We start from the raw sequence: 56,791 nt of genomic DNA on the forward strand, positions 1-56,791 counted from the left end.
GAACCCGGAAGCTAAGACCCACAGCGCCGATGGTACTGCACCCGGGAGGGTGTGGGAGAGTAGGTCACCGCCGGACACACATTACGAGTAGGGCCCTGACACAATGTCAGGGCCCTACCGCTTTAACACACAAACACCACACCAGCCCGAGTCCTCCCAATCCGCACCCACCAGGAAACCCTCCACCACCTCCCGCGGCAGCACCACCGTCGCACTCTCTTCGAAACAGCTCTGGCCGCCAAGCTGCAGGAGCCGATGGAGCGTCGCAGGGGGGGGCAGCAGTCAGGAGGCGTTGCAGGGAGGGCCGCGGGTAGAGTGGAGCACCATGAACAGCCTCTTTAGCCACGGCAGCGAACCGTTCGGAAGCGATGACAAGAGTCCCACCGAACTCCTCGAGCCCGTCGTCAACACAGTTGTAGTACCAGGAAACGTGGCGCACGCCTTCGCCGGCTTTACCGACCACACACACCTCTGGTGGCCGCTGGATACGTTGGGTGTGTATGGCGCGGGATCCTATGTCGAGTTCGAGGAGAACCTCATTCTGGAAACGGCCGACGACGGCCGGACCAGCATCTGGGGCACGCTTGACGACTGGCAGCCGCCGTTGTCCTTCCACGCTACCTGGCACCCCGGCTCCACGGCGTTGTGGTCCACCGAGCTGCGCGCGGCCTTCCGGCCACTGGCCGCCGGCACGGAAGTGCGCATCGTCCACGACGGCTGGGAAGGGGCCGAGAACCCGGCCGCAACCCGAGCCCAATACGTTGCCGCCTGGCCCCTGATCCTTGCCAGGTATTGCCGCTTTATGGGCGTCCCTGAGGCTAGCGGGGCGTAGGCCCGCCCGACGGGACCAGGATGGAAGGTCAGGCCCGCCGGAGTCCGGACTCGTCCGGTGGCACAGCAGTGCTGGTCCTAATCACAAACTCCGTCCGGAACTCCTGGTCAGTTTCCGGTGGTACTGGAACGTCGTCGGATCCGCTCTTAGGCTCAAGCAACTGCAGCGCAGTCCTGGCAGCGAGGGCGCCCTGCCCGCGGGGGTCCTGGTCGATCGTGGTAAGGCCGAAGGTCTCACCGAGCTCGTGCCCGTCCATGCCAACCACCGAGAGATCCCGGGGAACCTGCAGGCCGAAATCCCGGGCTGCCAGTATGGCGCCCACCGCCATTTCGTCCGAAGCTGCGAAGACAGCCGTCGGGCGCTCCGCTGAAGTGCCTAACAACCGGCGGGCAGCGGTGTAGGCGCCCTGCACAGTGAAGTCGGCGGTGATCTGCCAGTCCGGCCGGATGTCTAAGCCAGCGGCGGTCATGGCGCGCTGGTAGCCGGTTTGCCGGATTCCGGGCAGCTTGAAGTCCTGGTTCAGTGCAGCGTCGCCGGTGACGTGGGCTATCCGCGTGTGCCCCAGCCGGATCAGGTGGTCGGTGGCCATCCGGGCCAGCCGCTCGTCGTCGATCCTGATCGTGGAGGCCCCGGGTAAAGTCCCGCCGATGCCCACAATAGGGCGGTGGACAGCCAGCAGCTGCTGGATCTCGTCGTCGCTGAGCACCAGCGCCACGGCGATCACAGCGTCGAGGCGCTTCCGGAGGAGGAAATCGTTCAGCACGCTTTGGCGGCGCTCCGGCTGGTCGCCCACGTTGTAGAGCGTCAGGTCGTAACCGGCATCCAAAAGGGTGGCAGACACACCCTCCAGCACTGAAGAGAAATACCAGCGGTGGACGGACGGCACCACCAGGCCAATATTGTGGTTCCGCCCGGAGGCCAGGCTGGAGGCGTGATAGGACGGGACAAACCCCAGTTCCCCTGCCGCCTCCAGCGCCAGTTTCCGGCTCTTGGCGGAGACGTTCGATTTTCCGCTGAGCGCCCGTGAGACCGTTGCGACGGATAAACCCGCCTTGTCTGCGACGTCCTTTATCCCGGCCATGCTCAATTGGCGGAGGTGTCCGGTCCAATCCGGAACCAGGCGGTTTCGCCCGAAGCCAGCAGACCGTCCGGCCCTGAAGCCGCGCTGCGGACGAGGACCTGGCCGGCGGGCATTTCCAGCGGCTCGTGGTTAAGGTTCATAAGCACCAGCGTAGTGCCGTTGACATACGCCAGGGATGACCCCGTGCACCAGTCCTCCGCCCACGCCAAGGACCCGCGGCCCAGGTCCAGCTCGCGGCGGATCTCCAGCATGCTCCGGTACAGGGACAGGTGCGACGACGGCGAGCTGGCCTGCAGGTCACGGGCCAGTCCAGCGAATGAGGATGGCATCGGCAGCCAGGGGTCGTTGCCGGCGCCGAAGCCGAAGTGTCGTTCATCGGCGCGCCACGGCAGCGGAACGCGGCAGCCGTCACGGCCCAGTCGTTCCCCGCCTGTCCGGGCGAACGTGGGGTCCTGGCGCAGGCGCTCAGGAATGTCGATGCCGTCAGGCAGCCCAAGCTCCTCACCCTGGTAAAGATAAGCAGCCCCGGGCAGCCCCAGCATAAACAGCGAAGCAGCAGCAGCACGGTGCCGGCCCAGCGCCGTGTCAGGTTGCGGATCGGCCAGGCCGATCCCGTCACCATCGCGGGGCCCCTGCCCGTTGTAGCCGAAGCGGGTGGCGTGGCGGACGACGTCGTGATTGGAAAGCACCCAGGTGCTTGGAGCGCCGACGGCACCCAGGACAGTAAGGGAGTCCGTGATGACCGAGCGCAGACGGTTCACGTCCAGCCCTGCGTGCAGGTACGGGAAGTTGAAGGCCTGGTGCATCTCGTCGGACCGGACCCAGTGCGCAAGGCGGGGGAGGTCGACGCTGGCTTCTGCGCAGAAGATACGGTCCGGGCCGTACTGGTCAAGGATTCTCCGCCAGGCACGGTAGATATCGTGGATGGCCGGCTGGCCGAACATAGGTGCCTCGTGGCCCGGGAAGCCGTCTGAACTTCCGCCGTCGGCCCGTCCTCCCCAAGCCGGGAGCCCCGGCGCCTTGACCAGCGCGTGGGCCACGTCCACGCGGAAACCGGAGACACCCCGGTCCAGCCAGAACCGGAGGATCCGTTCGAACTCGGTATGGACGGCGGGGTTGTCCCAGTTGAAGTCGGGCTGGGATGAATCAAAAAGGTGCAAGTACCACTGGTCGGGCTGGCCTTCAGGTCCGGTCACCCGGGTCCAGGCGGGACCGCCGAAGTGGGACTGCCAGTTGTTGGGCGGCTCTTGGCCTTCGGTCCCATTGCCGTCCCGGAAGATAAACATGTCCCGCTCGGGGCTTCCCGCCGGCGCCGCGAGGGCTGCCTGGAACAGCGGGTGCTGGTTCGAGCAGTGGTTGGGCACCAGATCCACAATCACGCGCAGTCCCAGCCGGTGGGATTCTGCCATCATGACGTCGAAGTCCCTGAGGGTGCCGAAGATCGGATCAACGTCGCAGTAGTCGCTGACGTCGTAACCGGCGTCGCGCTGGGGGGAGCGGAAGAAGGGCGACAGCCAGACGGCGTCAACCCCGAGCTCGGCCAGGTGCGGCAATTCCTCCGTGATGCCCGCAATGTCTCCCACGCCGTCGCCGTTGAGGTCGCGGAACGAGCGCGGGTACACCTGGTAGATCACGGCAGAGCGCCACCAGCCAGGCTGGCTGTCCTCCGGGTGGATCAGGGTCAACGGCCCGGTGTGCGGAGCGGTGGTGGGCGTCACAGTTTCGACAGACATGGAAGCAAGCTTAGCTTGTTCAGCGAGGTGCATGGAAACGCTTCCACGGCCTAGGGCAACGACTAGCCCTAACAGATTGCCTTTCCGCAGGTCAGGGCTGGAAGCGCTTGCAGAAGTTACCCCCCAGCGCCGCCACCGGGAGCCGCCAGTGCTCAAGGCTCACTCACGGCGCCGTCCTAAACTGGTGGGACACGTGCGACGACGGATGGAGGCTTCGTGGGAAGCGTAGTTGAGGAACTGGAGACCGTGCTTTCGGCCGGCCAGGTGGACCGGACAGAAGCAACCCTCAGCCGGTACGCGGTGGACCAAGCGCCCATCCTCGACTACCAGCTCCCACTGGCAGTCGTGTTCCCGGAGTCAGTGTCAGACGTACAGGCAGTTGTGAAGATCTGCGCGGCCGGCGCCGTGCCGATAGTGCCGCGGGGCGCCGGAACGGGAGTGTCCGGCGGCGCCCACGCCACCAGGGATTGCATCATCCTGTCCCTCGAGCGTATGGACAGGATCCTGGAACTGAGTCCTGACGACGAAACCGCCGTGGTGGAACCGGGAGTCATCAATGCGGTGCTCAACGAGGCAGCAGCAGCCCATGGCCTGATGTATGCGCCGGATCCTGCCAGCTTCCGCAGCTCCACCATTGGCGGCAACGTGGCCACCAACGCGGGCGGCCTGCGGTGCGCCAAATACGGAGTCACCAGGGACTCGGTCCTCGCGCTGGACGTAGTGCTGGCGGACGGCTCGCTCATCCATACCGGCCACCAGACGTTCAAGGGGGTGGCCGGCTATGACCTGACCAGTCTGTTCGTCGGGTCGGAGGGAACGCTTGGCATCGTGGTGGGGGTGACCGTGCGCCTGAAGTACCTTCCCCGGGAAGTGCACACTGTTGCTGCCTTCTACCCGGACTTCCGTCTCGCGGCCGCCGGCGTCCTGGCCGTGGGCAGGGCGCGGGTCCAGCCCGCCATCATGGAATTACTCGACGGCGGTACCCTGGCCCAGCTGGACGAAATCCACGGCTCGGACCTCACGGCGCGCGGCCGATCGCTGCTCCTGATCCAGACGGACGGCTTCGGTGCTGCCGCCGAGGCAGAAGTGGTGCGGGAAGTCCTGAAGGCCGGCGGGGCGATTGTCACCACCGCAGCCAGCGCGGAGGCAGAACGGCTGGTGGAGCTTCGGCGCCACAGCAGGGGCGTGGAAGTCGACGACGAGTACCGGGTGGGAGAGGATGTCGCCGTGCCCCGCTCGCGCCTCGTTGACTATGTCGCTGCCCTCGAGGGCATGGCCGCCAGCAACGGTGTGCATCTGAAAGTAGTGGCACACGCCGGCGACGGCAACCTGCACCCCACCTTCTGGATAAACCGGAAGGAGCACGTGGTGGATACGGGTGCAATGGCGCGGCTTCAGCAAGTACTTGACGAATCCATCACGGCAGCCCTGCAGATGGGTGGAACCATTACCGGGGAACACGGCGTAGGGCAGTACAAACTGCGGTGGCTGGGCCAGGAACAGCCGGAGCCCGTCCGGGAACTCCAGCGCCGGATCAAGGAACTGTTCGATCCTGCCGGCCTCCTGAATCCCGGTAAAGCGATCTAGCTTAGTCGTCCGAGTCCGGGTACTCGTCGATCGACTCGTCGTCGCCGTAGCGTGACTCTTCCGTCTCCACCTCGAGGATTTTCAGCATCCCGGTGTCGGGGTTGAGCATGATCGCGGCCTCGTCCCGGCGGTGCCGGAGGATGGAGTCGATGTAGGATTGCACTGCTTCCGCCAGGGGAATGTGCCGCTCCTGCTTTTCGGACATGTACCAGCGGTGCTCCAGGACCTCGTGCACGGCCTCCGCAGGCTCCAGCTTGCCGGACAGGTCACGAGGAATGGACCGAACAATCGGCTCGAAGATTTGGCTGACCCAGAGATGGGCGCTGTATTCCTCGTCCATGTCCGGGTTGTTGTCCGCCCGGAAGGAGTCCATGTCGTTGAGGAGCCGGCGCGCCTGGTTCTCCTGCGCGTCCAGACCGGTGAGGCGAAGCAGCCTTCGCTGGTGGTGCCCGGCGTCCACCACCTTGGGCTGCAGCTGGATGGTGGACCCGTTTTGGGTGGTCTTGATGGCGTATTCCTCGACGTCGAACCCGAGTTCATTGAGCCGCCGGATCCGGGCACCCACCCGCCAGCGTTCGCCGAGTTCGAAGGATTCCTTCTCCGTCAGTTCTGTCCAGAGGCGGCGGTAGCTGTCCATAATCAGCTCGCTGGTGGCCACCGGGTCCACCTTTTCCTCGATGAGCCCGCCGTCCAGCAGGTCCATGAGCTCGCCTGCGATGTTCACCCGGGCAATTTCCAGATCATACTCGCGCTGGCCGGTGGACAGGTCCGGGTAGAGCTCACCGGTTTCGGCGTCCACCAAGTAGGCCGCGAATGCGCCAGCGTCGCGGCGGAACAGGGTGTTTGACAGCGAAACGTCACCCCAATAAAAGCCGATCAGGTGCAGCCGCACCATCAGCAGCGCCTGCGCGTCAATGAGGCGGGTGAGCGTGTCCTTGCGAAGCATCTGCGAGAACAGAGCACGGTACGGCATGGAGAACTTCAGGTGCCGGGTCACCAGCACCGGGTTCAGCGGCCGTCCGTCCAGCGTGGTGCGGCCTGTGATAACGGCAACGGGTTCCACGCAGGGAACGTCCAGCCGGGCCAGCTTGCGGAGCATGTGGTACTCATGCCGGGCGACGTGCTCGGAGGTTTCCTTGATAGCGATCACGGAACCGCCAAGGTGGGCGAAACGGACGATGTGCCGGGAGATGCCGCGGGGGAGTGCTGCCAGGTTCTCTGCCGGCCAATCCTCCAGCGCGATGTGCCACGGCAGGTCGAGCAGTTCAGGGTCGGCCGCCGCCGCCGTGATGTTCAGGGAGCTGGAGACCGAAGCGAGCTTGCCGTCGTCGGCACTCGCCGCCACGAACCGGGGCAGCTTCCCCACCTGGGCGTAGTCGGTGGGTTCATCGTGCCACTGGGCGCTGTATTCCTCGGTCATGGGTCAATTCTTCCGTACATAGGCGTGGCCAGCTAATTCTTCTGCCGGCCCAGTTAAAGGCCGACGGCGGCCGTCCAGTAAGGAGGGCCGCCGTCGGTAATGCTTGTGGTGAGGGCGCCGGTGCCGGTGGGGACTAGTCGCCCAGGCGCAGGCCGGTCTTGGTGTCGAACAGGTGCACATGGCCCGACTGCGGACGGACGTAGATGGACTCGCCCTTCATCGGGGGGCGGCGGCCGTCGACGCGTGCCACGATGTCGTGGTCCTTGCCGTCAAGGGTGGTGTGGCCATAGACGTAAGCGTCGGCGCCGAGCTCTTCAACAACGTCAACTTCAACCTTGAGGCCTTCGCCGGCCGGTGCCGTCTCCAAGTCCTCGGGGCGTGAGCCCAAGGTGACGGTGCTGCCGTGTGCTTCCTCGAGGACGTTGCGGGGCACGGGGTAAACCGTTCCGCCGAACTGCACGCCGCCGTCAACAACCGGCAGCTCGAGCAGGTTCATGGCGGGGGAGCCGATGAAGCCGGCAACGAAGACGTTCTTGGGCTTGTCGTACAGGTTGCGCGGGGTGTCAACCTGCATCAGCAGGCCGTCCTTCAGCACAGCGACGCGGTCGCCCATGGTCATTGCCTCGACCTGGTCGTGCGTCACGTAAACAGTGGTGACACCCAGGCGGCGGGTCAGGGATGCGATCTGGGTGCGGGTCTGCACGCGGAGCTTGGCGTCCAGGTTGGACAGCGGCTCATCCATGAGGAAGACCTGAGGGTTACGCACGATGGCGCGGCCCATGGCGACACGCTGGCGCTGACCGCCGGAGAGTGCCTTCGGCTTGCGGTCCAGGTAAGGCTCAAGGTCAAGGAGCTTGGCGGCTTCACGGACGCGCTCGGCGCGCTCTTCCTTGGAAACACCAGCGATCTTCAGTGCGAAGCCCATGTTGTCAGCAACAGTCATGTGCGGGTACAGCGCGTAGTTCTGGAAAACCATCGCGATGTCGCGGTCCTTCGGCGGAACGTCAGTGACGTCGCGGTCGCCAATGAGGATACGGCCTGCGTTGACGTCCTCAAGGCCTGCGAGCATGCGCAGCGAGGTGGACTTACCGCAACCGGAGGGTCCAACGAGGACCAGGAATTCGCCATCGGCGATGTCGATGTTGAGCTTATCGACGGCGGGCTTTTCGGTGCCCGGGTACAGGCGGGTAGCGTTATCAAAAGTAACTGTAGCCACAGTTATCAATCCCTTCACCGGCAGGTACGTGCCGGACGATCCGTTGTGAATGGTTCATGTTTGTTCAGTTTTGTGCTGCAAACGATCTTCAGCCAAGGCTTGGGAGCGTCGAGTGACACCGCACGGTCTCTGTGCGCCACATCACAAGCAAGAGTATGTCAGATGTTGCGCTTTTGGGGCCAAATGTTACGGACGTCACATATGACCTTGCTCAACTTCTGCCTTGAAATCCCTGCTGGTCTTCGTCGGCGACGGCCACGCTCCGCTCGTGAAGCAGCACCTCCAGCAGTTCCGCCACATGCACCGGTGCTTCCACGCGGTACTGGGCCTGGGTGAAATCCAGCCCCACCTTGACGCCCACGTCCCCTGGCTCCAGGCGGGCCAGCGCATCCTCGTCCGTGGTGTCGTCGCCGGCAAACACGACGGCCGTCGCACCTGTGACCTGGCGCAGGAACGTAACGCCCTCTCCCTTGGAGGCGTTCACCACGGACGTTTCCAGGACCCGCTTTCCGTCCTTGAGGAAGACGCCCTTGCGGTCCTGCAGCAGCGAACGCGCGGCCGAAACCGCGTCCTGGGCGACGTCGTCCTCCGCCTGGCGGGTATGGAGGACCACGCCGGCCGGCTTGTCTTCCAGCATGGTGCCGGGCGCCTCCGCAACGATCTCCGCCAGGATGCCGCGGACCTCGCCCAGCAAGGCCTTTTGCTCATCATCGAGCGCCAGGCCGGTCGATCCCGGCCCCAGCCAGGCCTCTGCCCCGTGGCTGCCGATCAGCAGGGTGTCGACCGGCGGCGACGCCACAGCGCGCAGGCTGGCGAGGGCGCGTCCGGAGATAAGCGCCGTTGTCGTGCGTGGCAGCACGGCGAGCCCGGCGAACGCCGTGGCTGCGCGTGGAAGGGGGCGGGCGTCGTCGGCGTGGCCCACGATGGGAGCCATGGTGCCGTCGAAGTCCATGGCCACCAGCAGATGCTCCGTCGCGGCGAGGCGCCGAAGCGCCTCGCGCAGTTCCGGTGTCAGTGCCAACTTGCCGTTGCCGGGCCGGCTCTCAGGAGTCATCACGGACCGCTTTCTCGTCGAGGGCCTTCAAGAACTCGGCGGACCAGTAGTCCACATCGTGCTCAAGGATCTGCTTGCGCATGGCCCGCATGCGCCGCGAAGCGTCACGGGGTGACATCTCCACAGCCCGCATGATCGCGCCCTTCAGGCCGTCAATGTCGTGCGGGTTCATCAGCAGGGCCTGCTTGAGCTGGTCGGCGGCACCGGCGAACTCGCTGAGCACCAGGGCGCCGTCGTTGTTGGTGCGGGCCGTGACGTACTCCTTCGCCACGAGGTTCATGCCGTCCCGCAGGGCGGTTACCAGCATGACGTCGGCGGCCAGGTACAAAGCCACCATCTCCTCCACGGGGTAGCTGTGGTGCAGGTACCGGACCGCGGTGTTCTCGAGGGTGTCGTAGGTGCCGTTGATGTGGCCCACCGTGCCCTCCACCTCCTCCCGCAGGAGCCTGTACTGCTCAACGCGCTCGCGGCTGGGGCTGGCAACCTGGATGAGGGTGGCGTCGGCCACGGACAGCTTGCCGTCGGCCAGGAGCTCCTCGAACGCTTTCAGCCGGTGCCGGATGCCCTTGGTGTAGTCCAGGCGGTCCACGCCCAGCAGAATGGTTTTCGGGTTGCCGAGGTCCTGGCGGATCTGACGCGCCCGCTCAATGATCTCCGGCTTTTGGGCCAGCTCACTGATCTGCTGGACGTCGATGGAGATGGGGAACGCCTGGGCCCGGGCGATGTGCGTGATTTCGCCATCCTGGCCCTTAACGTGCACCTGCTGCTGCTTAACGCTGGCGCCAAGGAAGCGGCGGGCCGAACGCATGAAGTTTCCGGCGTCGCTGGCCCGCTGGAAGCCCACCAAGTCCGCGCCGAGCAAACCGTCGATGATGGCCTGCCGCCAGGGCAGCTGCGCGAAAATCTCGGGTGGCGGGAACGGAATGTGGTTGAAGAAACCGATCCGGAGGTCCGGCCGGGCTTCCCGGAGCATCCGCGGCACCAGCTGCAGCTGGTAGTCCTGGATCCACACCGTGGCGCCTTCGTCAGCGTGGCGTATGACGGCGTCGGCGAACCTTCTGTTGACCTTGCGGTAGGCGTCCCACCACGTCCGGTGGAACTCAGGCGGGGCGATGACGTCATGGTAAAGCGGCCACAGCGTGGCGTTGGAGAAACCCTCGTAATACAGCTCGACGTCGTCAGCGCTGAGCTGGACCGGGACCAGGTCCATGCCGCCGTGGCTGAACGGTTCCACCGTCTCGTCCGGGGCGCCGTGCCAGCCCACCCACGCGCCGTCGGTCTTGGTCATCATCGGTGCCAGCGCGGTCACCAGGCCGCCCGGGGACCGGCGCCACCCGGAGCCGTCGTCACCGCTTTCGCCGGGGGCGCAGCGGTCGACGGGCAGCCTGTTCGAGACCACCATAAAGTCATACTTTGTCTCCCCGCTGTGGCCGGAGCCGGCGGCGCCGGGCCCGGCTGCGGTGGAAGGTTTTTCCTGGACGGGTGTTTGCATTGCGGCCCCCTGGGGTTGCTTGTGCCTCTTAGTTCACCCTAACGGGACGGAATCTTCCGTGCTATTCGTCCGTTGGTCAATCCAGCAGAATACTTGAACGGGCAAGCTCTCAGTTTTCTCCCCTAAAATGGGAGGGTTGCCACGAATTGGTCCCCCTCGTCGATCGACCCAAGGAACACATGAGCCCCGCAAACGAAGTACGTAAGTCCAAAGCTGAGCGCACCGCGGAGGCCCGCGACAAAGCGCGGCTGATCCGTGACGCCCAGTTGAAAAAGGACAAGCGCAACAAGCTGCTGATCGGGTGGGGGATTGTGGCGGCCGTTGTCGCCATCCTGGCAGTGATTGCATTGGTGGTGACCACCAGCATCCGGCAGAACACCCCCATTGCGGACCAGGGACCGGTACCGGCCAGCGCCAACGTCAACGGCGGTGTGACCCTGCTGGCGAACACGGAAGTCAAGAAGACGGACACAGCCACGGTGGACATGGCTAATCTTCCGGCCAAGCCCGATACGCAGCCGAGCCCTGTGGCTGCGCCCGGCGCCGAGGCCGAAGCGGGCCAGCCGGTAAAGGTGATTGCCTACATCGACTTCATCTGCCCGGTCTGTTTGCGGTTCGAAAACACCTACAACGACGCCCTCACCACGCTCCGCAATGAAGGCAAGATCACCATGGAGTACCGTCCGCTGGGCTTCCTGGACCGCCAGTCCAGCACCAACTACTCCTCACGCTCAGCCAACGCCGCCGCCTGCGTTGCCGACAAAGCACCGGAAAAGTACGCCGAATACGTTGACGTTTTGTTTGCCAACCAGCCAGCCGAAGGCGGAGCCGGACTCTCTGACGACAAGCTGAAGTCCCTGGCCAGTGACATCGGCGCGGACATCAACAGCTGCGTGGACGACAAGACCTTCCGCCCCTACGTGAAGTACTCCACCGAGCTGGCAGCGAACACCGGCATCACGGGAACGCCCACCGTCTTCATCGACGGCAAGCAGTGGGACGGCGCTGCCGACCTGAACGCTGAGATCCAGGCAGCGATCGACGCCAAGGCCTAGAGTCCCCTTGGTATCTGGGCCCGCCGCCGGATAAGTTCCGGAGGCGGGCCCTTCCGTTTGCGCGGGGCATCTTCCGCGGGAACCAAAGCCTGCGTTTTTACCACCGGGAGGACTTGGGCTAACCTTATCTAGCGCCGTTCAGGTGCCCCGCCCGCAAGGGCACGCCTCCTTAGCTCAGTTGGCCAGAGCACCGCTCTTGTAAAGCGGGGGTCGTCGGTTCGAATCCGACAGGGGGCTCCGACCGACCATCCCTCCTGGTAATTCTTGAGGTAAATATCAAGTACCCGACGGCGGGATGTTGTGGTTCAGGCGCAGGAGGTTCTGCGGATCATAACGGTCCTTAAGAGCAACGAGCCGCTGGTACTTGTCCTGCCCGTAGGCATTGCGCGCAGCGTCCGCCTCCTTGATTCCCAGCTCCGCCCCCAGGAAGTTGACGTATTCGCCCTGCTCGGCGAACGGACGCATCCGCGCGTAGGCCCTGCGGGCGAAGGCGGTCAGCCGCTCGTCCTCGGCCGCGTCGCGCCAGAACCCGTAAACGTTGAGCCAGTAACGCGCGGAGCGGTTCGGGAACGCTGTTGCCTCTTCCGGGACCCGCCCAAAGACGCCCTCCAGATGATGGATATCGATGCCGGTTCCCTCCCACGACAGTTCGGAGGCGAAACCAACCACAACGTCCACTACCTCCTCATCCAGCCGTGAGAACGAAACGTTTTTCCAGTAGCCGCGTGAGCCCTTGGGGAACACGGCGTCCATGGCGCTTTGCCAGTCCAGCCAGGAGGTGGGTCCCTTCTTCTCTTCGTCAGGCGGAGCAGCGGCCCGGAGCTGGTCTATGAGGTTGAGGCCGGCTTGGTGGTCGTCGCCGGCCCAGGCGACTCCAAGGATCATCCAGGGCTCGTTGCCCATGCCGAACTCGGGCGGGAAGACCAGGAACGAGATGATCGGGTTCATTTCGTCGGGCAGGTCCCGGGTCCAGGCATCGAAGGCAACAAGGGCAGCCCGCCAGTGCTGTTGCCGGTAGAAGAGGTTCCCGCACAGGGGTGCCGCTGGCAGGGGGCGGGCACGGAAGGTGAACGAGGATACGACGCCGAAGTTCCCGCCACCGCCGCGCAGTCCCCAGAACAACTCGGGGTTCTCGCCCGCGCTGGCGTGCAGGTGCTCTCCACCGGCGGTCACGATGTCGGCGGCTTCCAGGTTGTCCAGGCTCAGCCCGCCCGTGCGGGTCAGCCAGCCCACCCCGCCGCCAAGGGTGAGGCCTGCTATCCCTGTCCCACTGATGACTCCCAAAGGAACGGCCAGCCCATGAGCGGCTGTAGCTCCGTCCACGTCCGCCAGGGTGGCTCCCGGCTCGACGGTGACGAGCCTGCTTTCGACGTCGACCGTGACAGCCCGGAGCGATCCCAGATCCAGGACCAGGCCGCCGTCGACAGTGCCGTGGCCGGCGACGTTGTGCCCCCCGCCGCGCACCGCCAACGCCAGGCCGCTGCGCCGCGCGGCATCGAGCACAACGTCGATGTCCGGGACCGCTCCGGCCTTCGCGATGGCGCGGGGACGAAGATCCACCATCCCGTTCCATACCGCCCGGGCTTCCTCGTAGAGCGGATCCTGCGGCTCGATCAAGGAGCCCTGCAGCCGTCCACGCAACTCCTGCAGTGACTGCTGGATCTCAAGCTCCGGATTGTTGTGATGAACTGTAGCCATCGCTGTTACTTCCAGATCAGAGGGCAAGGACAATCCGCCCGTGTTGCCGATGCCGGGAGTTTAGGAGCAGTTTTGTGGACGGGTCAACAGCCTATTTTTTCCTCCCCCTCAGGCAGCAGCCCGGGATTAATATTCACGAGACAGGGACGAAACGCGCTCTCAACATTGGCTCCGTACGGTCGGAGGCATGACAGCTCAATTTGCAGCCCGAATCCGTGCCTGGTTCGCGGATACCTTCTCCTGTGAAACTCCGGGCCAGGCTGCAGATGCCATGGCGGATGCGACGCGCTGGGGCTGGCTGCCGGCACTCAGTGGCGTGGCCGTCGGAGCAGACCATGCGCGGGAACAGCACCTGGAATCCGCGGCGGAACCGGGCGCGATGTCTGCTTGAACACACTTTTGCGCGCGTAAAGGCATAATGACCTAAACTGCTTCACTGAGGTGCCTGAAATGGTGCTGTGCAGCAACGAAAGTGAACACGCTATGGCTACCGATTACGATGCTCCGCGCAAGCAAGAAGAAGAGTCTCCTGCCGACTCCCTGGAGGCGCTGCAGGCTTCACGCGGCGCCAACGCGCAGACCGCGGTGATCGACCTCGAAGAAAACGACACTGCCGAGGGCATCGACCTGCCCGGTGCCGATCTGTCCAACGAGGAACTGACCGTCATCGTGGTTCCCGAGCAGTCAGATGAGTTCACCTGCTCGTCCTGCTTTTTGGTCCGCCACCGGTCCCAGGTGGCCCGCGAGAAGAACGGCATGAAGTACTGCCGCGACTGCGAAGGCTGAAATCCATAACCAAACAGGGCCGGCCACCCCTGAAGGGTGACCGGTGCTGTTTCGTCTTTCCGGTGTCGTTATCAGGCATAACGGCCGGGTCCAGAAACGGCACCGGAACGGTTAAGGACGGGGGTAAAAAAGCCCCGGATTTACAGGCGCGTGATGCGCATCCTGGCTTCCTTACGGTTCCGCGCCGAAGCGGCCACAGCCCTCGTATTCAGTAGTGCGGCGCTCCTACGCTTGAGCTATCCAATCGCACCACTCACCACGGATGGCACCCACAATGAAAAAACTCCTCATCTGGCTCACGGCTCTCCTCGTGGCTGTCGGGCTGGGAATCCTGGTTCCGGGGCCCGCCTCGGCTGCCACATCGTATTGCGGTCTTCAATGGGGGTCCCTCACAAAAGCCGGGCCCAAATTCAGCACCGCCTCCGTCACCAACGTCCGGACCGGGCAGCACTACTGCTTTGACCGGATGGTGGTTGACCTTAACGGCCCGGCTACGGGCTACACGGTCCGGTATGTCCCGAACATTGTCCAGGACGGCTCCGGTTTCACCATTCCGGTCAAGGGCAGCGCACGCCTGCAGGTTACAGTTCATGCACCTTCCTATGACCAGAAGGGCAAAGTCACGTACAACCCGCGGGCAAAGGCCGAACTGTCCAACGTCTCCGGCTACCAGACCTTCCGGCAGGTGGTTTACGCCGGAAGCTTCGAGGGCTACACCAGTGTTGGCCTGGGCGTCCGCGCACGGCTGCCCTTCCGGGTCTTGACGCTGGACGGTCCCGGATCGGGTTCACGGCTGATTGTGGACGTGGCCCACTTCTGGTGACCCAACTAAGGTGACCTAACGAAAAGGTGCCGCACCCGGGAATCCGGGTTCGGCACCTTTTCTGTGTGCTGCAAGGAAAGCGGACCTACTCCGGAACAACCAGTGCGGGGCTGTCCCGCTTGAGGGTTTCGCCGCGGAAGAAGCCGGGACGCAGCCGGGACATCACCAGCATGAACACCGCGCCAAGGGCCAGGATGCCCACCCCCAGGACAAACACCAGCCCCACACCGAGCACTTGAGAACCACTGCCGAACTCCGGAGCCCAGCTGTCCACGGCGGTCTGCAGGAACACCACGAACAGGCCCACGCCGCCGAGCACGGGGCAAAGGAACCGCAGCACGACGTTGCGGAGGCTGTTGAAGGCACTGTTGCGGAAGTACCAGGCGCAGGCGAGGGCGGTCAACCCGTAGTAGAAGCAGATCATCAGGCCAAGCGCCAGGATGGTGTCGTTCAGGACGTTTTCGCTGACCACGTGCATCACGGCGTAGAACCCCGCGGAGACGATACCCGCGGCAATCGTGGCGTAGCCCGGCGTCGCAAAGCGCTTGCTCACGCGGCTGAGGGGTTCCGGCAATGCCCCGTAGTGGGCCATGGCCAGCAGGCTGCGGGAGGGCGACATAAACGTGGACTGCAGCGAGGCAGCGGAGCTGGAGAGCACGGCCAGGGACATCAGGATGGCGAAGGGGCCCATGATGGGGGAGGCCAGGGCCGTGAAGATGTTCTCGTGGTTCTCGGTGTTGTTCAGCCCGTTGCCGGTGTCCCCGACGCCGGCGAACATCATGGTGGCGATGGTGACCAGCAGGTAGATCGCCAGGACGATCACTGCGGTCAGGGTGCCGGCGAGGCCCGCCGTCTTTTTGCCGTTGGCGGTTTCCTCGTTGACGGTGAGGCAGACATCCCAGCCCCAGTACACAAAGATGGACAGGGAGATGCCCGCGGCGATCTGCCCGAACGTCTCGATTTTGGTGACGTCGAACCAGTCCCAGCTGAAGGGGATTGCTGTCTCTGAAGTGGACCAGTTGGCGAAGGCCATGGCCACAAACAGGCCCAGCACCAGCAGCTGGAACCCCACCAGGCCGTACTGCACCAGTTTGGTGGTGTGCAGGCCGCGGTAGCTCACCCACACGGCAAGGGCCACGAACACAAAGCAGGTCAGCACGTTCAACGGCTTGTTCGCGGCCAGGTCAGCCAGCTCCGGCGAGCCCGTGAGCTGGGAGAGGAAGAGGTAGAAGAAGTCGACGGCCACGCCGGCCAGGTTGGACAGCACGATGATGTTGGCGGCGAGCAGCCCCCATCCGCCCATCCAGCCGACCCAGGGACCGAATGCCTTGGTAACCCAGGTAAAGGTGGTGCCGCTGTCCGGGGAGTCGGCGTTGAGCTCCCGGTAGGCCAGGGACACCAGAATCATGGGGATGAACCCAATAAGGAAAATAACCGGCAACTGCAGCCCGGCTTCGTTCACCGTTGGCCCCAGCGCGCTGGTGAGTGTGTACGCGGGGGCGATGGTTGAAATACCAAGGACGACGACGGCGAGGAGCCCCAGCTGCCCGCCCTTCAGGCCCTTGGGGGTAATCCCGTGGGCGGTGCCGGGAGCATGCCCGCCGGCGGAGGCACCCTTACGGATGGTTTCTGTCATGACACCACTTTCTGGGAGGCAGCAGGCTGCTGTTGGGTGATGCAGTGAATCCCCCCGCCGCGGGCAAACAGCTCCCGTGCGTCGATGGCAATGATGCGCCGTCCGGGGTAGGCCTCCGCCAGGATCTGCAGGGCCTTGTCGTCCTGGGGGTCGTTGAAACTGCAGGCGATGACGCCGCCGTTGACCACCACGTGGTTGATGTAGCTGTAGTCCACGAAGCCTTCATCATCCCGGAGTGTTTCGGGTGCGGGGACCGTGATGATGTTCCATTCTCGGCCGGCGGCGTCCGTGGTTCCGCGCAGGAAGTCGATGATTTCCCGGCTGACCTCGAAGTCCGGATGTCCCGGGTTCTCCTGTGAATGGACCAGCAGCGTGCCGGGGGAGGGGATGGCGGCCACAATGTCCACGTGGCCGCGGGTGCCGAAGCGCTCGGAGTCGCGGGTCAGGCCCCGCGGCAGCCACACCACGTGGGTGGCGCCGACGGTGCGGGCCAGCTCCTGCTCGACGTCCGCCCGGCTGAGGCCGGGATTGCGTCCGGGATCCAGCTGCACCGTTTCCGTAACGAGGACCGTTCCCTGGCCGTCCACCTGGATGCCGCCGCCTTCGTTCACCAGCGCTGAGACGAGGTGCCGCGCACCTGAGCGCCCGGCCACCTCGCCGGCGATCAGGGCATCCTTGTCCCACTGCGCCCAGTCCTGCCCGCCCCAGCCGTTGAACACCCAGTCCACGGCACCGAGCTGCCCCTCGCTGTCCAGGACAAAGGTGGGGCCGATGTCGCGCATCCACGCGTCGTTCAGCGGGGCCGTAAGCACCTCAACGTCAGGGTGCAGGTAGGCCGCGGCTGTGCTGACGTCGTCGGGGTCCACCACCATGGTGACCGGCTGGAATTCGACGGCGGCGTTCGCCACCGCGGCCCAGGTGGACCGGGCCGCGTCGGCTGCTTCAGCCGACTCCCCAAGGGTGTAGCCGCCGGCAGGAAAGGCCATCCAGAGCCGCTCCTGGCGCGCCGTTTCGGCAGGCATCCGCCACTGCGTGGCTTGCGCAGCCAGCAGCGGTGCGCCGGCGTCCTGATGCACCATGGCGGCGGTCACGAGCACACCTCCGCGAACCCGCGCTCGCCGCCGATGGATTCGTTCGGGCTGACAGGTTCGGTGAGGCGGCCATAGGTGTCCGGGCGGCGCGTTGCCAGGAAGGGGAACAGCGTCAGCCAGTCCTTCCTCTGGTCCAGGTCCAAATCAGCCACCAGGACGGCGGACGCGTCGCGGGGTGCCTGGGCGAGGATCCGGCCGTAGGGATCGGAGATGAAGGACGATCCGTAGAAGTTCAGGGTGCCTTCACTTCCCCAGCGGTTCGGCGCGATCATAAAGAGCCCGTTGGCGATGCCGTTTCCTACAATCACCTGCTGCCAGAGCGGCCGGGTATCAAAATCGGGGTGGTCAGGCTCGGAACCGATAGCTGTGGGGTAGACCAGGATTTCTGCACCGCCGAGGGAGTACAGCCGGGCCACTTCAGGGAACCATTCGTCCCAGCACGTGGGCATGCCCAGCCGGGCGCCGCCGAGTTCAGCGGGTGCGTGGACTTCGTAGGCGTCAGCGGCGGCCGGGCCCTTCCGGAAAAACTTGTCCTCGTAGTAGCCGGCGGTGACCGGGATATGCAGCTTATGGGTGCGGGCCAGGAGCTCGCCTTCCGGCGAGACCAGGATGGCCGTGTTCAGGCCCAGGCCGTCGTCCTTTCCGTCAGGGTCCTCCGCCCGCTGATACAGGGACGCGTGGACGGATACCCCATGGCGCCGGGCAGCGTCCGCGGCGAACCGGAACGTGGGGCCGGCCAGCATGTCTTCGGCGATATCCGAGGGCCGGGAACGGGTGGGGCCCTCGGCAGGATCGTTGTGGGGCAGTGTGTCCGCCGGGTACCGCGAAAGCGTCAGCTCGGGCAGGAAAACAACGGCGGCGCCAAGGCGGGCGGCCCGGCCAATGCCTTCGTTCAGCTCAGCCTCCACAGAGGCACGGTCTGCTTGCCACCGGTGCTGGACCACGCCAACGCGCAGGGCCGGCCGGCTGGACGGCGACGTCCGGGCCAGGGAGGCGGGTGCGTCGAGGCAGGAAATTTCAATCATGTTGGCTACTCCAGTGAGACGACGGTCACTAAATGAATGACGTTCATTTAGTATGAGGTTCCATCCGCCCGGATGCAAGGGGAAATATGAACCACATTCGTTTATGTCGCAAAAATGAAAATAGTAAGCTCACTGAGAAATTTGCCAAGGGTCCCGTCCTTTGCCGTGCGTGGGGCTGGTAGCGTCAGGATTACTGGACCAATCGAGGAGGACGTATGAAAGCTTCACCGACACTGACCAACAACCTGCAGGCTGTGCTCACTGACCTGATCGAGCTGCACATCCAGGGCAAACAGGCCCACTGGAACATCGTGGGAACCAACTTCCGGGACCTCCACCTGCAGCTGGACGAAATCGTTGACGCCGCCCGCCAGTTCGCTGACGATACGGCCGAGCGGATGCGCGCCTTGCACGCGCTCCCGGACGGGCGCAGTTCCACGGTGACAGAGGCCACCAGCCTCGCTCCCTTCCCAGAGGGGCTCATCAGCACCAAGGATGCCATCGAGCGGATTGTTGCTGCCCTTGAGGCTGCCGTGGGCACCATGCGGAAAGTCCACGATGAAGTTGACGAGGAAGACCCCACGTCGGCTGACCTCCTGCACGAGTTCATCGCCAAGTTCGAGCAGTTCGCGTGGATGGTGAACGCCGAAACCATGAAGCCCACCGCGAGCGTGACCGCGCCGGACGCGCAGTAGCCCGCGAGGAGCGCAACACGGCCTTCAGCGCCCGGCGCCGGACTTAGAGTCCGGCCGCCGGGCGCTGTTTTTGTGGCTGCAGGCGGGCTGCCCGTTGCTGCGGCGCCCATGCCGTTTATTGTGCCTTGGGTACCTTCCGCAGCACGACGGCGGCCAGGACTGCCGCCGTCGCCATCAGTACCAGCCCGATCGCGGCGGTGACGTGGACTCCAGAGTCGAAGGCGGCGCCGGCTGCATGCCGGACGGCATCCGCAAGGGGAGCGGGCAGGCCTGCTGCGAGCTCCATGGCTCCGGCCAGGGTTTCGCCGGCGTGTGCAGTGCCGTGCCCGAAGGCAGCCGCTGGAAGGCCTTCCGGGAGCCGCAGGTTGTGCTGGTAGGACGCCGTGAGGATGGAGCCCAGCACGGCAGTTCCCAGCAGGGCGCCCACCTCGTAACCCGTCTCGGAGATCGCTGAGGCTGCCCCGGATTTTTCCGGCGGCACGCTTCCGAGGATGAGGTCATTGGAAATTGTCTCGGCCGTTCCCACGCCCAGTGCCAAAACCAGCAGGGCAGCGAGCAGCAGTGCCGGGCCGTTGTCATGGCTGCCGAACGTCACCATGCTGTAGCCGGTGGCGCTCATGGCCAGTCCGGCGCCCACCACGAAACCCGGCCGGATCCTGCGTACCACCGGTACCACCGCGAGGCCCGCCACCACGGTTGCCACCAGCGCTGGAATCATTGCCACTCCTGCGGCGGAAGGGGACATGCCCTCAAGGAGCTGAAGGTGCTGGGCCAGGAAGAGGATAAAACCGTTGAAGGAGAACAGTGCCAGGACATTGGCGGTGATGGCCATGCTGAACACCCGGTTGCGGAACAGGGACATGTCCAGCAGCGGGTTGGTCAGCCGCTGCTGCCGGCGGACAAAAACGGTGCCCATTGCCAGGCCGAAGGCAATGCTCCCCAAAGCCAGCGGGCCGGCACCTTCCGTGGCAAATTCCTTAATGCCATAGACCACCGGAACCATGGTCAGCAGCGAGAGCAGGATGCTGGGCACATCCACCCGGCCGGGCGATGGGTCCTTGGATTCCGGGATGAATGCCGGCCCGAAAGCCAGCAGCGGCAGCATGATGGGCACGGCCACCAGCAGAATTGCTCCCCACCAGAACTGCTCAACGAGCCACCCGCCGAAGATTGGACCCAGTGCGGCGCCCCCGGAGAACCCCGCGGCCCAGATGGCGATGGCCAGCCGCCGGCGGTTCGGATCCACGAAAATGTTGCGGATCAGGGACAGGGTGGAGGGCATCAGCATGGCACCGAAGAGGCCCAGCGCTGCGCGGCCGGCAATCAGCCAGCCGGCGCTGGGGGCAAAAGCCGTTACTGCTGAAACGGCTGCGAAGCCGATGCTCCCGGTGATAAGCAGCCGGCGGCGTCCGATCCGGTCGCCCAGGCTCCCCATTGCAACGAGCAGTCCGGCCAGCACCAGCGGGTACGCGTCCACAATCCACAGGAGCTCAACTCCGGACGTGCCCAGCGCGCTCGCGATCGCGGGCAGCGCAAAGGTCAGCGCCGTGTTGTCCACGGCAACCAGGAGGACCGGGAACATCAGAAGTCCCAGCGCGAGCCAGTCCCGCCATTTTCCGTTGGCGGAATCCGGTTCAACCGGAGCAGTTGACGTGTGACGGGCGATGTTTTGTGGGGGAGTGGCGGAAGACATCATGCTTTAACTGTACCGTCCGGACGGTATAGTTAAGAAATCAAGCACAACGATGGATGATGGGAACCATGCCCCGGAAACCCGTAGCCCGAGACGCAGTCCTCGATGCCTTTGAAGAACTCCTGATTGATGTGGGGGAAAGGGCTGCCACCCTGGATGCTGCGGCGAAGCGTGCCGGCGTCTCCAAAGGCGGCCTGCTGTACCACTTCCCCAACAAGGAAGCGCTGATCACCGCCACCCTGGAGCGGTTGGACCGCCTGGCAGGGGAGGACCTCGCTGCCATGGCGGCTGCGCCGGAAGGCGCTGCTGCGTACTTCATCCGGTCGTCGCTCTGGTCCGACACCCCCATGGACCGTTCCTTTGTTGCCGCGACGCGCCTCGCCGAGGTGGCCCATGAAGATGCCCGCCGACGTTTTGCTGCCATCCAGCAGCAGTGGCTGGACCTCATCGGGAAGGACGTGGGCACGGCAATGGCAAAGGCTGTGCTCTATATGGGTGACGGGCTCTATTTCAATGCAATGTGGGAGAGCGGGCCGTCCGGAAACCCCGGCGACAGGAAGGCTGAGGTGGACGAACTTCTTGCCGCCGTCGAGCGGCTGAGGGGTTAGCCGGTATTTGCTCCTGAGCCCGCGGCATAGGAGAATTGGCCCATGTGTGGGCCGTCACCGGCCGCCAGGAAAAACCCAAATGAATAGCCTTTGATCTGCGGCGGGAGAGTTCTGCCAGAAGGTACAAGCAGGCGCCGTAGGAGCAATACCTCCCCAGGAATCTCACAGGCCCATGTACCGCCGCGGCGAGGCAACTCTGGAAAGTAGCAGGCTGTCCGCCTCGGCATCCGGTCCCCGGATACCTGGACGGCCGTGCTCACCGACGGTGCAAGCGGGGCCAGCGGAAGCAGGCAACGCGGAAACTCTCAGGTCCAGTTACAGAGCGGGGAGGAACCCGAACCGATGCGGCGTACCCCGACGCCGCCTAAACCATGGAGTTCCTCGTGACTGTATCTTCGGCCTCCGCTTCTCCGGCTTCCACCGCCGCCCCGGCCGCCGCCACCTTCGTTGACCGGCACATCGGCGCCCGCCGGGAGGCCGACGTGGAAACGATGCTCAAGGCCGTTGGCTACGACACCGTGGACGCGCTGGTTGATACCGCCGTCCCCAAGGACATCCGGCAGGACTCCGCGCTGGAACTGGCGGGCGCACTAAGCGAGGTGGAGGCGCTCGCTGAACTGCGCAGGCTGGCAGCCAAGAACAAAACCGCCGTGCAGATGATCGGCCAGGGCTACTACGACACGGTGACGCCCCCAGTGATCCGCCGCAACATCCTCGAGGGTCCGGCCTGGTACACCGCCTACACCCCGTACCAGCCCGAGATTTCCCAGGGCCGTCTTGAGGCGCTGCTCAACTTCCAGACCATGGTGCAGGACCTGGTGGGCCTGCCCATCGCCAACGCCTCCCTGCTGGACGAGGCCACCGCTGTGGCCGAGGCCGTACTGATGATGCGCCGCGCCAACAAGAACCAAGATGCGCGGGACGGCAAAACGGTGCTGGACGCGGACTGCCTGCCGCAGACCATCGCCATCGTGAAGGGCCGCGCCGAGGCGCTGGGCTTCGACGTTGAGGTCGCGGACCTCGCCAAGGGCCTGCCCGACGGCATCATCAACGGTGTCGTGCTTCAGCAGCCCGGCGCTTCCGGCAGGGTCTTCGATCACAGCCCGGTGATTGCCGACGCCAAGGAACGCGGTGCCCTGGTGACCGTTGCGGCCGACCTGCTCGCCCTGACCCTCATCACGCCTCCGGGCGAGCAGGGCGCCGACATCGCCGTCGGTTCGGCGCAGCGGTTCGGTGTTCCGTTGTTCTATGGCGGCCCGCACGCCGCTTACATGGCAGTGCAGAAGGGTCTTGAGCGCTCGATGCCCGGCCGCCTGGTGGGCGTCTCAAAGGACTCCGCCGGCGTTCCTGCCTACCGCCTGGCCCTGCAGACCCGCGAGCAGCACATCCGCAGAGAGAAGGCCACTTCCAACATCTGCACCGCCCAGGCGCTGCTGGCCATCGTGGCCTCCATGTACGCGGTGTACCACGGCCCCGAGGGATTGAAGGCGATCGCCCAGTCTGCCCACAGCCACGCCAAGGCGCTCGCCGCTGCCCTCACGGCCGCCGGCCTCGAAGTGCTGCATACCAGCTTCTTTGACACCGTCACGGTCTCCGTCCCGGGCAAGGCGGCAGGCATCGTGGCCGCCGGCGAGGCGAAGGGCATTAACCTGCGCAGCATCGACGCGGACACGGTCGGCTTTTCCACCGATGAAACCACGACGACGGAAATCGCCGGCGGCGTCCTTGAAGCTTTCGGACTGGAAGCCTTTGGTACTTCTGCCAGTGACTCCGAAGGTGACGCCGGCCTTTGCCTGGATACCGCCGTCGAACGTTCCTCTGACTTCCTGCAGCACCCGGTCTTCAACACCTACCGTTCGGAGACGCAGCTCCTGCGCTACATCCGGAAGCTCAGCGACCGGGACCTGGCGCTGGACCGCACCATGATTCCGCTGGGCTCCTGCACCATGAAGCTGAATGCCACGGCCGAGATGGAAGCCATCTCCTGGCCCGAGTTCGCCTCCATCCACCCCTTCGCCCCGGACTCCCAGACCGAGGGCTGGCGCGAACTGATCGCGGACCTCGAGGCGCAACTGACCGAAATCACGGGCTACGACCAGGTGTCCATCCAGCCCAACGCCGGCTCACAGGGCGAGCTCGCCGGCCTGCTTGCGATCCGCGGCTACCACCACTCCCGCGGGGACCAGCAACGCAACGTCTGCCTGATCCCCGCGTCCGCGCACGGCACCAACGCCGCCTCAGCGGTCCTCGCAGGCATGAAGGTGATTGTGGTGGCCACCGCCGCCGACGGCACCATCGACCACGCCGACCTTTACGCCAAAATCGAGGCGAACAAGGACGCGCTGTCCTGCATCATGATCACCTACCCATCCACCCACGGCGTGTACGACGCCGACGTGCGCGAGGTCTGCGACGCCATCCACGCCGCAGGCGGCCAGGTGTACATCGACGGCGCCAACCTGAACGCGCTTGTTGGCCTCGCCCAGCCCGGGAAGTTCGGCGGCGACGTTTCGCACCTCAACCTGCACAAAACCTTCTGCATCCCGCACGGCGGCGGCGGCCCCGGGGTCGGACCGGTAGCTGCCAAGGCACACCTGGCACCGTTTATGCCCGGCAACGCGGCCACCTGGACCGAAGGCAATGACGTCCCGATCTCTGCCTCACGGTACGGTTCCGCCGGCGTGCTGCCCATCTCGTGGGCGTACGTAAAGCTCATGGGCGGCCAGGGGCTCACCGAGGCCACCAAGTCCGCGCTGCTCGCCGCGAACTACATCGCGGCGCGCCTGAACGACTTCTTCCCTGTCCTGTACACAGGGGAAGGCGGGCTGGTGGCACACGAGTGCATCCTGGACCTGCGCGAGCTCACCGCCAAGACCGGCGTCACCGCCGAGGACGTAGCCAAGCGCCTCATCGACTACGGCTTCCACGCCCCCACATTGGCGTTCCCGGTTGCCGGTACGCTGATGGTGGAGCCCACGGAATCCGAGGACCTCGGCGAGATCGACCGCTTCATCGAGGCCATGATCTCCATCCGCGCCGAGATCGACCAGGTGGCGCACGGGGACTTCACTGTTACCGACAGCCCGCTGCGCAACGCACCGCACACCGCCGCGGCCGCCATCAGCAGCGACTGGGACCGCGCCTACCCCCGTGAACAGGCAGTGTTCCCGGTGAAATCACTCAAGCAGGACAAGTACTTCCCGCCCGTCGGCCGCATCGACGGCGCAGCCGGCGACCGGAACCTGATCTGCTCCTGCCCGCCGCTTTCCGAGTTCGAAAACTGAGACCGGCCATGACTGAGAAGTACACCGCTCTCTACGACGAGCACAAGAAGCTGGGTGCGTCCTTCACGGACTTCGGCGGCTGGCAGATGCCCCTGAAATACAGCTCCGAGCTCGCCGAGCACCACGCCGTCCGCAAGAGCGCCGGGCTGTTCGACCTCTCCCATATGGGCGAGGTCTGGGTCACCGGTCCGGACGCCGCCGCGTTCCTGGACTACGCGCTGGTGGGAAAGATTTCCGCCATGCCCGCGGGCAAGGCCAAGTACTCGCTGATCTGCAATGAGGACGGCGGCATCATCGACGATCTCATCACCTACCGGCGCCCCGCGGCGGAGGACGGCACCGACGTTTTCCTGGTGGTGCCCAACGCAGGCAACGCCACGGTGGTGGCCGCTGCGCTCACCGAACGCACCGCTGGCTTCGACATCGCCGTTAATGACGCTTCCGCTGTGACATCACTGGTAGCCGTCCAGGGCCCGAAGGCGCAGGAACTGCTGCTCCGCCTCGTCCCGGCCGCGCAGCACAGCCTGGTGACGGAACTGAAGTACTACGCCGCCGTCGAAGTTCCGATCCTGGTGGCAGCCACCGGGCTGAACCTCCTGCTTGCCCGCACCGGCTACACGGGTGAGGACGGGTTCGAGATATTTGTAGCGAACGACGACGCCGCGCGCCTTTGGCAGGCACTCGTCGCCATTGCGGACGAGGGGGAGCTGACGCCGGCAGGCCTCGCTTCCCGCGATTCCCTCCGCCTGGAAGCGGGGATGCCGCTGTACGGCAACGAGCTGTCCCTGCAGGGCGACCCGTTTGCCGCAGGGCTGGGACCCGTTGTTGAGCTTTCCAAGGAAGGCGACTTTGTGGGCAAGGCAGCGCTGGCGGCCCGAAAAGAAGCCGGTGCGGGCACCACGTCCGGCCGCAGGCTCGTGGGACTCAAAGGCCTGGGCCGCCGCGCAGGCCGAGCCCACTATCCGGTCCTCAAGGACGGCAATGTCGTCGGCGAAGTCACTTCGGGCCAGCCTTCACCCACCCTCGGGTACCCCGTCGCCATGGCCTACGTCGACGTCGAGTTCACCGAAGTTGGCACCGCCCTGGAGATTGATCTCCGAGGCAAGGCAGAGCCGTTCAAAGTCGTCGACCTCCCATTTTACAAGCGCACCAAATAACCACGCGGTTTCGCCCACCCTCGGCCCGATCACACTCTTAGTTAGGAACTGTCATGGCTGTTGGTGTCTTTGATCTCTTTTCCATCGGGATCGGGCCTTCGAGTTCGCATACCGTTGGTCCGATGCGGGCTGCCGCCGTGTTCGCGGAGGAGCTGAAATCCTCCGGTGCTCTGGACCGCGTAGCGTCCCTGCGGGTTGATCTTTACGGATCGCTCGCCGCGACGGGCCACGGCCACGGCACCATGACGGCTATCCTGCTCGGGCTGGAGGGCTTCCACCCGGAGCTGATCCTTCCTGACGAGGTGGAGGAACGCCTGGCGGCAATCAACGAGTCGGGCATGCTGCAGCTGGCCGGCGCCGTGGCCATGCCCTATGGCGTGAAGGACATGGTGCTGCGGCCATTGACCATCCTGCCCCGGCACACCAACGGCATGACCTTCACCATCTTTGACGCAGGGGACGAGATCCTCCACACCGCCACGTTCTTCTCCGTGGGCGGGGGCTTCATCGTCCGCGAAGGCGAGGAGGATGCCGCGCAGCAGGAGCTTGAGGAGTCCAAGAAGGAACTGCCGCTGCCCTTCCGCACTGCCGCCGAGCTGCTGGAACACTGCCGGTTAAAGGGGCTCTCAATCGGCGACATCATGCTGGTCAACGAGAAAGCCTCCCGCTCCGAGGACGAGATCCGGAAGGGCCTGCTGCACATCTGGTCAGTGATGGAGGCCTGTGTGCAGACCAGCCTCAAGCGTGACGGTTTGCTGCCCGGGGGACTGAAGGTCCGCCGTCGTGCCCCTGACTGGCATGACCGGCTCCTGAAGGAGGACAAGGACCACGACCCGAAGTATTGGCAGGAGTGGGTTAACTTGATCGCCCTGGCAGTCAACGAGGAGAACGCGTCCGGCGGCCGCGTGGTCACCGCACCCACGAATGGAGCTGCGGGCATCATTCCGGCGGTGCTGTACTACGCGCTGCACTTCGCCCCGGGCATGGAGAACGCCACGCAGCAGGATCGCGACGACGTTGTGGTCAGGTTCCTGCTGGCGGCCGGGGCCGTCGGGGTGCTGTACAAGGAGCAGGCGTCCATCTCCGGTGCAGAGGTGGGCTGCCAGGGCGAGGTGGGGTCGGCGTCGTCCATGGCCGCGGCCGGACTGGCAGAGGTGATGGGCGGAAGCCCGGCGCAGGTGGAAAATGCCGCGGAGATCGCGATGGAGCACAACTTGGGCCTGACATGCGATCCGATCGGCGGGCTGGTGCAGGTGCCGTGCATCGAACGGAATGCGATCGCCGCCGCGAAGGCGATCAACGCGGCAAAGATGGCGCTCTGGGGCGACGGCTCACACCGTGTCTCGCTGGACGAGGTCATTGTCACAATGCGTGAGACGGGCAGGGACATGAGCTCCAAATACAAGGAAACGGCCATGGGCGGCCTTGCCGTCAACGTGGCCGTGTGTTGACCGCGGCCGCGTCCTTAGTGGAGGCGCGGGCAGGTTGTAACGTGCCTTATCAGTTGTGGACCGCGGCCCACCAGTTAAGCGTTGCGGCGAACACGAGCCAGCTGATGTACGGCAGCAGGAGCAGCCCCGCCATGCGGCTGATGGGACCGAAGTACAGGACTGTCACCGACACCGCGGCGATGAGTGCAAGGATGATGACCAGCGCCGACCACAGGGCAGCCGTCCCGATGGCGGGGTAGAGACCAAAAAATACCGGGGTCCACGCCAGGTTCAGTGCGAGCTGGATTCCGTAGGCTGCCAAAGCACGCTTGGTCCCGGGTGCCCGCTTCCGCCACACCAGCCATGCCGCGACCGCCATCGCCGTGTAGAGGACAGTCCAGACCGGACCGAAGACACTGTTGGGCGGCGACCAGGGTGCCTTGTCGGCGGTGGCGTACCACCCCTCCACGTTGCCCACGGTGGCGAGGGCTCCTAGCCCGGCCACGAGGTAGGACGTTGCCAGGAGGACAACCAACGCCGCGGTCTGCGTGCCGGCCCCCGGCCGCTCAGCGCTTTTATCCTGCTGCGTCAACTGTCCGGAATGCGGCTGCATGCTCCAACAATCGCCAACGCCCTTTTCGGAGTCAAGAGGGCAGGCTGGAACGCATCGGCGGAACGGCGCTGGCCCCTGCCCGTGGAAAAGCCCCCACCCCATCAGGCTGGAATGCCCGAACGCCGCCAGGCTTTAGACTTGAGGCTGCATGTCCGCACGCAGCCACGAGAACAGAACCGCGCACAACCCTGATTGGACACGGCCCCCTTGCGAGAATTCACCGCACGTTTTGCCACCGCCGAGGAAATTGAAAACTGGGACAAGCACGTCACTGCCAACCCGAACGGCGGCAACATGCTGCAGTCGGCGGCGTACGCGTCGGTTAAGAACGGCACTGGCTGGAAGGTCCGCTTCCTGGTGCTGGAAAGCGCCGGCGCAGCCAGCTACAACCTGGTACTCGAGAAGCGCTTCCCGGTGCTGGGCCGTCTCTGGTACCTCATCAAAGGCCCGGACCTCGCTGCCTCCGGGGACCTTAAAGCAGCCCTTGAAGCCTGTGCCGACTTCACCCGGGCCAGGAAGCTCAACGTCTTCACCATCAAGATCGAACCTGACTTCGTTGACTCGTCCGATGCCCAGGCGCACCTGGCCGAAGCCGGATTGGTCAAGGCACCCAACATCCAGTCCAACGACTCCACCGCCCTGCTGGACATCTCCGGCCCGGAAGAAGACGTCTTCAAGGCCATCTCCTCGCGCGCCCGCAACGCCATCCGCCGCGCCGAGCGGGAAGGCTGCGAAGTGTTCCGCAAGGAACACGGCCCGGAAACCTACCGGGCGCTGTATGACCTGATGGCGGACACCGTTAATGCCAAGGGATCCATGCCGCTGCGCAGCTACGAGTACTACGCCGCGTTCTGGGAAGAGTTCTGCAACCGCGGCCAGGGCAACTTCTTTTTCGTCTACGAGGACGGCAAGCCCAGCGTCGGTGCCTTCGTCATCAACTACGGAGCCAAAGCCACGTACAAGGACGGCGGTTCCACCCAGAACCGCAAACAGTACGGCGACTCGCACCTGGTCCAGTGGGCAGCCATCAAGCGTATGCAGGAACTCGGCTGCACCGAATACGACTTCTGCGGCACTCCGCCCGCCGCCCGGATCAAGGACAAGAGCCACAACCTGTACGGCATGGGCATGTTCAAGACCAGCTTCAGCAAAACGGTTACCGATTTTGTGGGGTGCCACGATTACGTTCTTGCTCCCGTGAAGCACCTCCTCTGGGTCAAAGGCGCAGAAAAAGTCTTCCGCCGGATCGACACCGCGCGGACCGGCCAGCAGTTCTACTGACCTGACACATCCGGGCTAATCCCAGCACCGCTGGCCCGCCCATACCCGTCATTGCCCTGCGCCTGCAACTGCCAAGGCCGCACAACCGCGAATGAGGAAATCCCTTGAATCCAGTCACCACCGGCACCGATCTTGAATTTGCCATCCTCAGCGACGCAGACTTCGAGGCATTTGCCCTGAAGCACCCGCAAAACAGCTTTCTGCAATCCGTTGACTTCGCGGCCTTCCAGCGCGCCCGCGGCCAGCAGGTGGAGCTTTTCGGTATCCGCCGCAACGGCGAACTGGTGGCTGCCGGGAAACTGAACTACACCACCACCCGCCTGGGCTACACGGTGTGCGAATGCGCCAAGGGACCCCTGATGGACTACACGGACGCCGACCTCGTGGGCGCCGTCGTCGGACTCCTCCGCAAACGCGCCGCGGAACGCAAAGCCGCCGAGCTGCGGATTTCCCCCAACCTCAAGTACATCGCCCGCGACGCCGACGGCGCGGAACACCCCGAGGTTGAGGACAACCGCCCGCTGGTGGCCCGGCTTGCCGGGCTGGGATTCCAGCACCAGGGCCTGGACATGAACTTCGTCAACGTGAACTGGATGTTCATCAAAAGCCTTGCAGGCGTCAGCGACGCGGAAGAGCTCATCATGGGCACCAGCTACCGGACCCGCAAGGCCATCCGCAAGGCCGAGAAAAACGGCGTCTTCCTGGAACAGGCAACCCTGGAAACCCTGGACGACTTTTACGGTGCGCTGAGCCGGGCCGGGGACGAGAAGGGGTTCGTCTACCGCGAACGCGCCTACTACCAGCACCTGCTCCGGACCACCTCCGCAGAGTTCACGAAGCTGATGATGGCCAAGATCGACATCCCGGCTTACCGGAAATCCATCACCGAGCGGCTGGAGGCGGAATCGGCGACGGCAGCCGAACTGCGCGGTGAGGTTGAAGAGACCGGCAGCAAGAAAAAGGCCAACCGGCTCAAAGTGGTCCAGGACCTCGTGGACAGCTACGAACGGAGCCTCAAGGACATTGAGCGGTTCCCCGACTCGGTGGGAGTCGCCACCGTGGCCGCCATCCACTTTGTCTGCTACGGCGATGAAGTGGTGTGCGTCATCGGCGGCACCGTCCAGGACTACATCTACTTCAACGGCGCCACCTCCCTGTACTGGGGCATGATGCTCCACGCACTGGAGAAGGGGTACCCGCGGTACAACTTCTATGGAACATTCGGCATCTCCGGCCAGGACGAGGAAGGCCACGGCGGGTACGAGTTCAAAAAGGGCTTCGGGGGCGAAGTGGTCCAGCTGGTGGGCGACTTCGTGACGCCAGTCCGTCCCGCCGTCTTCCACGCCAACAGGCTTGCCCGCGCGGCAGCCGCAGCTGCCCGCACCCTGCTGGGCAAGCTGCCCCTGAAACGTTCAGCCTGAAATACCAAACACAGCACCACACCGGGAGGAGGCGACCATGACTGACCGGCCCGAACGTCCCGGGCGCAGGCCGCGTACGGACGGCCTGCCCAAAACAGAGCCGCTGACGCCTGCCCAGGTCCGGCAGAACGCCGCTGCCAAGAGAATGCTGCGGCGCCTGGTGCAGGGCGAGAATCCGCCCACCGCGCCGATGAGCATCGTGGACCGGCTGACGGGGAGCCCCTACGCCAACCCTACGATCCAGGTGGGCGGCGTGGACACCTCTGCCCGCAAGACGCTTGACTTCGCCCTGCACCTGGCCGAAACCATGTTCCGGTACGGAGCCGGTGCGCTGGAGGTTGAAACGAGCATCATCGCCGTCACCGCGGCGCTGGGCCTGAAGAACATTGAAGTGGACATCACCAACCAGTCCGTCGGCATCAACTACGCTCCGAAGGACCAGACTCCCATTTCGCTGCTGCGGGTGGTGCGTTCCTGGACCAACAACTACGCAGGCTTGGCGAAGGTGCATCAGCTGGTGACAGATATCGTGGCCGGGGGAGTAGGCCGGGACGAGGCAATCCGCCGGCTTGATGAGGCCATTACCAGCCCCAAGCCCTTTCCGCGCTGGATGGTCACGGTAGCCTTCGGCACGTTCGCAGCCGTCTTCGTGGGGGTCCTGGGCGGCGGACCGGTGTCCTCTGCCATCGCCTTTGCGGCCAATATCGGCATCAGCCTGCTCGCCCGCCAACTGGGGCGGTGGCGCGTGCCGGACTTCTTCATTACGGCCAGCTGCTCCTTTGTGGTGACGCAGCTGGCACTGGTGCTGTGGCAGTTCGGGCTGACCGCGTCGCCGGCCATCGTGGTGGTGGGCGGCATCCTCCTGCTCCTGCCGACAGGACGCCTCGTTTCGTCCGTCCAGGACGCCATCAACGGCTTCCCCGTGACGGCGGCTGGCCGGTTCCTGTCAACGCTGCTGACCTTCGGCGCCATCGTGGCGGGAATCGCCGTCGCCTTCGTGGTGGGTGAACTGACCGGGATGCAGCGCATCGACGTCACCCAAACCTTCCCGCCAGCCTACGATCTGTGGGTCCTGGTCATTTTTGTGGCGGTGGCCGTCATGGCCATCGGCATCACCGAACAGACCAGCTGGCAGCTCCTGCTGCCCACCGCGGCTGTGGGCGTGGCCGGCTACCTCGTCCTGCTTGCGGCGAGCCAGCTCGGAGTAGGTGATCGGTTTTCACCGGCCCTGGCCGCGGTGGTCATCGGCCTGCTGGCGCGTGTGGTCGCCCTGAGGATGGGAGCGCCGCAGCTGGTGGTTGCCGTGCCCGCAGCGCTGATCCTGCTGCCCGGCCTCACCATCTTCCGGTCCATGTATGTGCTCACCATCGAGGAAGCCGAGATCCTGCTGGGCGCCGGCGGGATGCTTAACGCCGGTGCCATCGTCCTGGGGACAGCGGGCGGCATCGTCCTCGGTGACACTCTTGCCCGGCCATTGACGCGCAGCCTTGCGAGCAACGAGCGGCGGCGCGCCCGCCGCCGCTGACTCGTTACGCGCTGGCTAGATCTGTCCCACAGCCAACTTTTTCTCCGCCTGGAACACATCCTCCACCCGGCCCTTGGCCCAGTACCCCGACAGGGAAACCTGGCTGCGTTCCAGGCCGCGCTGATCGAAAAAGACCCCGCGCAGGGCCTTCATGTAACTGCGCTCGCCATGGGCGAACACGTCCACCCTGCCCGCGGGCCATTCGGCACCTGCTACCGCCTGCACCAGTACGTGACTCTCGCCCGCGGGGACACCATTGCGGGCAAGCCAGTGGATTTTCACTCCGGAGGGAGCGGCAATCGGCTGGATGTCGGCGTTGGAATCCACCTCCAAAAAGGCCAGGCCCACTGCCTCCCTCGGCAGGGACTCCAGGCACGCAGCAATTGCCGGCAGCGCCGCCTCGTCGCCGGCGTAGAGGTACCAGTCGGCGTCGGGTGCCGGGTTGTAGGCGCCGCCGGGGCCGGTGAAGGTCAGGATGTCGCCTGGCTGCGCCTTGGCCGCCCACGGGCCAGCGAGGCCCTCGTCCCCGTGGACCACAAAATCGATGGCCAGCTCGCGCGCCGAAGAATCCACCCAGCGGATGGTGTACGTGCGGGTGAAGGGCCATTGTTCCCTCGGCATTGTCTCGCGGATGCTCCACAGATCCAGGGGAGAGGGATACTCCACACCCGGCTGCGGAAAAACGATCTTGACGTACCGGTCCACAAAACCGTTGTTGGCGAAGTCCGCGAAGCCGTCCCCGCCGGCGACAATCCGCACCATGTGCGGGGAAAGCTCTTCCCTGCGTACAACGGCGAGGTTGATCTGCGGACGGCTTTTCTTGTTGGCGCTGGTAGCGGCGGGAAGGGTGTTCATAAGGCAAGCCTAAGCTAGGCCGCCGGGGGGAGCTCCCAGGTTACGCCAAGGGCACCCTGCCCCTTCAAAAGTTCATTGACGCGGCTGAAAGGCCGGGACCCAAAAAAGCCTCGGGATGCGGACAGCGGACTGGGGTGGGCGCTCGCCACTGCAGGAGCCCCCTCCAAAAGGGGCCGGACACTTTCGGCGTCCTTTCCCCACAGCACCGCAACGAGCGGCATCCTGGACCCGTCGTGGTTCCGCCGGCGGGCGACCGCCGAGACTGCCGCCGTCGTGATCTTCTCCCAGCCTTTGCCGCGATGCGAGCCGGCCGATCCCGCCCGCACTGTCATGACGCGGTTCAGGAGCAGCACGCCCTGGTCAGCCCATGCGGACAGGTCGCCGTGGACCCGCACCGGCAGGCCGAGGTCCGTTTCCAGCTCCCGGTAAATGTTCGCCAGGCTCCGGGGGATGGGCCGCGTGCGCGGATCCACCGAGAAGGACAATCCCACCGCATGTCCCGGCGTCGGGTAGGGATCCTGGCCCACAAGCAGCACCTTTACCTTCGCGAGCGGCTGCCGGAAGGCCCGCAGGACGTTCGACGGCGCCGGCAGCACCTGGTGCCCGGCTGCCACTTCGTCCGCGAGGAAGGCGAGCACCTCCCGAAGTTCGTCTTCCACACCCGCCAGGGCGGCGGCCCAGTCGGGCGCCATCAGCTCCTCCAGCGGGAGCTGCGCCAGCTCGGCGAAACCGGCTCCCTGCGCCGGTTCCTGCTCAAGTTCGAACAAAGCATCTGATTCAAACACGGTCCCATTCTTGCAGGGCACCGGAAGCGGCGCCCTGGGCATGCTGTCACCAGCGCAAATGACAACGCTGTTATTCGTCCGTAGCATGGGGGTCAGACATTTTTACGTAACCAGCTAAGGAGTGCGCCGTGGCGGAACCAGCTCGGGAGCTCCTGCCGGAGCCGGAACCCCGGCAGTCCCTCCTTGCCGACTTCAAGCTTCGTGACTCGCCGCTAAGCGAGCGTCACCAGCAGATGCTTGCCCTGGAGCGTCAGTGGTGGAAGTATGCCGGCGCCAAGGAACAGGCCATCCGGGAGCTTTTCGACCTCTCCGCGACCCACTACTACCAGCTGTTGAACGCGTTGATCGACACCGAGGATGCGCTGGCCCACGATCCCATGCTGGTCAAGCGATTGCGTAGACTACGTACGTCGCGTCACCGTGCACGTACCGCACGGCGCCTGGGGTCCGACGCCTAAGACGCTCAAGCTGAATTACCAGCAGCAATCAACAAGGATATCTCCATGACCAAATACGCCCGCGATGAATTCGACAAGGTCCCGGAGACTGCTTCGCGACAAGGTGTCCACCGCGCGGCTTCCGCCCCGTCACGGGTGCGGCTTTGGCCCATTCTCGCAGTGGGCATCGCCGCCCTGGCGATTGGATTGGTGTCCTTCCTGATCCTTCCCAAGCTCGGCGTCAGCACCCTGGACAACCAGGCATCTGTAAGCCGGGAGGCAGCCCCGCTGGCCGGCACCGGTTCCACTCCTTCGGCCACCCCCGAGGCTTCTCCGGAACCCTCTGCGGAGGCAACACCTTCCGCGTCCAGTGCGCCCGAAGCCAGCACGGCCGCCGGACCGGAACCGGAACCGGACGAGCCAACCTCCGCTCCCGCGTTCGTCGACAAGACACAAAGCGTTGCCATCTACAACGCCGCCGGGACGGCAGGACTTGCCGGCCGGGTGGGCGGAACGGTCCAGGCCGACGGCTGGACGCTCGGACAGGTGGGCAACTGGGCCGGTTCCCCGCAGCAGGCGTCCGTCATCTTCTACCAGGGGGCAGGCCAGCTACCCAGCGCCCAGGCCCTGGCGGCGCTTCTCGGCATTCCCACCGTGGTGAACAGCACCGAGTTCCAGGTGCCGCTTGTAGTGGTGCTGGGGCCGGGCTACCGGTAAGGCCTGAGGAGCCGCGTCAGGCCTGGGGGTTACGCCTGCATAACTTTTGCGGGTGGTCCCACGGCAGCCGGCTGCCCCCGGCCACGCATTGGCTAGAGTGATTTTTAGGTGCGGTTGGAGCCTGTCGGCACACAGCGGCGTGGGCACCCGGACACAACGGAAAGAGTGGTCAGCATGGCACAGGGAACCGTCAAATGGTTCAACGCTGAAAAGGGCTACGGCTTCATCACCGTTGACGGCTCCGGTGATGACATCTTTGTCCATTGGTCCGCCATCCAGGGCGAAGGTTACCGGGCACTGGACGAGGGCCAGCGGGTGGAGCTCGAAGTTGGCGAAGGCGAGAAGGGCCCGCAGGCTGAAAGTGTCCGGCCGGCAGAGTGATTGATCTGAACCTCCGCCCTGCAAACCTCCGCCGGGCGCTTTCCACGGCTGCCCTATGTTCTGCCGTGGCGTTGACAGCCTGTTCCGGGGCCACCGGAAATGCCCGGGTGGAAGCCGCAGAGGCTTCCGGTGACGGCACCCTGCGCGTGGGACTGATCCTGGACAACACCGGCCAAAACAGCTTCCTCAATGCCCCTCAACTTGCCGCCGCCAAGCTCGCCGTGCAGGAGATCAATGCAGCCGGCGGCCACAAAGGCAGGCCGGTGGAACTCCTTCCCGCCGGCACGGGGCAGGGTGCGGCAGAACAGGCCCAGGCGCTCGTCGCCGCGAAGGCAGACGTCGTTATCGGCCCCACCGATTCAAGCCATGCCACAGCGGCAATCGACGTACTCTCCCGTGCCCGCACTCCGCTCATCTCGCCAGCCAACACTGCTGCCGGGCTCAGCAGCATCAGGAGCGGCGGCTATTACTTCAGGACCGCACCGGCCGACGTCGCGCAGGGTCCCGTCCTGGTGAAGCTGGCCAAGGACGCGGGCGCCGCGTCAGTCGCAGTCCTGTACCAGGAGGGTTCCTACGGCAAGGACCTTTCCGACGCCGTTGCCGACTCTGCCGAACAGGCGGGATTGGACGTGCTGGCAACTGCGGGGTTTAAGCCGGGCCACGCGGGCAGCGCAGCCGATGCGGCCGGGAAGGCTGAAGCAGGCGCCGTCATTGTCATAGCCCGTGATGGCGGGCAGGGCGCCCTGGCGGAACTGGCCAACTCGGGTGTTGACGATAAGCAGCTCATCCTCAGTGACGGCGCCTTCGGCCGCTATGGTTCAGGTTTGGCAGCAGGGTACCTGGAGGGCGCCCGCGCCGTGGTTCCCGGACAGCTTCCCGACGCGGAATTCCAGGCAAGGCTCCTGGCGGTGGACCCTGACCTGAAAGACGTATCTTTCGCTGCCGAAGCCTATGACGCCGTGACCGTTGCTGCCCTGGCTGCTGCGAGGGCCCAGGACGACGCCGGCCGGTCAATTGCCGCCAACCTGATCGCTGTTTCGGGAGGATCGGCAGGGGAGGGGCCGGGCGAGGCCTGCCCGTCCTATAGGGACTGCCTGGCACAGCTGAAGTCCGGGCCGGATGCCAATTATGACGGCGAGTCAGGGCCAATTGCCTTTGACGCCAACGGAGACATCACCACGGCCACATTCAGCGTCTTCACTTACGGAGCCGACAACAACCCCGCTGTGAGCGGCAACGAGACGGCGGGACGGGCTTCGGACTGAACCTCGCCGCCACTGCCCGGCGGCACTGTTTTTCGCACCCTTTCGCTTGCACTCTCACGTGGGGAGTGCTAATTATTGAGTTAGCACTCTGACGTACCGACTGCTAAGCAAAGCTGGTTCAGGCCGGCGGCGCACTGCACCGGTCGAGGAGCGAGAAACACCTAACTGGAGTGAGATCTGCACCCGGAGGCATACAGAGGCCAACGGCAAAGGATCGTCCGTCGCGGGCACTGCAGCGAAGGTTCATTCTTAACGACTGTCCCGAAAGGACTATTGCCGTTATGGCCAAGATCATTGCATTTGATGAAGAGGCACGCCGCGGCCTTGAGCGGGGCCTGAACATCCTCGCCGACGCTGTTAAGGTCACCCTCGGCCCGCGTGGACGCAACGTCGTCCTCGAAAAGAAGTGGGGCGCCCCCACGATCACCAACGATGGTGTTTCCATCGCCAAGGAGATCGAGTTGGACGATCCTTACGAGAAGATCGGCGCCGAGCTGGTCAAGGAAGTTGCCAAGAAGACGGACGACGTCGCCGGCGACGGTACCACCACCGCTACCGTGCTGGCACAGGCACTGGTGAAGGAGGGCCTGCGCAACGTTGCAGCAGGCGCTGACCCGCTGTCCCTCAAGCGCGGCATCGAGAAGGCTGTTGAGGCCGTCACCGCCGAACTGCTGAACTCCGCCAAGGAAATCGAAACCAAGGAAGAGATCGCCGCAACGGCTTCCATCTCCGCCGGTGACGACGAAATTGGCGCCCTCATCGCCGAAGCCCTGGACAAGGTTGGCAAGGAAGGCGTCATCACGGTCGAGGAGTCCAACACCTTCGGCCTGGAGCTTGAACTCACCGAAGGCATGCGCTTCGACAAGGGCTACATCTCGGCCTACTTCGTCACCGACACCGAGCGCCAGGAAACCGTCCTTGAGGACCCGTACATCCTGATCGTCAATTCCAAGATCTCCAACGTCAAGGAACTGGTTGCTGTCCTCGAAAAGGTCATGCAGTCCAACAAGCCGCTGCTGATCATCGCCGAGGACATCGAGGGCGAGGCCCTGGCCACCCTGATCGTCAACAAGATCCGCGGCACCTTCAAGTCCGTTGCCGTCAAGGCCCCGGGCTTCGGCGACCGCCGCAAGGCGCAGCTTGCCGACATCGCCGTCCTCACCGGCGGCCAGGTCATCGCCGAGGAAGTTGGCCTCAAGCTGGAAACTGCCGGCCTGGAGCTCCTGGGCAAGGCACGCAAGGTTGTTGTCACCAAGGACGAGACCACCATCGTCGAGGGTGCAGGCGACGCCGACCAGATCGCCGGCCGCGTGTCCCAGATCCGCGCCGAGATCGAGAACTCCGATTCCGACTACGACCGCGAGAAGCTGCAGGAGCGCCTGGCCAAGCTGGCCGGCGGCGTTGCAGTCATCAAGGCCGGTGCCGCAACCGAGGTTGAGCTCAAGGAGCGCAAGCACCGCATCGAAGATGCAGTGCGCAACGCCAAGGCTGCTGTTGAAGAAGGTATCGTCGCCGGTGGCGGCGTTGCCCTCATCCAGGCCGGTGCCAAGGCATTCGCCAACCTGCAGCTGTCCGGCGACGAAGCAACCGGCGCCAACATCGTCCGCGTTGCCATCGATGCTCCGCTGAAGCAGATCGCCTTCAACGCCGGCCTGGAGCCGGGCGTTGTGGTTGATAAGGTCCGCGGCCTGCCCGCCGGCCACGGCTTGAACGCCGCAACCGGCGAATACGTCGACCTGCTGGCCGCCGGTGTAAACGACCCCGTCAAGGTAACCCGCTCTGCCCTGCAGAACGCGGCTTCCATTGCCGGTCTCTTCCTTACCACCGAGGCAGTTGTGGCCGACAAGCCGGAGAAGAACGCTCCGGCCATGGGCGGCGGCGGGGACGACATGGGCGGCATGGGCGGCTTCTAAGCTCCCACTGCCGGGCCTGTCCCGCAAAAGTTCAAAAACTGTGGCCCCCTCTCGCGAGGGGGCCACAGTTTTGTGTTGCGGGGTTTTACTACCTGGCGCCCGCCACCATACCCTCAACTTCCTTCTTGAATGCTTCGGCCGCTGCCTGCGGCGTGAGACGGTCGTAGAGGACCTCATCGGTGTACCGCTTGATCACGTTCTGCACACTGCCGGCACCGACCGGGGGAACGGGCGGTGCCTCCTTCATGTCCGGGGCGGTATCCTTCAGGAAGCTGACCACGGTGGTGTCCGCGGGCTTCAGTGAGGGCGTGATGCTGTCAACGATCTCCGCATTGGTGGGCACGCCCCGGTCCGTCATCAGGATGGCTCCGGCTTCCGGGCTGTTGGACAGGTAGTTGATGAAGGTGGCGGCGGCCTCAGGGTGCTTGGACCGTGACGAAGCGGACCAGAACATGGTGGGCTTGTAGTACATGCCGTTCTTGGCTGCGGAACCATCGCCGCTGGGCGCACGGAGCATCTTAATGCTGCTGCCGGTAGTGGCCTCGAGGGAACCGAGCTGGTTGGTCCACCACCACGCCATTCCCACCCTGTTGGTGCCAAAGAGGCTCTCTTCGAGACCTGCCCCGGCGTCCTCGGTGGCCACGGTTGCCGGTGGACTGGCCTTCGAATCGCGCTGCTCCTTCAGGCGCTCCCAGAACGAGGCGGCTGTTGCAGTATCGAAGTCCAGATTGCCGTCCTTGGAGTAGAGGTTCTCGCCGTGCTGGCGCAGCCAGATGATCAGGTCTGCCTCGTTGCTGCCGTAGGCGGCGCCGTAGTTTTTCCCGTCTCCTGCGGCGCTGATTTTCGCCGCCGTCTCCATAAACTCGTCCCAGGTCCATTTGGTGTCATCCGGGAGGGGGACCTTGGCGGCCTCAAAAACCTTTGTGTTGGCCATGATGACGTAGGCGTTCTGGCCGGTGCTCAACCCGTACTGGGCGCCGTCATACTGGCCTGAAGCCAGCCCTTCCTTGTCCAGCTTTGACGAATCGATACCGTCCTGCTTGGACAGGTCCAGCAGGGCGCCGCGTCCGCCGTATTCGGCGATGTACTTCTGGTCCATCTGGATGATGTCAGGGGCGTCATTGGCCGCGGTCTTAGTGGCAAGTTTGTCCCAGTAGCTGGCCCACTCGCCGGGTTCGGATTCGATCTTGATGTTTGGATGCTCTGCTTCGAAGGCGTCGATGACCTTTTCAGTCTGGGCATTGAGGTACTCGTTGCCCCACCAAGCAAACCGCAGGGTCACTTCCTCGTTGCTGTTGGAGCTGGTGGACGTGCCACATCCGGTTGCGAGGAGGGATAGGGCAACGGCTGCAGCGCCGAGCTGGAATCGCCTCCGGCTGACGGTTGGAATCGACATTGAGGTGCCTTCCTTGTTCTGATGAGTGCGCTTCCTTTGTCCTTCCGGCCGGCGTCGTTGCTGGCGGATTTGGACCGAGAAAGCGCTTTCTTGCTATAACTTCCGATTGTGCCGGTGCTCCGATGCCCACGTCAAGAGGTTCTGGTAAACGCTTTCCTGTTTCTCCTTCGGACGCTTCTGGTACCTATGGGCATGCCGGGTGCGTGTTGCGGTCTTGCCGGGTTGCTGTGTCGCTGCACCCGCACTCCTGCGTTGTCGGTGGCTTCTGGCAGGATGGACCGGTGACGATTACTGCAGCGGCCGACGGTTCGGCTTTGGGAAACCCGGGTCCGGCCGGTTGGGCCTGGTACGTGAATGACGATTGCTGGCGCGCCGGCGGATGGCCCCACGGCACCAACAACCAGGGTGAACTGATGGCTGTCCTGGATCTGCTGCGGGCCACCGCGCACCTTCGCCACGAGGACCTCCACATCCTCTGCGACAGCCAGTACGTCATCAATTCGATCACCAAGTGGATGCCCGGATGGAAACGCAAAGGCTGGCGGAAGGCGGACGGCAAGCCGGTGCTGAACGTTGATCTGCTCAAGGAGCTGGACCGGGAACTCGCGGGGCGGAAGTACAGGTTCGAGTGGGTCAAGGGCCACGCCGGGCACGACTTGAACGAAGCGGCCGATGAGCGGGCCCGGGCCGCCGCAACGGCCTACCAGCAGGGAGTTGCGGCACGGTCAGGCCCTGGGTTCCCGGGCGCCCACCACGCGTCGGCTTCCGGAACCCCGGCTTCGGCGAGCCCGGCAGCCGGTAAAGCCTTTGACGGTGGTGCACCCCCAGCAGCCGCATCCGGCGAACTCGACCTTTTCAGCCAGCAGGATGCCACACGGCAGGAAATGACGCAGCAAAACGTTGGCCGGCAGAACGGTGCCCAGAAGGAGTCCGCTCCGAAGGAACTCGCCCAAGAGGACTTCCCTCAAGAGGAGTTCGCCCAGCTGGATTTCACCCAGGTGGACGGCGCTTTTGACCTGGCCGGCGGAGGCAGGGCGGAAACAGCCGCGCCCGAAGTCCTGGTGGAAAAGTTGGAGCGGGAACTGCTGGGTCCCCTGGTGCGCGGCGACATCGGCAGGACGGCTGTCCTGCTGCACCCGGACTTCCTGGAGATTGGGAGCTCGGGCAGGGTCTGGACGCGGGACGCCATGATGATGGCACTCGAAGAAGACCCGGGTGAGCGGACCGACATCGAGATCCTCGGTGCGGACCGCATAGGTACCAGCGCTGTCCTGCTGACCTACCGAAGCTACGCGCGCTCCGGCACGACTCTCAGAAGCTCACTCTGGGTACTGGACGGTGGACGGTGGCGGCTGCGCTTCCACCAGGGGACACCCGAAGCCTAGGACTTCACGAACGGCGGGTCAGCTGAACCTTTGGGTGTTTCCCTGCTCAGCCTGCGCATACGTGGCCGCCGCCGACGAGAGCGCCATGTTGATTGAGGCCAATGAAGCCTCCACCCTGCCCTGGGTGATGGTCCACTCCGTGATGAGTGCCTGAAAGTTCGTGGCAGCAGAGCCCCGCCAGGTGCCCTGGAGCTCGTCAAGCCCCCGCTTCATGGCCTGGACATCGGCGCTGATGCGGTCCACTGTTGCCTGGACATTGGCGGATTTGAGCTGAAGCAGTTCGGTGTCGACGGAAATGATGCTCATGGCAGTGCCTTTCGCTGGAACGGGCAGCCTCTGCTCCCGCGCCCGGACTTTCCGGGCCACGATGACGAGCCTACGAAAAGCGGGTGCGGCGGTGCCATGGCCGGGAGACTCCATGTGGATAACCCGGCCGTCGTTGCCCCTGGCGTCGTTGCCGGCACGCTACGGAAATGAGCCCAGGTTTTCCACTTGGGCGTTGTCTGCAGATTCGTTCTCGGGCGGGTCAGCCCGGTTGGGGAGGATGACCACCAGCGTGGCGCCACCGCCGTCCGTATTCTGCACCCGGACAGAACCGCCGTGGGCCCCGACAATGGCGGCAACAATGGCCAGCCCCAGCCCGCTGCCCCCCGTCTCGCGCGTACGGGAGGTATCGGCGCGGTAGAAGCGCTCGAAAACCTTGGACGCGTCCTCCTCGGAGATGCCGGGCCCGTGGTCGCGCACTTCGATGACTGAGCGGAGTTGCCCGCCCTCCATGGCGCGGACGCCGACAGCCAACTCAATCGGGCTGTCTTCGGGGGTGTAGCGCAGTGCGTTGCCTACCAAATTGCCTACCACCTGGCGGAGTTTCGCTTCGTCGCCCAGCACTGGCGCGGGAGCTGCCGGGCCGCCGTCGAGGCCGACGAGCGCTATTACCCGGGACCGGGCACTGGCCTGAGTGTCCACCACGGCGTCATGGGCAATCAGCTGAAGGTCCACAGGCTTTTGCTGCAACGGGCGTTGCTCATCAAGGCGGGCCAGCAGCAGCAGGTCCTCCACCATTGAGCCCATGCGCTTGGCTTCGCTTTCGATCCTGCCCATGGCAGTGGCCACGTCCTCGTTCGTGGCCAGCGCCCCGTGCCGGTACAGCTCCGAGAAACCGCGGATGGTTACCAGCGGGGTGCGCAGTTCATGGGAGGCGTCGGCCGCGAACCGGCGCATCCTGGCCTCCGACGCCGTGCGTGCGGCAAATGCTGTTTCAATGTGGGCAAGCATGGCGTTCAGGGAACTGCTGAGCCGGCCGAGCTCGGTGCTGGGATTTTCCAGGTCCACGCGGCGCGACAGGTCCCCGGCAGCAATGGCGGCGGCGGTCTTTTCCACCCGGGCAAGCGGCCGGAATGCGCGCGATACGGTCCAGCTGGCGATCAGGGACGCCAGCAGCAGGGTCAGCAGGCCCACTCCCAAGACGACAAGGGTGGCGTGCTCCAAGACATCGTCAACGCTCTCCAGGGGCAGCCCGATGACCACCACCGCGGTGGTCTGGTTGTTCTGCACCGTCACCGCCATAACCCGCCAGTTTTGGCCGTCGGAGCCGCGCACCTGGAAAGGGGCATTGCCGCGCGCCTGGGCCTGTTCCACGGTCATGGAGCTGATGTCCGGTCCGTTGTCCGGTTCAGCGCCGAACGGATAAGGCTCTTCACCAGGGACAAACAAAATCAGCGAATAATCGGTGGGAACCATGGGTGCCTGCAGCTGCGAGAAGGACCGTTGCCTGCCCGCCAGGTCAATGGCTGCGTACAGCTTCTGGTCCACCTGGGTCTGCAGGTAGTTGTGAAGCAGGGCCAAGGTGCCTGCCCCCGTCACTGTAAGGGCGACGATGAGCAGTGCCATGATCATGGCCACCAGTTGCGTCCTGAGCGAGGCCGACTTCCACCGCGGCAGCAAGGTCAGCGCTTTTCTGCCGTCCGGAGCACGTAACCCACGCCGCGCTTGGTCTGGATCAGGGCCGGAGCTTCAGGGTCGATGTCCACTTTCCGGCGCAGGTAGGAAATGTACGACTCCACGATGGAGGCATCGCCATTGAAGTTGTACTCCCACACATGGTCCAGGATCTGCGACTTGGACAGCACCCGGTTGGGGTTCAGCATGAGGTAGCGGAGCAGCTTGAACTCCGTGGGGGACAGCTCGATGACGGTGCCGCCGCGCCGCACTTCGTGGGCGTCGTCGTCGAGCTCCAGGTCATCAACGCGGATCACAGCGTCGTCGTCGAGCATGGGCTGCGTCCGGCGCAGGACGGCCCGGATCCGGGCGACCACCTCATCGAGGCTGAAGGGTTTGGTGACGTAGTCGTCCCCGCCGACGGTGAGGCCGGTAACCTTGTCCTCGGTATCGTCCTTGGCTGTCAGGAAAAGAACGGGGAAGTGCTTGCCGGAAGCCCTGAGGCGGCGGGTGACGGTGAACCCGTCCATGTCCGGGAGCATAACGTCCAGGACGGCGAGGTCCGGGGCGTGCAGGTCGGCAGCGGCAAGGGCATCGCGTCCGTTTGCCGCGGAGACCACGTCGAATCCGGCGAACCGCAGGGACGTGGAGAGCAACTCCCGGATGTTGGGTTCGTCATCCACCACAAGGAGCTTCGCTTCTGGGCCGTTCTTGTTCATATTCCCATCATGCTCCCAGACACTGGGAGTTGTCTGGATACTTGTTGTGAGCAAGGTGAGATGCCCGCCTTCTTTTACCAGTCTGGAAGGGAACCTGCTACTCGGCCGTTTCCACGTCCTTGGCGTCCATAATGCGGTAGGCGTAACCCTGCTCGGCAAGGAACCGCTGGCGCCTGGCGGCGAACTCCTGATCCAAGGTGTCCCGTGCCACGAGCGAGTAGAACCGGGCGGCCCGCCCGTCCTTCTTGGGCCGCAGCAGCCGGCCGAGCCGCTGTGCCTCCTCCTGCCTCGATCCGAAGGAACCCGAGACCTGGATCGCCACTGAGGCCTCTGGAAGGTCGATGGAAAAGTTAGCCACCTTGGAGACTACGAGCGTCTGGATCTCGCCCGCACGGAAGGCATCGAAAAGCTTCTGGCGCACCTTCACGGAGGTGTCACCCTTGATGACGGGCGCCTCCAGGCGCTCGCCGAGGTCGTCCAGCTGGTCGATGTATTGGCCGATGACCAGCAGTTGCTCCCCGGCGTGCCGGGCAACGAGCTGTTCCACCACCAGGGTCTTGGACTCGGAGGTGGCGCAAAGCCGGTACTTGTCCGCGTCGTCGGCCATGGCATAAGCCACGCGCTCGTCCCGTGGCAGGTCCACCCGGACCTCAATGCAGTCCGCCGGGGCGATGTAGCCCTGGGATTCGATGTCCTTCCACGGTGCGTCGTAGCGTTTGGGTCCAATCAGGCTGAACACCTCGCCCTCGCGGCCGTCTTCGCGCACCAGGGTCGCTGTCAGTCCCAGGCGGCGCCTCGCCTGCAGATCCGCCGTCATCCGGAAGATCGGGGCCGGCAGCAGATGGACCTCGTCGTAAATGATCAGGCCCCAGTCATGTCCGTCCACTAATTCAAGGTGCGGATACAGGCCGCCGCGTTTCATGGTGAGGACCTGGTACGTGGCAATGGTCACCGGCCGGACTTCCTTCACCGCTCCCGAGTACTCGCCGATTTCGTCCTCGGTGAGGGACGTTCGCTTGAGCAGCTCGTCCTTCCATTGCCGGGCAGCCACCGTGTTGGTGACCAGGATCAGGGTGGTGGTGGAGCCGGTAGCCATGGCCGCTGCGCCCACCAACGTTTTGCCCGCGCCGCAGGGCAGCACCACAACGCCGCTGCCTCCTGCCCAGAAGTTGTCGCTTGCCATCTGCTGGTAGGGCCGCAGTTTCCAGCCGTCCTCTTTCAGCGCAATCAGGTGCGGAGTGCCGTCCACGTAGCCGGCCAGGTCCTCCGCCGGCCACCCGATCTTGAGCAGGAGCTGCTTGAGCTGCCCGCGCTGCGACGCGTGCACCACCACAGTCTCGCCGTCGATGCGCGGTCCCAGCAGCGGCTGGATTTTCTTGGACCGGATTACTTCCTCGAGCACAGGGTAATCGTCAGTCCGCATGACCAGGCCGTGCTGCGGGTCCTTTTCCAGGCGCAGCCGGCCGTACCTGGACATGGTTTCCTCGACGTCGATCAGCAGCGAGTGCGGCACCGGGAACCGGGAGTACTTCAGAAGGGTGTCCAGGACCCTCTCGGCGTCCAGTCCGGCTGCGCGGGCGTTCCAGAGCCCGAGCGGGGTCAGCCGGTAACTGTGGACGTGCTCGGGGGCACGTTCCAGTTCTGCGAATGGCGCGATGGCATGCCGGGCTTCGGTGGCGAGCTCGTGGTCCACCTCGAGGAGGATGGTCTTATCGCTCTGGACTATCAGGGGTCCGTCGTTCACGCGGGGGAGTCCTTCACTGGCGCAGTTCCTCTGCGGCCTCAATATCGATAATGCGGTGGATGGACAGCACCCGTTCGGTGTCCTTCGCGGGGTCGAAGACCCGGACGCGTCCGCCGCTTACTGAGAGGGGAACAACAATTTCCAGGTTCGCATTCCCCATGCCGTCCACCACGTTCATGCTGATGCGCTGCTTGAGCCGGATGGCCCGCTGCAGGGCCTCCAGGCCAAGCTGAGTGGCGGCCTCACCTATATGGTCACCTTCCGGGCCATGATGATTCCCGACGGCGGCAGGACGGTGCCGCAGCGCATCCAGTTGGGCCTGGACTTCTTCCGCCGGCGGGGCTGTCCGCGGGGCCGTGTAGATGGGCCGGGACGGGGTGTGAGGCGCAGGAGCACGCCGCAGCCGGAGCACCGGCTGCTCCGAATCGTCAAAGGATGGGGAAAGGCCCAGACTCCGGAGAACCTGTGCTGTTTCACGCGGCGGCGCCGAAGAGATGAGGACGGTGGGTGCAATCCGCACCAGGCCCAGCCCCTCCGTTTTCGGTCCGGCCAGCAGCTCCAGCAGCGCAGCTTCATCCTCGCTCTGGACAAAACTCGCCGCTGCGCCAACCCGCAGCCGGCCGTGCCGGGCGGCCGTATCCTCCACCAGGTACTGCAGCGGCTGCGGCACTGCGGTGGCCGAGTGCTCCCGCAGGAACTCCAGCACGGTGGAGGCGTTATGACCGGCGTCCAGTGCCCGGCGGATGGAGCCCGGCGAGAACCGATAAATGGTGGCCGGACCCTGCCCTTCAGCGTCGGCCATCAGCAGCAGCTTTTCGGTCAGCGCCGGGGCAAGGTATCCGGGTGCTACGGCGGTAAGGTCCGCCTGGAGCAGCACGTGGTTCAACTCCGCGGGCAGGTGCTCACCCAGGATGGAGAGAGCGGCGTCCGGTTCGTCGTCCGCGATGGCGCTTCCGAGCTGGCTCAGGGCTCCTGAGCCGAGCAGGCCGAGTATTTCGGCTTCGGCCAGGACTCCGCGGATCAGGGAGCTGAAGCGCCGGGCCATGCGGGGCTGGGCCCACTCGGCGCGCTGGAGCACCGCTGCCGCGTCCAGGACCGGCGCTGTTCCGTCAGGGGCCGATGCTTCACAAGTGAGTTCGTTCAGGATCTCCAGGATCCGTTTGCGCACCACGGGGGCATCCGGTCGCTGCGCCTCGGCCGACAACGCGATGATGGTGCTCCCGGAAGCCGCGCGCTGCGCAGCTGCTCCCGGGGTTCCATTGATCGGCTGCCCCACCAGGGACGGCACGCGCTGGCTGGCCAGCCAGGCGTTGACCAGCCAGAGCCATTGTTCCTGCCGGGGCAGGACAAGCCATTCCAGCTCCGGCGGCTGGACCCACGACGACGAATCGACGTCCAGACGGATCAGCCCTGCAAGCCCGCAGAGCTCAAGGAGAAGCCCGGTACGGGGTTGGTCGATCCGGAGCAACTCAGCCAGCCGTCTCATCTCGCGGACGCCCACGCCGCCGCTGCGAAGGGTGGCCAAGGGCTGGTCCCGCACGGCATGGAGTACTTCGCCCACCAGCCGCAGGGTCTCACTGATGGCCCCCAGCGCTGCATTCCGCCGCAAAGCGGCGCTGGTCCGGCCGAGCTCCGGAACCGGAGGCGAAAGGCTGAAGTCGTTGATGATGGCACCGCCCCGCAGTGAGAGCCCCACGCTATGCGGCAACTCCACATGCGCGGCGTCCAAAGGAACCAGCAGGCCGCGCGCCAGGAGCCAGTCGATGGGCCCGACGTCGGATCCCTCCGTGGTGATGGACGCCTTGCGTTGCGCCTGGGGGACCGCGCCCATTGCCCAGTTCCGGAACCGGGCGAGCAACGCCGTGGTCCGTTCCGGAGCCGTGGCCAAAATGTCCTGGAGAGCCTCCGGCGAGGACGTCCAGTGCTGCAGGGCAAGCGCTGCCTCCATGGGTGTTGTGGCCCCATGGATGGCTGCGCCGCTGCGGTGAAGTTCGGACACGAGCTGCACCGCCCGCTGCGCGAACGCCGGCTGGAGGCGCACAAGCTCCGTATAGCTGCGGCCAAGCCCCGCCGGATAAATTCCCACCACGTCCTTGAGGCTGCCAACGGGGAGGTAGTACCGCTGCCTGTTTCCGGTGGCGGGTGCGCCGTGCGGGGGGACGGCACGGTGGACCAGGGCAAGTTCCTGGAGAGCGGCCAGGATCCGTTCCACAGCGGCAACGGTGGAACCCGAAATCAATTTCCGCAATCCTGCCGCGGAGGCACTGTGCTCCGTATCCGTGTTTGTGCACAGATGGAGGGTTTCCAGGACCTGCATCTGTGGCCGATTGAGGCGCTCCAGCGCGCGCTGGACGCTAACGCGCCCGCTGGCCCGTGCAGCGAGGGCGGCGAAGTCCGGCACAGCCGGGGAGATGAGGTCCGGCCGCGCGTCGAACAGCGCCCGCAACGAGTCGTCGCTGCGGGCCTCCAGGTCCTTACTGAGCGCGCGAATGAGGGACATCAGTCCAACGTTACCGCCCGCCCGGTTTTCCTGCCCGGCGTCGTCCGGCAACGCTTTCCAGAACAAGGAACAGCATCAGGAGGAACGCCAGCGGCAGTCCGTACAGAGCGGTGTAGGTGACCCAGGCCGGAGCCACGGAACCGGCGAAGGCGAATGCCATAACGGCAGCCACCGCGGCCAGTGAAAGGACGGCAATAACTGCGGCGAGGATCGTCATCGGACGCCGGTAACGCGATGGTGTCATAAACGTAACGCTAACAGCCCGGTCCGACAGGGCCGCCATGGGTTCCATGTGCCGTTGCGGAGAGCCGTCGAAAGCAGGATTACGGCGCCGGGCAGGATAACCTTGAGGGATACAGACCAACACGGTCTCCAGCCGTCATACCCTGAACCCGCACAACAATGCGGATGCGGTGACGGCTGGCCGTGTCACAAGACGTCAGAACAAAGAAGGTTGATTACGTGCCTACCGGCAAGGTCAAGTGGTATGACAAGGAAAAAGGCTTCGGATTCCTCGCGGGAGAAGATGGCCAGGAAGTTTTCCTGCCCAAATCGTCGCTGCCCGAGGGCGTTACCGAGCTGAAGGCCGGCACCCGCGTTGAATTCGGTGTGGCCGACGGCCGCAAGGGAGCCCAGGCTCTGGGCCTGCGTGTACTGGACAAAACGCCGTCCATTGCCAAGGCAAAGCGGCCCAGCGCAAAGGACCTCGCACCGCTGGTCCAGGACCTCGTGACTGTTCTGGACAACCTGTCCGGAACCCTGTCCAACGGCAAATACCCGGAAGGCAATAAGGGCAAGGCCATCGCCGCCGCCCTGCGTAAGGTTGCCGACGAGCTGGACGTTTAGGCCCTCATGAACCCGGAAGCTGATCAGCAGGACGTGGAGTCAACAAACCCCGAGTCAGTGGACCTGGAGGTAACGGCCCGGGAGTCAGTGGACTTGGTGTCGCTGGGCTCGGAGTCATTGGACATCGAAATGGTGGACCCTGTGTCCGTGGGCCCGGCGTCGGTGGACTTGGTGCTGCAGGCAGGTGCCGCGAAGGCCAAGCGCCGTGCCGGGGTGCCTGTTTGGCGGACAGGTAAGCCGGATGCTTTCCTCGCTGCCGCTGTGGACACGGCGCGGACAGCCATTGCAGGCATCACCGAGGCCTCGGACATTGGGCAGCACCTGGCAGCCAAGAGCGAAGGCGACCGCCTGGTGACCCACCTCTTCGAATGCAGGCTGCCCGGATACGGCGGCTGGCAGTGGTTCGCGGTGCTGACCCGGAATTCGCGGTCCAAGGTGGTCACGGTCAACGAGCTCGGTCTCTTGCCGTCCGAGGAGTCCATCCTCGCCCCGGAATGGGTCCCGTGGGCGGAACGTGTCCGGCCCGAGGATGAACAGGAACCGGAAACCGGCGAACACGAAACCGGTCGGCCAGAAGCCGGCGCGCATGAAGACTTTGCACCCCAGGCTGACACGCCGGAAGCTGCCGCCGCTGAGCCCGCCGCTGAGCCCGCCGATGGCGTTGCTGCGTCTCTGTATGCAGTAGGCAGCCTGGACGGTGAAGCGCTGGAAAGTGAAGCCCGGGATGTTGAAGCCGGAGAAGCGCAGGAACAGCGCCTAGGGCACGACGCCGGAACAGATTGAGGCGCGGAACCGCGCCAAGGCACGGAAACTGAGCTACGACGCACAAACGGCGCCGACCGGGCAGAACCCGGGCGGCGCCGTCGTACGTTAATGCTGGTGCGTTGCGTCAGCCGAAGTGCTCCGCAGTGGCGATTACTTGCGCAGTTCGCCCACCACGTAGTCGATGCTGGCCAGAAGGGCCGACACGTCGGCCGGCTCAATTGCAACAAACGTTGCGATGCGCAGCTGGTTGCGGCCGAGCTTACGGTACGGCTCGGTGTCCACGATCCCATTGCCGCGCAGGACCTTGGCCACTACTGCGGCGTCCACGGTCTCGTCGAAGTCGATGGTCGCGATGACGTTTGAGCGCTCGTCCGGGTTGATGACGAACGGAGTGGCGAACTCCGATGCCTCGGCCCAGCTGTAGATACGGCCGGCAGAATCTGCCGTGCGCGCGGAAGCGAAGTCCAGGCCGCCATTAGCGTTCAACCACTGCATCTGGGCGTCCAGCGTAACCAGGGTGGACAACGACGGGGTGTTATAGGTCTGGTTCAGGCGTGAGTTGTCGATGGCCGTCTGCAGGTCCAGGAAATCCGGGATCCAGCGGTCGCTGGACTTGATCCGCGCTGCGCGTTCCAGGGCGGCAGGGGAGAACAGGCCAAGCCAGAGCCCGCCGTCGGAGGCAAAGTTTTTCTGCGGGGCGAAGTAATAGACATCGCTTTGCGCAACATCAACATCCAGCCCGCCTGCGGCAGACGTGGCGTCGACGAGCACCAGTGCGCCCTCGTCTGCACCGGCAACACGCTGCACGGGGGCGGCGACGCCGGTGCTGGTCTCGTTCTGCGGCCAGGCGTAGACGTCCACGCCTGTTTCGGCCCGGGCCGTGGGGCGGGTGCCGGGCTCAGACTTGATGATCGAAGAAGCATCCAGGAAGGGCGCCTTGTTGGTGGCCGCGGCGAATTTCGAGCCGAACTCACCGAAGGAAAGGTGCTGGGCCTTGTTTTCCACCAGGCCGAAGCTTGCAATGTCCCAGAACGCCGTGGAGCCGCCGACGCCGAGCACAACCTCGTACCCTTCGGGGGCGCGGAAGAACTGGCTGAGGCCCTCGCGGACGGAGCCAACGAGGTTCTTGACCGGTGCCTGCCGGTGGGACGTACCCAGGATGTTCTTCGACGCCGCGGACAGCGCATCAATCTGCTCCGGCCTGACCTTGGAAGGCCCCGCGCCGAACCGTCCGTCCTTGGGCAGGAGGTCGGCGGGAATAGTGATGCTGGTTTCGCTCACAGGTGCTCCAATTTCGGCATGGACACGGCTTTGGTCCGGACGGGTGTTGGTGGCCGGCAATCGGTGATGGCTGCTGCCAGGGCCTCCCTCATTCTGCCCTGTTGGGCTGTATCGGCGGGAACCGGAACCGTCATAGTCCAGCCAATGAGACGTTCCTGCGGCCATCGGCAACTATTCGGACAAAGTCAAAATAGGCTAAGCTTTTCCACGGACTACGTCGCAGTGAAGGCGATACGGTGGGACAACGCAAGGTACTGCGCTCGAGGAGCTGAGCTGGATGACGGATCTGATCGATACTACGGAGATGTACCTTCGGACCATTCTGGAGCTCGAGGAAGAGAACATTGTTGCCCTGCGTGCGCGTATCGCTGAAAGGTTGCGCCACTCCGGGCCTACCGTCTCCCAGACCATCGGCCGGATGGAGCGGGACGGTCTGGTGGTTGTTTCCGGCGACCGCCACCTGGAGCTCACGGAGACGGGCCGGAAGCGCGCCACGGAAGTAATGCGCAAGCACCGTCTGGCTGAGCGGCTCCTCGCCGACGTGATTGGGCTGGACTGGGCCTACGTCCACGACGAGGCCTGCCGCTGGGAGCATGTGATGAGCGAGCGGGTGGAACGCCGCATCTACGAGATGCTGAACCACCCCACCGAGTCTCCGTACGGGAACCCGATTCCCGGGCTGGCGGCCTTGGGCGGGGTGCCGTCCCTCGGCTTTGCCGATGGAGCCATCAGCCTCCTGGAAGCGATGAAGTCCTACGGGCCCGCCTCAGCTGTGACTATCAGCCGGCTTGCCGAGCCTATCCAGGTGGAGCCGGAACTTCTCTCGCAGCTCGATGAGGGTGGCATCAGGCCGGGGGCTGCTGTGTCGCTGGAGCGGGTGGGGGACTACATCTCAGTCCGGGTTCCCGGCATTGAAGGGGCACTTGAGTTGCCTCCAGAGGTGGCCGCGCACGTATTCGTGGCCGTCCGCTAGAAAACCTGCCGCGTTCTTCCCTACCCCATGTGAGGTGGGTTACGCAAAGATAACGGAATTGTTACTTTGGGCCTTACCCTCTATAGTTGAACCGAAGCGTTGATATTAAAGCGTTACCTGATCTGGAGCCGAGCTCTGCCAGCGGATCAGGAGCATGAGTCGTAACTGGCAGAGGCGGGGGAACCACAAGCGGCAGCCGGGGGACTGCCTTGGGGTGAAGTTCGTCAGCAGCAAGCCTCTTCCAGCGAAGGATTCCTCCGGGGATACCTCTGTGCCGAAGCTTGCTTACGGCGGACCGGGTCTTTGAACTCTCTGACCCGAATCCGACAGCTAACTTCGCAGGCTTTCCAGAGAGGAACCCTTCTTGACCATGCAGAATTCCAGGGGACGCCGCCGCGCGGCGGTCCCTGCTTCGACACCGCGCGTTGTCGAAGTCATCACCTCGGAACGCCCCCGCGATCCGCACCGTGATGCGCGCCGGCGTCGGGGTCCATTCCGTCAAGTCACTGAGTTTGCTGCTGCCAGCGGTATCGGCCAGAAGGCCGGCGTCGCCCTGGCTGCCGCCGGACTGGTGCTCACCGTGACCGTACCGGCCACCAGTCCCGTCATGGCCACGGACGCCTCAGGGAACTCTCCTGTTGCCGCGTCCGCTGTAGCCCCGCAGCCCCGGATTTCCGCGGAAGCGGAAGCCGAGATCGACTTCAGCCGCTCCGCCGTAGTCACCGAAGCGGACCCGGACGGGAAGCTGAAACAGCTGCTCAGTGCCCAGTCTGCAGGCGCCATCACCCGCGCCGCTTCCACCGGAAGCCTCGGTGCCCCGCTCGCTGCGCTGAGCACCGCCTCACCGTTCGGCTACCGCGTCAGCCCTATCACCGGAGGCTCCGGTGACTTCCACCGCGGACAGGACTACGTAGCCCAGTGCGGCACCTCCGTTCTGGCTGCGGCCACCGGAACCGTTACCTTTGTGGGCTGGCATGAGTACGGTGGCGGCAACCGCGTTGTGGTGGACCACGGCAACGGCCTGGAAACCACGTACAACCACCTCTCGTCCTTCAGCGTGAAGGAGGGGCAGACAGTATCCCGCGGGGATGTTGTGGCCCTCAGCGGGACCACAGGAGCCTCCACGGGCTGCCACCTGCACTTCGAGGTCCAGGTCAACGGCGAAGTCGTTGACCCGACCGGCTGGCTTTAGTCAATTGACGGTGAACTATCACATGATGTTGACCTCCCGTGACCTGAATGTGACATTCACGCAAAACTGCTGTACCGTCTAAATCGCGTCAACTTTTCCGAAGTTGACGCTCTTGTGCGGATTGCCTAGCTCTGCCACCGCTCAAGGTCCGTTCGCATTTCATCGTCTGGCAGGGGCGGGGGAACCAATTTTGGCCTTTATGTTTTGAAGGCCTTGGGGTTAAGTCGCAAAAGCTTCCCAGGAAGCCGCGCGGCCGGGTGACTCCCATCCGAATCCGACAGCTCACCTCGCAGGCATTGGGAGAGGCCACCTTCGTGTCATCACGCCATAATTCTGCGCGCCACCGTGCGCAAACGGTTCGTACCAACCCCCTGGACACCATGTCCAAGGCTGTTAGTGCCAACGCCGGGACAGTAGGTCGCCAGGCTGCAGTCATCGCTGCTGCATCCGGCCTCGTCCTGACCTTGGGCCTGCCGGCCAACGCAGCGGACACCTCCGCTGGTGTCTCTGCCTCCACCGAGTCCGGATCCGCACAGTCGGCCCTCGCCGTCACTGCGGCACCCACGGCTACCGTGTCCTTCGAGCGCCCGGTGGTTAAGACGATTGCGGCTCCCGTCGTTGAGCGGGTAGTTGCACAGTCAACCTCCGACGACGACGACCAAGCTGTGACTGACGACCAGGCTGCGACCGACGGCCAGGCTGTGACCACTGCCTCCACTGCGCCCGCCGCGGAAAAGGTTGTGGAGACCGCTGCCTCCGCTTCCACCTCTGGAATCGCGGGCCTGGCTTACACCGGCATCGGCAGCCCGTACGTTTGGGGCGGCACCACCCCCAGCGGCTGGGACTGCTCCGGCTTCACCCAGTGGGTTTACGCCCAGGCCGGCATCAGCATCCCCCGCGTGAACGCCTGGACTGCGATGAAGCCCACGTCCACGCCGCAGCCGGGCGACCTGGTCATGCAGAACGGCGGTGCGCACGTTGGCATCTACGTAGGCAACGGCATGATGATCAGCGCCTTGAACCCCTCGCAGGGAACGCTGCTGCACTCGGTAGCTGCTACCGGTTCCTCCGCGTTCTACACCATGAACTAGTTCTTCGACCCTCGGGTCCAAGGGCTTTTTCTTTGCCCAAACGCTCTTCGCTAAATCACCACATCCCCCGTTCGGGGCGTGCCGGCGTACCCCCAAGATGCCGGCACGTCCAGTCGCCTTTGGCTGCCTACCGGCGGTTTGAAGGAAAACGAAAGAGAGAACTGATGACTACTCGTGCAACCGCACGGCACCGCGCCGAGGTCACCAAAACCAACTCGCTCGCCATCATTGCCAAGGCTGTCGGCGACAACGCCGGCGGCGTAGGACGCCAGGCAGCTGTCATCGCAGCTGCTTCCGGCCTGGTCCTGACCAGCGGCCTCGCTGCCAACGCTGCAGACGCCAACGTGCAGCGCGACTCCGCGCCGGCTTCCACCCTGGAAGTCGAATCAACGGTTGAGGCTCCCATTTCGGCTGCTTCCACCATTGCCATTTCCTTCGAGAAGCCTGCTGTGACCACCACGCCGGCTCCCGTTGTTGAAGCACCAGAGCCTGAGGTTGAGGTTGAGGTTCAGGAAGCAGCTCCGGCTCCGGCTGCCGCTCCCGCTCCCGCCGCAAAAACCGCAGCTGTCGCGAAGGTGACTGCCACGGCTCCCGCTGCAGCCGCCCCCGCGGCTCCTGCCTCGGCAAGCGGCAAGGGCGCAGCGATCCTGTCCGCCGCCTACGCCCAGCTCGGCGTTACGCAGGATTGCACCATGCTGGTGACCAACTCCCTGGCTGCCGTGGGCATCAACTTCCACGATTGGCCTGCAGGTTACCTCTCCCTGGGCCGCACCGTGAGCGCTGCCGAAGCTCAGCCGGGCGACCTCATCTACTACGCTGACGGCGGTTCCGGCATGGCCCACATCGCGGTTTACGCCGGCAATGGCCAGGCGGTGCACGGCGGCTACAACGGCAACCAGACAGTTGTCTTCAGCGCCAACGTGGGCTCCGGTCCGGTGTTCATCCGCGTCAACTGACATCCCCGCAGCCGCGCTTCGCGGTTGATCAAGACGGATCAGGACCCCTGCCCTTTGCGGCGGGGGTCCTGTCCGTTAACTCCCGGGAGGCGTCTGCCCGGTTCGCTAATTCAGCGCGAAATGGTGGCCCCGGTCATAGGAATTAGCTGATACTGCACTTCTTTGTTTACTCTTGTGGTGTCGATCCATAGCCCGGACATGCCGAGGGCAGCCGGCCCTCGTGCCCCTGACGGGTGCGGCCGTGAAGAGGTACGTGCATGCGCACTCTCGTTCTGAATGCTGGATATGAACCGCTGGCGGTTATTACTTTCCGCCGGGCGCTGGTGCTTGTGCTCACGGGCAAGGCGAGTGTTGTGGCTGAAGGGGACGACCCCGTGGTGGGCCCCCAGGAGATTCTGGGCCGCCCGTCCGTGATTCTCCTGAACCGCTACATCCGTCCCCGATACAACCAGTCCACTGCTGTGAGCCGTCGCGGGGTACTGAGGCGTGACGGGCACAAGTGTGCCTACTGTGGAAAAGCTGCGCACACCATCGACCATGTCCACCCAAAGTCACGCGGGGGTGCGGAGTCCTGGGAGAACCTGGTGGCCGCCTGCCTCAGGTGCAACAACGTCAAAGGTGACCACACCCCGGCAGAGATGGGCTGGAAACTGCGGTTTGTCCCTGAGCCTCCGCATGGCACCATCTGGCAGATCAAGGAACTCGAAAAGCCCACGCCCGCCTGGGATCCGTTCCTTCTGCCTGAGCGCGCTGCCTGATTCGGGGTACGTCGCCTTAGCCGTCCCCGGACTAGGCTGGGGGAGTGGAGCAAAACCGTTTGGACTTCGATGCCGTGATCCTGGCCGGCGGCCGGTCATCCCGGTTGAGTGGGGTGCCCAAGCAAGGGCTGGTCTTTCAAGGTGCCACCCTCCTGCATCAGTCACTTGCTGCGGCCTCCGGGGCGTTTCGCACAGTAGTGGTAGGTCCGGACTCCGGCGCTCTGCCTGCAGGCGTGCTCTCCTGCCGGGAGCAGCCGGAATTTGCAGGACCCGCCGCTGCTGTGGCCGCTGGCCTGGCGTCTCTGGCCCAGGCCGGAAACGAAAGGACCTACACCCTGGTACTGGCCTGCGACATGCCCCGGGTCTCGGCTGCCGTGGAAGTGCTGTCGGAGGCACTGGAATCGGGGGAGTTCCAAGCCGACGGACTCCTGGCCCGCGGCGAAGACGGCAGGCCCCAGCAGCTGGCCGGGTTTTACCGCACAGGCAAGTTAAAAAAGGCGGTTGAGGAACTGGAGTCGCAGGACCGCTTAATCAACGGCTCCATGCGTGCGCTCCTTGCTAGTCTGGACCTGCAGCTTGTCACCGTCCCCACCGGTTCCACCGACGATGTGGATACCTGGGATGATGCCGCCGCACTAGGAGTTGACGCCGGGATCCG

Annotated in this window: 50 protein-coding genes, 1 tRNA gene, 1 rRNA gene and 4 riboswitches (1 of these 56 cut by a window edge); of the genes, 30 read left to right on the top strand and 22 right to left on the bottom strand. The window is 64.7% G+C overall.

Features of this window, described 5'->3' with window-relative positions:
* Nucleotides 1–76: ribosomal RNA gene (gene rrf / locus CXQ88_RS22845) — 5S ribosomal RNA — on the top strand; the annotation flags it as partial.
* Nucleotides 77–325: 249 nt separating this feature from the next.
* Nucleotides 326–832, top strand: coding sequence for a hypothetical protein (locus CXQ88_RS13220; protein WP_104044623.1), 507 nt, complete (start codon nt 326–328; stop codon nt 830–832).
* Between the two features lie 28 nt (nt 833–860).
* Here CXQ88_RS13220 and CXQ88_RS13225 read toward each other — a convergent pair whose 3' ends face one another.
* Both CXQ88_RS13225 and CXQ88_RS13230 read right to left on the bottom strand, forming a co-directional pair.
* Nucleotides 861–1,913, bottom strand: a complete 1,053-nt coding sequence (locus CXQ88_RS13225) for a LacI family DNA-binding transcriptional regulator (RefSeq protein ID WP_104044624.1) — start codon at nt 1,911–1,913, stop codon at nt 861–863.
* Between the two features lie 2 nt (nt 1,914–1,915).
* Complete coding sequence (locus CXQ88_RS13230) at nt 1,916–3,646, bottom strand: glycoside hydrolase family 13 protein (protein WP_104044728.1); 1,731 nt, start codon at nt 3,644–3,646, stop codon at nt 1,916–1,918.
* Between the two features lie 216 nt (nt 3,647–3,862).
* On the opposite strand from CXQ88_RS13230, the gene CXQ88_RS13235 reads away from it, so the two are divergent.
* Complete coding sequence (locus CXQ88_RS13235; protein ID WP_104044625.1) at nt 3,863–5,233, top strand: FAD-binding oxidoreductase; 1,371 nt, start codon at nt 3,863–3,865, stop codon at nt 5,231–5,233.
* 1 nt (nt 5,234) lies between these two features.
* Here the strand turns inward: CXQ88_RS13235 and CXQ88_RS13240 are convergent, their stop codons facing one another.
* From CXQ88_RS13240 to CXQ88_RS13255, 4 genes are all read right to left on the bottom strand, one after another.
* Nucleotides 5,235–6,653 carry a DUF4032 domain-containing protein gene (locus tag CXQ88_RS13240; RefSeq protein WP_104044626.1) on the bottom strand — a complete coding sequence of 473 codons (1,419 nt, stop codon included), beginning with the start codon at nt 6,651–6,653 and terminating at the stop codon, nt 5,235–5,237.
* Nucleotides 6,654–6,786: 133 nt separating this feature from the next.
* Nucleotides 6,787–7,869, bottom strand: coding sequence for an ABC transporter ATP-binding protein (locus CXQ88_RS13245; protein WP_104044627.1), 1,083 nt, complete (start codon nt 7,867–7,869; stop codon nt 6,787–6,789).
* 211 nt (nt 7,870–8,080) lie between these two features.
* Entirely contained in the window at nt 8,081–8,923 is an 843-nt protein-coding gene (gene otsB / locus CXQ88_RS13250; RefSeq protein WP_104044628.1) for a trehalose-phosphatase, read from the bottom strand.
* On the bottom strand, nt 8,913–10,415 hold the full coding sequence (locus tag CXQ88_RS13255; protein WP_104044629.1) for an alpha,alpha-trehalose-phosphate synthase (UDP-forming): 1,503 nt from the start codon (nt 10,413–10,415) through the stop codon (nt 8,913–8,915). Before CXQ88_RS13255 ends, otsB begins: the two co-directional genes overlap by 11 nt.
* A gap of 179 nt (nt 10,416–10,594) precedes the next feature.
* On the opposite strand from CXQ88_RS13255, the gene CXQ88_RS13260 reads away from it, so the two are divergent.
* Nucleotides 10,595–11,470: a DsbA family protein gene (locus tag CXQ88_RS13260; protein ID WP_104044630.1), complete on the top strand. Its 876-nt coding sequence runs from the start codon at nt 10,595–10,597 to the stop codon at nt 11,468–11,470.
* A gap of 163 nt (nt 11,471–11,633) precedes the next feature.
* A tRNA-Thr gene (locus tag CXQ88_RS13265) sits at nt 11,634–11,707 on the top strand.
* A 39-nt stretch (nt 11,708–11,746) separates the two neighbouring features.
* Here the strand turns inward: CXQ88_RS13265 and CXQ88_RS13270 are convergent.
* The gene (locus CXQ88_RS13270; protein ID WP_104044631.1) at nt 11,747–13,168 is read right to left on the bottom strand and encodes an FAD-binding oxidoreductase; all 1,422 of its coding nucleotides are present in this window, start codon (nt 13,166–13,168) and stop codon (nt 11,747–11,749) included.
* Nucleotides 13,169–13,355: 187 nt separating this feature from the next.
* On the opposite strand from CXQ88_RS13270, the gene CXQ88_RS13275 reads away from it, so the two are divergent.
* From CXQ88_RS13275 to CXQ88_RS13285, 3 genes are all read left to right on the top strand, one after another.
* A complete protein-coding gene (locus tag CXQ88_RS13275) occupies nt 13,356–13,559 on the top strand; it encodes a hypothetical protein (RefSeq protein WP_104044632.1) in 204 nt (67 codons plus the stop codon).
* Nucleotides 13,560–13,651: 92 nt separating this feature from the next.
* Entirely contained in the window at nt 13,652–13,954 is a 303-nt protein-coding gene (locus CXQ88_RS13280) for a DUF4193 domain-containing protein (RefSeq protein WP_104044729.1), read from the top strand.
* A 274-nt stretch (nt 13,955–14,228) separates the two neighbouring features.
* On the top strand, nt 14,229–14,777 hold the full coding sequence (locus tag CXQ88_RS13285; protein ID WP_104044633.1) for an AMIN-like domain-containing (lipo)protein: 549 nt from the start codon (nt 14,229–14,231) through the stop codon (nt 14,775–14,777).
* Between the two features lie 85 nt (nt 14,778–14,862).
* Here the strand turns inward: CXQ88_RS13285 and CXQ88_RS13290 are convergent, their stop codons facing one another.
* The 3 genes from CXQ88_RS13290 to CXQ88_RS13300 form a co-directional block, all read right to left on the bottom strand.
* Complete coding sequence (locus CXQ88_RS13290; protein ID WP_104044634.1) at nt 14,863–16,413, bottom strand: APC family permease; 1,551 nt, start codon at nt 16,411–16,413, stop codon at nt 14,863–14,865.
* Nucleotides 16,410–17,435, bottom strand: coding sequence for an agmatine deiminase family protein (locus tag CXQ88_RS13295; RefSeq protein WP_104044730.1), 1,026 nt, complete (start codon nt 17,433–17,435; stop codon nt 16,410–16,412). Before CXQ88_RS13295 ends, CXQ88_RS13290 begins: the two co-directional genes overlap by 4 nt.
* Before the next feature lie 65 nt (nt 17,436–17,500).
* The gene (locus CXQ88_RS13300; RefSeq protein ID WP_104044635.1) at nt 17,501–18,529 is read right to left on the bottom strand and encodes a nitrilase-related carbon-nitrogen hydrolase; all 1,029 of its coding nucleotides are present in this window, start codon (nt 18,527–18,529) and stop codon (nt 17,501–17,503) included.
* 215 nt (nt 18,530–18,744) lie between these two features.
* Between CXQ88_RS13300 and CXQ88_RS13305 the strand changes: the two genes are divergently transcribed.
* On the top strand, nt 18,745–19,224 hold the full coding sequence (locus tag CXQ88_RS13305) for a Dps family protein (RefSeq protein ID WP_104044636.1): 480 nt from the start codon (nt 18,745–18,747) through the stop codon (nt 19,222–19,224).
* Between the two features lie 115 nt (nt 19,225–19,339).
* Here the strand turns inward: CXQ88_RS13305 and CXQ88_RS13310 are convergent, their stop codons facing one another.
* Nucleotides 19,340–20,920 carry an MFS transporter gene (locus CXQ88_RS13310; RefSeq protein WP_181037512.1) on the bottom strand — a complete coding sequence of 527 codons (1,581 nt, stop codon included), beginning with the start codon at nt 20,918–20,920 and terminating at the stop codon, nt 19,340–19,342.
* A gap of 65 nt (nt 20,921–20,985) precedes the next feature.
* On the opposite strand from CXQ88_RS13310, the gene CXQ88_RS13315 reads away from it, so the two are divergent.
* From CXQ88_RS13315 to CXQ88_RS13330, 4 genes are all read left to right on the top strand, one after another.
* Nucleotides 20,986–21,525, top strand: coding sequence for a TetR/AcrR family transcriptional regulator (locus tag CXQ88_RS13315; RefSeq protein WP_104044732.1), 540 nt, complete (start codon nt 20,986–20,988; stop codon nt 21,523–21,525).
* Between the two features lie 91 nt (nt 21,526–21,616).
* Nucleotides 21,617–21,715: riboswitch (glycine riboswitch) on the top strand.
* A riboswitch (glycine riboswitch) is annotated at nt 21,716–21,856 on the top strand.
* Between the two features lie 40 nt (nt 21,857–21,896).
* On the top strand, nt 21,897–24,809 hold the full coding sequence (gcvP, locus tag CXQ88_RS13320) for an aminomethyl-transferring glycine dehydrogenase (RefSeq protein ID WP_104044637.1): 2,913 nt from the start codon (nt 21,897–21,899) through the stop codon (nt 24,807–24,809).
* Nucleotides 24,810–24,817: 8 nt separating this feature from the next.
* A complete protein-coding gene (gene gcvT / locus CXQ88_RS13325) occupies nt 24,818–25,966 on the top strand; it encodes a glycine cleavage system aminomethyltransferase GcvT (protein ID WP_104044638.1) in 1,149 nt (382 codons plus the stop codon).
* Nucleotides 25,967–26,019: 53 nt separating this feature from the next.
* Entirely contained in the window at nt 26,020–27,417 is a 1,398-nt protein-coding gene (locus CXQ88_RS13330) for an L-serine ammonia-lyase (RefSeq protein WP_104044639.1), read from the top strand.
* Between the two features lie 49 nt (nt 27,418–27,466).
* On the opposite strand, the gene CXQ88_RS13335 is transcribed toward CXQ88_RS13330, so the two are convergent.
* Nucleotides 27,467–28,009, bottom strand: coding sequence for a TspO/MBR family protein (locus CXQ88_RS13335; RefSeq protein WP_104044640.1), 543 nt, complete (start codon nt 28,007–28,009; stop codon nt 27,467–27,469).
* Nucleotides 28,010–28,216: 207 nt separating this feature from the next.
* Here CXQ88_RS13335 and CXQ88_RS13340 point away from each other — a divergent pair, with 207 nt between their 5' ends.
* The 3 genes from CXQ88_RS13340 to CXQ88_RS13350 all read left to right on the top strand — a co-directional run bounded on the left by CXQ88_RS13340 (nt 28,217) and on the right by CXQ88_RS13350 (nt 32,236).
* Complete coding sequence (locus tag CXQ88_RS13340; RefSeq protein WP_104044641.1) at nt 28,217–29,290, top strand: lipid II:glycine glycyltransferase FemX; 1,074 nt, start codon at nt 28,217–28,219, stop codon at nt 29,288–29,290.
* 104 nt (nt 29,291–29,394) lie between these two features.
* Entirely contained in the window at nt 29,395–30,711 is a 1,317-nt protein-coding gene (locus tag CXQ88_RS13345; RefSeq protein ID WP_104044642.1) for a peptidoglycan bridge formation glycyltransferase FemA/FemB family protein, read from the top strand.
* A 37-nt stretch (nt 30,712–30,748) separates the two neighbouring features.
* Nucleotides 30,749–32,236: a threonine/serine ThrE exporter family protein gene (locus tag CXQ88_RS13350; protein ID WP_104044643.1), complete on the top strand. Its 1,488-nt coding sequence runs from the start codon at nt 30,749–30,751 to the stop codon at nt 32,234–32,236.
* Nucleotides 32,237–32,251: 15 nt separating this feature from the next.
* Here CXQ88_RS13350 and CXQ88_RS13355 read toward each other — a convergent pair whose 3' ends face one another.
* Both CXQ88_RS13355 and CXQ88_RS13360 read right to left on the bottom strand, forming a co-directional pair.
* The gene (locus CXQ88_RS13355; protein WP_104044644.1) at nt 32,252–33,091 is read right to left on the bottom strand and encodes a siderophore-interacting protein; all 840 of its coding nucleotides are present in this window, start codon (nt 33,089–33,091) and stop codon (nt 32,252–32,254) included.
* Nucleotides 33,092–33,105: 14 nt separating this feature from the next.
* A complete protein-coding gene (locus tag CXQ88_RS13360) occupies nt 33,106–33,876 on the bottom strand; it encodes a uracil-DNA glycosylase (protein WP_258061861.1) in 771 nt (256 codons plus the stop codon).
* A gap of 128 nt (nt 33,877–34,004) precedes the next feature.
* Here CXQ88_RS13360 and CXQ88_RS13365 point away from each other — a divergent pair, with 128 nt between their 5' ends.
* The 5 genes from CXQ88_RS13365 (at nt 34,005) to groL (ending at nt 38,589) form a co-directional block, all read left to right on the top strand.
* Nucleotides 34,005–34,334: a DUF3263 domain-containing protein gene (locus tag CXQ88_RS13365; protein ID WP_104044646.1), complete on the top strand. Its 330-nt coding sequence runs from the start codon at nt 34,005–34,007 to the stop codon at nt 34,332–34,334.
* Between the two features lie 45 nt (nt 34,335–34,379).
* Nucleotides 34,380–35,030, top strand: coding sequence for a LytR C-terminal domain-containing protein (locus tag CXQ88_RS13370; protein ID WP_104044647.1), 651 nt, complete (start codon nt 34,380–34,382; stop codon nt 35,028–35,030).
* 174 nt (nt 35,031–35,204) lie between these two features.
* Nucleotides 35,205–35,411 (top strand): cold-shock protein, encoded by a 207-nt coding sequence (locus tag CXQ88_RS13375; RefSeq protein WP_009358138.1) that lies wholly within the window; start codon nt 35,205–35,207, stop codon nt 35,409–35,411.
* On the top strand, nt 35,408–36,676 hold the full coding sequence (locus CXQ88_RS13380; protein ID WP_373637767.1) for an ABC transporter substrate-binding protein: 1,269 nt from the start codon (nt 35,408–35,410) through the stop codon (nt 36,674–36,676). Before CXQ88_RS13375 ends, CXQ88_RS13380 begins: the two co-directional genes overlap by 4 nt.
* A gap of 281 nt (nt 36,677–36,957) precedes the next feature.
* Nucleotides 36,958–38,589, top strand: a complete 1,632-nt coding sequence (groL, locus tag CXQ88_RS13385; RefSeq protein WP_104044648.1) for a chaperonin GroEL — start codon at nt 36,958–36,960, stop codon at nt 38,587–38,589.
* A gap of 88 nt (nt 38,590–38,677) precedes the next feature.
* Here groL and CXQ88_RS13390 read toward each other — a convergent pair whose 3' ends face one another.
* Nucleotides 38,678–39,985, bottom strand: a complete 1,308-nt coding sequence (locus tag CXQ88_RS13390; RefSeq protein WP_104044649.1) for an ABC transporter substrate-binding protein — start codon at nt 39,983–39,985, stop codon at nt 38,678–38,680.
* Between the two features lie 281 nt (nt 39,986–40,266).
* On the opposite strand from CXQ88_RS13390, the gene CXQ88_RS13395 reads away from it, so the two are divergent.
* A complete protein-coding gene (locus tag CXQ88_RS13395; RefSeq protein ID WP_104044650.1) occupies nt 40,267–41,370 on the top strand; it encodes a ribonuclease HI family protein in 1,104 nt (367 codons plus the stop codon).
* Nucleotides 41,371–41,388: 18 nt separating this feature from the next.
* On the opposite strand, the gene CXQ88_RS13400 is transcribed toward CXQ88_RS13395, so the two are convergent.
* From CXQ88_RS13400 to CXQ88_RS13425, 6 genes are all read right to left on the bottom strand, one after another.
* Entirely contained in the window at nt 41,389–41,676 is a 288-nt protein-coding gene (locus CXQ88_RS13400) for a WXG100 family type VII secretion target (RefSeq protein ID WP_104044651.1), read from the bottom strand.
* A gap of 159 nt (nt 41,677–41,835) precedes the next feature.
* Nucleotides 41,836–43,314 (bottom strand): sensor histidine kinase, encoded by a 1,479-nt coding sequence (locus CXQ88_RS13405; RefSeq protein ID WP_181037514.1) that lies wholly within the window; start codon nt 43,312–43,314, stop codon nt 41,836–41,838.
* 2 nt (nt 43,315–43,316) lie between these two features.
* Entirely contained in the window at nt 43,317–44,027 is a 711-nt protein-coding gene (locus CXQ88_RS13410; protein WP_104044652.1) for a response regulator transcription factor, read from the bottom strand.
* 97 nt (nt 44,028–44,124) lie between these two features.
* Nucleotides 44,125–45,771: a DNA repair helicase XPB gene (locus CXQ88_RS13415; protein ID WP_104044653.1), complete on the bottom strand. Its 1,647-nt coding sequence runs from the start codon at nt 45,769–45,771 to the stop codon at nt 44,125–44,127.
* A 13-nt stretch (nt 45,772–45,784) separates the two neighbouring features.
* A complete protein-coding gene (locus tag CXQ88_RS13420) occupies nt 45,785–48,271 on the bottom strand; it encodes a helicase-associated domain-containing protein (RefSeq protein WP_104044735.1) in 2,487 nt (828 codons plus the stop codon).
* A gap of 10 nt (nt 48,272–48,281) precedes the next feature.
* Complete coding sequence (locus CXQ88_RS13425; RefSeq protein ID WP_104044736.1) at nt 48,282–48,515, bottom strand: hypothetical protein; 234 nt, start codon at nt 48,513–48,515, stop codon at nt 48,282–48,284.
* Nucleotides 48,516–48,733: 218 nt separating this feature from the next.
* Between CXQ88_RS13425 and CXQ88_RS13430 the strand changes: the two genes are divergently transcribed.
* A complete protein-coding gene (locus CXQ88_RS13430; protein ID WP_104044654.1) occupies nt 48,734–49,117 on the top strand; it encodes a cold-shock protein in 384 nt (127 codons plus the stop codon).
* 6 nt (nt 49,118–49,123) lie between these two features.
* On the top strand, nt 49,124–49,900 hold the full coding sequence (locus CXQ88_RS22375; protein WP_373637768.1) for a DUF3027 domain-containing protein: 777 nt from the start codon (nt 49,124–49,126) through the stop codon (nt 49,898–49,900).
* A gap of 132 nt (nt 49,901–50,032) precedes the next feature.
* On the opposite strand, the gene serC is transcribed toward CXQ88_RS22375, so the two are convergent.
* A complete protein-coding gene (serC, locus tag CXQ88_RS13440; protein ID WP_104044655.1) occupies nt 50,033–51,163 on the bottom strand; it encodes a phosphoserine transaminase in 1,131 nt (376 codons plus the stop codon).
* A gap of 277 nt (nt 51,164–51,440) precedes the next feature.
* Here serC and CXQ88_RS13445 point away from each other — a divergent pair, with 277 nt between their 5' ends.
* The 6 genes from CXQ88_RS13445 to mobA form a co-directional block, all read left to right on the top strand.
* The gene (locus CXQ88_RS13445) at nt 51,441–52,136 is read left to right on the top strand and encodes a metal-dependent transcriptional regulator (RefSeq protein WP_104044656.1); all 696 of its coding nucleotides are present in this window, start codon (nt 51,441–51,443) and stop codon (nt 52,134–52,136) included.
* A gap of 141 nt (nt 52,137–52,277) precedes the next feature.
* Nucleotides 52,278–52,496: riboswitch (cyclic di-AMP (ydaO/yuaA leader) on the top strand.
* Nucleotides 52,497–52,506: 10 nt separating this feature from the next.
* A complete protein-coding gene (locus tag CXQ88_RS13450; protein ID WP_104044737.1) occupies nt 52,507–53,328 on the top strand; it encodes a M23 family metallopeptidase in 822 nt (273 codons plus the stop codon).
* Nucleotides 53,329–53,464: 136 nt separating this feature from the next.
* Nucleotides 53,465–53,638: riboswitch (cyclic di-AMP (ydaO/yuaA leader) on the top strand.
* Between the two features lie 70 nt (nt 53,639–53,708).
* Nucleotides 53,709–54,419, top strand: coding sequence for a C40 family peptidase (locus tag CXQ88_RS13455; RefSeq protein ID WP_104044657.1), 711 nt, complete (start codon nt 53,709–53,711; stop codon nt 54,417–54,419).
* 164 nt (nt 54,420–54,583) lie between these two features.
* Nucleotides 54,584–55,375, top strand: coding sequence for an NlpC/P60 family protein (locus CXQ88_RS13460; RefSeq protein ID WP_104044658.1), 792 nt, complete (start codon nt 54,584–54,586; stop codon nt 55,373–55,375).
* Nucleotides 55,376–55,632: 257 nt separating this feature from the next.
* Nucleotides 55,633–56,133 carry an HNH endonuclease gene (locus CXQ88_RS13465; protein ID WP_104044659.1) on the top strand — a complete coding sequence of 167 codons (501 nt, stop codon included), beginning with the start codon at nt 55,633–55,635 and terminating at the stop codon, nt 56,131–56,133.
* Between the two features lie 44 nt (nt 56,134–56,177).
* Nucleotides 56,178–56,791, top strand: partial view of a molybdenum cofactor guanylyltransferase gene (gene mobA / locus CXQ88_RS13470; RefSeq protein ID WP_258061862.1) — the 5' portion only. The gene runs 34 nt beyond the window's last position; the window shows 614 of its 648 coding nt (coding positions 1–614); the start codon lies at nt 56,178–56,180; the stop codon falls past the right edge of the window.

Source organism: Arthrobacter sp. ZGTC412 (genome assembly GCF_002929215.1).
Classification (GTDB): domain Bacteria; phylum Actinomycetota; class Actinomycetes; order Actinomycetales; family Micrococcaceae; genus Arthrobacter.

Coding starts and splice junctions, on each gene's coding strand:
- CXQ88_RS13390 (WP_104044649.1), bottom strand. CDS start 39,985: ATGTCGATTCCAACCGTCAGCCGGAGGCGATTCCAGCTCGGCGCTGCA.
- CXQ88_RS13350 (WP_104044643.1), top strand. CDS start 30,749: ATGACTGACCGGCCCGAACGTCCCGGGCGCAGGCCGCGTACGGACGGC.
- CXQ88_RS13335 (WP_104044640.1), bottom strand. CDS start 28,009: ATGCAGCCGCATTCCGGACAGTTGACGCAGCAGGATAAAAGCGCTGAG.
- CXQ88_RS13375 (WP_009358138.1), top strand. CDS start 35,205: ATGGCACAGGGAACCGTCAAATGGTTCAACGCTGAAAAGGGCTACGGC.
- otsB (WP_104044628.1), bottom strand. CDS start 8,923: ATGACTCCTGAGAGCCGGCCCGGCAACGGCAAGTTGGCACTGACACCG.
- CXQ88_RS13295 (WP_104044730.1), bottom strand. CDS start 17,435: ATGCCTGCCGAAACGGCGCGCCAGGAGCGGCTCTGGATGGCCTTTCCT.
- CXQ88_RS13315 (WP_104044732.1), top strand. CDS start 20,986: ATGCCCCGGAAACCCGTAGCCCGAGACGCAGTCCTCGATGCCTTTGAA.
- gcvP (WP_104044637.1), top strand. CDS start 21,897: ATGGAGTTCCTCGTGACTGTATCTTCGGCCTCCGCTTCTCCGGCTTCC.
- CXQ88_RS13220 (WP_104044623.1), top strand. CDS start 326: ATGAACAGCCTCTTTAGCCACGGCAGCGAACCGTTCGGAAGCGATGAC.
- CXQ88_RS13410 (WP_104044652.1), bottom strand. CDS start 44,027: ATGAACAAGAACGGCCCAGAAGCGAAGCTCCTTGTGGTGGATGACGAA.
- CXQ88_RS13465 (WP_104044659.1), top strand. CDS start 55,633: ATGCGCACTCTCGTTCTGAATGCTGGATATGAACCGCTGGCGGTTATT.
- CXQ88_RS22375 (WP_373637768.1), top strand. CDS start 49,124: ATGAACCCGGAAGCTGATCAGCAGGACGTGGAGTCAACAAACCCCGAG.
- CXQ88_RS13270 (WP_104044631.1), bottom strand. CDS start 13,168: ATGGCTACAGTTCATCACAACAATCCGGAGCTTGAGATCCAGCAGTCA.
- gcvT (WP_104044638.1), top strand. CDS start 24,818: ATGACTGAGAAGTACACCGCTCTCTACGACGAGCACAAGAAGCTGGGT.
- CXQ88_RS13455 (WP_104044657.1), top strand. CDS start 53,709: ATGTCCAAGGCTGTTAGTGCCAACGCCGGGACAGTAGGTCGCCAGGCT.
- CXQ88_RS13305 (WP_104044636.1), top strand. CDS start 18,745: ATGAAAGCTTCACCGACACTGACCAACAACCTGCAGGCTGTGCTCACT.
- CXQ88_RS13300 (WP_104044635.1), bottom strand. CDS start 18,529: ATGATTGAAATTTCCTGCCTCGACGCACCCGCCTCCCTGGCCCGGACG.
- CXQ88_RS13330 (WP_104044639.1), top strand. CDS start 26,020: ATGGCTGTTGGTGTCTTTGATCTCTTTTCCATCGGGATCGGGCCTTCG.
- CXQ88_RS13370 (WP_104044647.1), top strand. CDS start 34,380: ATGACCAAATACGCCCGCGATGAATTCGACAAGGTCCCGGAGACTGCT.
- CXQ88_RS13355 (WP_104044644.1), bottom strand. CDS start 33,091: ATGAACACCCTTCCCGCCGCTACCAGCGCCAACAAGAAAAGCCGTCCG.
- CXQ88_RS13310 (WP_181037512.1), bottom strand. CDS start 20,920: ATGATGTCTTCCGCCACTCCCCCACAAAACATCGCCCGTCACACGTCA.
- CXQ88_RS13260 (WP_104044630.1), top strand. CDS start 10,595: ATGAGCCCCGCAAACGAAGTACGTAAGTCCAAAGCTGAGCGCACCGCG.
- CXQ88_RS13225 (WP_104044624.1), bottom strand. CDS start 1,913: ATGGCCGGGATAAAGGACGTCGCAGACAAGGCGGGTTTATCCGTCGCA.
- CXQ88_RS13425 (WP_104044736.1), bottom strand. CDS start 48,515: ATGACACCATCGCGTTACCGGCGTCCGATGACGATCCTCGCCGCAGTT.
- groL (WP_104044648.1), top strand. CDS start 36,958: ATGGCCAAGATCATTGCATTTGATGAAGAGGCACGCCGCGGCCTTGAG.
- CXQ88_RS13420 (WP_104044735.1), bottom strand. CDS start 48,271: ATGTCCCTCATTCGCGCGCTCAGTAAGGACCTGGAGGCCCGCAGCGAC.
- CXQ88_RS13400 (WP_104044651.1), bottom strand. CDS start 41,676: ATGAGCATCATTTCCGTCGACACCGAACTGCTTCAGCTCAAATCCGCC.
- CXQ88_RS13445 (WP_104044656.1), top strand. CDS start 51,441: ATGACGGATCTGATCGATACTACGGAGATGTACCTTCGGACCATTCTG.
- CXQ88_RS13460 (WP_104044658.1), top strand. CDS start 54,584: ATGACTACTCGTGCAACCGCACGGCACCGCGCCGAGGTCACCAAAACC.
- CXQ88_RS13255 (WP_104044629.1), bottom strand. CDS start 10,415: ATGCAAACACCCGTCCAGGAAAAACCTTCCACCGCAGCCGGGCCCGGC.
- CXQ88_RS13285 (WP_104044633.1), top strand. CDS start 14,229: ATGAAAAAACTCCTCATCTGGCTCACGGCTCTCCTCGTGGCTGTCGGG.
- CXQ88_RS13450 (WP_104044737.1), top strand. CDS start 52,507: ATGCAGAATTCCAGGGGACGCCGCCGCGCGGCGGTCCCTGCTTCGACA.
- CXQ88_RS13240 (WP_104044626.1), bottom strand. CDS start 6,653: ATGACCGAGGAATACAGCGCCCAGTGGCACGATGAACCCACCGACTAC.
- CXQ88_RS13230 (WP_104044728.1), bottom strand. CDS start 3,646: ATGTCTGTCGAAACTGTGACGCCCACCACCGCTCCGCACACCGGGCCG.
- CXQ88_RS13275 (WP_104044632.1), top strand. CDS start 13,356: ATGACAGCTCAATTTGCAGCCCGAATCCGTGCCTGGTTCGCGGATACC.
- CXQ88_RS13280 (WP_104044729.1), top strand. CDS start 13,652: ATGGCTACCGATTACGATGCTCCGCGCAAGCAAGAAGAAGAGTCTCCT.
- CXQ88_RS13290 (WP_104044634.1), bottom strand. CDS start 16,413: ATGACAGAAACCATCCGTAAGGGTGCCTCCGCCGGCGGGCATGCTCCC.